The organism is Arthrobacter sp. sptzw32, from assembly GCF_059089735.1.
The window spans coordinates 1-56,840 of sequence record NZ_JBNHEZ010000007.1 but is presented as its reverse complement, the minus strand read 5'-3'; the positions used below and the strand labels follow the sequence as shown (position 1 = coordinate 56,840).

Here is a 56,840-nt window from a genome sequence, read left to right as displayed (position 1 = left end):
TCACCAAGGCATCCGCGTCCAGGCTGTGGTCCACGCGGAACACCTCCTGCTCGATGATGGGTCCCTCGTCAAGGTCCGCAGTGACGTAGTGGGCGGTGGCCCCAACGAGCTTGACGCCGCGGTCGTAGGCCTGGTGGTACGGCTTGGCGCCCTTGAATCCCGGCAGGAACGAGTGGTGGATGTTGATGGCCCGGCCGCGGAGGTTGTTGCACAGTTCGTTGGACAGCACCTGCATGTAACGGGCCAGGACCACCAGGTCGGCGTTGTACTCCTCCACCAGTTCCAGCAGCCGGGCTTCGGCCTCCGGCTTGGTAGCGGCCGTCACCGGAACGTGGATGAAGGGCAGCCCGGCGGCCTCTGCCATGGGGCGCAGGTCCTCATGGTTGGACACCACGACGGCGATCTCCGCACCAAGGCTTCCGGCCTGCCAGCGGAAAATGAGGTCGTTGAGGCAGTGCCCGAACTTCGAGACCATCACCAGCAGCCGCTGCGGCCTGCCGTCATTGAAGGTGAAGCTCATGCCGAATTCGGCTGCGATGGGACCGAAGGCTTCCGTCAGGACATCGACGTCCTGGTGGTTGAGCCCGTTGTCCTGGTGGAGGTCGGAACCAAGGGTGAAGGCGGTCCGCAGGTAGAGTTTCCCGCTGACGTGGTCGTCGAACTGCTGGTGCTCTACGATGTCGAAGCCGCGGTCCGCCAGGAATCCCGTCACTGCCCGCACAATGCCGGGCTTCTCGGGGCAGGAGAGGGTAAGGACGAACTGCGCGGGACGCGTAGCGGGGGCCGTCGTGGCTGCACCAGCTGCGGCGGTGGCGCTGCCTGGCGGGCGGCTTTCAAGAAGGATAGTCATGGTGTGCTCCTAGGGTGCTTGCGTGTGCTTGGGGGCGACGGCGGAATCCGCCGGTATGGGATCGACTGCGGTGGAGCCGGCCGTACTGGAACTGCCGTGGCACGGCGCGTCCTCTGAACAGCGTTCACCGCATTCATGCTTTGTCACGAGGTCAAACTGGGCGCCGCCGTGCTGGTCCACGCCCGTGCGGATGGCGCGCTCCACCACCGAGTCAGCCAGCCGCCGTCGCAGGGACAGCGGATCCCGGCGCAGGTCCTTGACCAGGGCGAAGCACAGCAGCAGCATGACCAGCACGAACGGCAGGGCCGCCACAATGGTGATGCGCTGCAGGCCGGAGAGCGCCTCCGACGGCTTGTCGCCGCCGGCCAGCATCATCACGGCAGCTACTGCACCTGTCAGCAGGCCCCAGAAGATGATCAGGCCGCGCTTCGGGTCAGAGGATCCGTTGGAGCTCAGGGACGCCATGATGATTGACGCCGAATCCGCTCCGGTGATGAAGAAGATGGCCACCAGGACCATGGCCAGGACGATGACCGATGCGGTCAGCCAGGCAGGCATGGACATGTTCTTCACGAGGTCGAACAGTGCTCCGTCGAAGTTGATCGAAGGTGATCCGCTTGCCATGGACACCAGGCCGGGGGTGCCGGCCTTGTCCGCCTCCTGCTGGACGTGGAAGGCCGTGCCGCCAAAGATGCCGAACCAGATGACGCTGACCACGCTGGGGACGAGCAGGACGCCGGTGACGAACTGGCGGATGGTGCGGCCGCGGCTGATGCGGGCAATGAACATGCCCACGAACGGCGTCCACGATACCCACCAGGCCCAGTAGAAAATGGTCCAGCCGGACAACCAGGTCCGCAGCGCTTCGTCACCTACGGCCTCGGTCCGCGAGGACATTTCGGCGAGGTCCCTGGCGTAGTCTCCTACCGCGGCAGGTATGAGGTTGAGGATGAACAGGGTGGGCCCGGCGACGAAAACGATGAGCGCCAGGATCACGGCCAGGACCATGTTGATGTTGGACAGCCATTGGATGCCACGGCTGATCCCGGAAATGGCCGAGGCGACGAAACAGGCGGTCAGGATGGCAACGATGGCCACCAGGACAGGGGTGCCGGTTTCGCTGATCCACCCGTTGGATGTCAGTCCGCTGCCGATCTGGAGTGCGCCGAGGCCGAGGGACGCGGCCGTGCCGAAGAGCGTGGCAAAGATCGCCAGGATGTTGATGAACCTGCCCACCGGCCCTTCCACTGTCCTGATCCCGAACAGGGACGTGAATGCTGCGGAGATGAGCTGCCGGCGGCCGAGGCGGTAGGTGCCGTAGGCCATGGCAATTCCGACGACGGCGTACATGGCCCAGGGGTGAAGGGTCCAGTGGAAGATGGAAGTGGCCATGGCCGTCTGGACGGCCGCGGGCGTCCGTCCATCCACGGTTCCCGGCGGCGGGGAGACGAAGTGGTAGAGCGGCTCGGCCACGCCGTAGAACATCAGGCCGATGCCCATGCCGGCCGCGAACATCATGGCAACCCATGAGACCGTCCGGAACTCGGGCTTTTCGCCATCTTTACCCAGCGGGATGTTGCCCCACTTGCCCAGGGCCAGCCACAGGACAAAAACGACGAACAATGAGGCCAGGACCATGAAGAGCCAGCCGGTGTACTCCATGACCCAGTCGAGGGCGAGGGTGGAGGTGGAGGACAGGCTGTCCCGGCCCAGGAAGCCCCAGGCAACAAAGGCCAGGGCGAGGAGGCCCGTGATGCCGAAGGTGACTTTGTCCAGGGTGAGCTTTCGGTTCCGGCGTTCCGCCACCGCCTGCTCAGAGCGGCTCTGGCGAAGCTCCTGCATGATCTGCTCGGTGTTCTCCACCTCGGCCTCCGCGCTGTTGTTAGCGGGCTGGAGATCTGGTTCGGCCCGGACCTCTTTGTCCGGGCGGATATCGCTGTTCAAAGCCATGTCAAGTCCTTTGATTTGAATTCATGGGCTGGCGTTGTGCTCCGGCGCCCACAGGCCGGGGGGAAAGGTTGGGGCTTTGCTGGCGTTCGGCTATCGATGTCAGCTTTGCCCTAACCCGGCGGTTGTTCCGCAAAGATCAACGCGTCTCGTAATAAGCAACAGAGTGGCCCGAATCACAACCCGATGTCAAGAAGTTTCCGAAGTCTTAAGCCCTATTTCAGGGGTTTCGGCTACGGCTTGACAATGGCCGGAACAGGGGTCAGGCATCGATCACCAGGTCGGACTGGGCAACAGAGCAGCACGGCAGGAACTTGCCTGCAGAGATTTCCCGCGCCCTGATCCCGCCCTGGTGGTTCATCTCGACCTCGCCGGAAATCTTGACGACTTTGCAGGAGCCGCACATGCCTTCCTTGCAGTTCGCCCCAATCCTGACGCCGGCGCGCTGGGCAACCTCGAGGATTCGCTCGGTGGGGTCGATCCGCACATTGATACCGGTGCGCATGAAGGACATGGTGAGACTGCCTGTTCCCACCGTGTCGAAGCTGGAGGCATCAGGGGAAGCGGCTTCCGGCTCCACGCCAGGGCTGTCGGCAGAGGGGTCGGAGCCGGGCTTGTCCGGTTCGCTGATTTCCAGAGGCAGCCCCGAGGCCTCCAGTGTTCCGTCGGCGTCGTAGCCAGGCTCGTAGAGCCCGAACGCGGCGGGCTGGCTTTCGTAGTAGTCCTCGGCGGATTCGGCGATCTCCTCGGCGATTTCCTCCGCGACGTCGGCTGCGAGAGCCACCTCCGCCTGGTATTCAAGGAGCGTCTGGCGGTCTCCCGAGAAGAACTCCATGTAAATGGACGTGTCGTCGACACCAACCTTTTGAAGGAGTTCGGTGGCGGTGTTCAGGTAACCCTCGGGGCCACATGCGTATACCTGCCGGCCGTTGGCGTCGGGGGCCACCTCCTCGAGCATGGCCGCCGTCAGCCTTCCACGGAGCCCTTCCCAGCCCTCCGGTTCGCTTCGGCTGCCCAGGGAGTAGTGGACCTTGACGCGCGAGTCCACGGACGCGATATAGGCCAACTCCCGGTGGAAGGCAAAGCCTCCGGCATCCGAGCCGTGGTAGAGCACCACAACGTCGGCGTGGCCGGGCAGGGAGTGGATGGTCCGCACCATGGACATGATGGGAGTGATGCCGGCGCCGGCGGCAAGCAAGAGATACCGTGCCCGCCGGTCGGCGTCGGGCAGGTGGAATGCTCCCACGGGTCCCAGCATTTCAAGAACGGTGCCGGGTTTAACGTTCTCGTGCACCCATGGCGAGACCAGGCCGGTGGAGTCGCATTTGACGGTGATGTTGAAGGTCCACGGCTGGGTGGGCGAGCTGGACAGCGAGTAGCTGCGGTCCACCGGGTCCTGGTCCTCGCCGTTCAAGGGGAATGCGATGTTCACGTACTGGCCCGCGCGGAACGCCAGGGGCGCGCCATCGCAGCGGCGGAACACGAAGGTCATCATGGCGCCGGCCTCGGGAATGGTCTCGACGCATTCGGCCATGAATTCCTGCGGATGCCACGGGTTCAATGCCCGAGCTGCCCGGGCAGGTGTTTCAGTGCTTCCCATCACTCTGTTCCACGGCATCTCAAGACCGCGAATTCGCTGTGGTTCCTGGATGGCCGTTTCAGTGAGGAGTTCAATCATGCCAGGTGCTCCTGCACGCGCTGCACGTACCAGTTGATGAATGCCTCAACCTGGTATTCGCTCTTCATGTAGGGGCCGGGCTCGTAGGCGGGGCTGGCGGCACCCTGCTGGCAGAGTTCCACGAACGCCTTGTCCTGCAGGTTCGTCTGCTTCCAGGTGTAGGTGAGCTTCTCCAGGTCGTAGTCGACGCCTTCCACGGCGTCGTCCGCCACCAGCCAGGTGGTGCGTACGAGGCTCTGGTGTTCGTTGATGGGGAAAACACCGAACGTGATGACGTGGTCGCCGAGGAAATGGAACCAGCTGTTGGGCTGCAGGTGCATGGAGCAGCGGCCAAGGCGGAAGTCGGGCAAGTCACCGAGCAGCTTCTTGGAAAGCCTGCGCCCGTCGGCGGAGAACGATTCGCCCTCTCCATCGAGTGATTCCCGTGAGATGCGGATTCCCGCGATGCGGGTGTCGAGCTGCTCGACCACCTCGTAGGGGAGGCCATAGCGGCGGCAACGCTCTTCGAGCGAGGACTGTGCCTCTTTGTTACGGTCCCACACTTCTTCAAGGTGGGGCGGGACCAGGCCCTCCGTCAGGCCCCAGGTGGGGAAGAGGGAGCAGGCGAGCTCAGGGTGGCCGTCGCAGTGGTAACACTCGCGGTTGTTCTCCATGACGAGCTTCCAGTTGCCCTCTTCGATGATGTTTTGCTGGTAGGCAATTTTCGTCTTGGAGAGATCGTGGGGCGCGAGGTAGGGCTCGAAGATCTTCGCGGTTTCGTCGAAGTCTGTCGGCGGTTCATCCGCGATGCAGACGAAGATGAGGCCGGCGACCTCGCGGCCGTGGGCGCGCTTGAGGCCGAAGCAGCTCTTGTCGAACTTGGTTTCCCCCGGAGCGGAGGCATGGATCAGGTTGCCCTCCGGGGAGTAGGTCCAGGAGTGGTAGCCGCAGACCAGGTTTCCGGTGGAACCGGCAGCTTCGGTCAGAACGCGGGCGCCGCGGTGGCGGCATACGTTGTGCAGGACGTTCACGTCGCCGTCGTCGTTACGCAGCACAATCAGGGAGTAGGGTCCGTAGTCGACCGTCACGTAGTCGCCGGGCTCGGGCAGTTCGGCCGTGCTGGCCGCAAAGATCCAGTGCTGGCCGAAAATGGCCTTCATGTCGATGTTAAAGATCGAGGGATCGGTGTAGAAGGGTGCGTCGAGGGAGTAGCCGGTGCGCCGGAACTCAAACAACTCGGTGATTTCAGCCAGCTGCTCGGCAGGCAAAGATGCAGCGAGTTTGCCGCGTGAATTGAGGGGCACGTTCACTGAAACAGTCATGGGTTTCCTCCCGGGAGGCATGGGTAGTGGGTATTGCTTGTTGACCATGGAGGCGCGGGTGAAAGCGGCATGATCGAAAAACTTTGTAAGGATGAGATTAGAGTCACAGGAGCCGCAAAAAAAGCGCAAAATTCCGAAGGTTACCCTGCACAATAAGTGCATGATCGATTCGAGGCTCATCACACTTCGCGTGTTCGCCCGGTGCGGCACTATAGGCGCGACCGCTGAGCTTACGGGCTACTCCCCCTCCGCCGTCTCTGCGCAACTGCGGGAGCTCCAGCGCGTGCTTGGAATGCAGCTGCTGACAAAAGACGGCCGGGGCGTGCGGCTGACAGCCACAGGACGGTTTCTCGTGGCGGGTTCGGATCCCCTTATTGCGGAGTGGGAGCGCCTGCGCGCCGCGGCCATGGAGGCCGGCGACCAGGTGCAGCCCCATTTTGGCATCGGGGGATTTTCCACTGCAGCCGCCCAGTTGCTCGCGCCGCTGGCCACCACCTTGCGCTCAACGCGCCCCCTGCTGGAGGTTCAGGTTCTTGAGGCCGATCCGGCCCGCTGCTTCGACTTGTTGATCGCGGAACGGATCGACCTTGCGGTCATTGTCGCCATGCAATCCGACACCTATGGTGAGGACGATCCGCGCTTCGAGCAGAAAGTCTTACTCGACGATCCACTGGATGTCATCATTCCCGGTGACCATCCGCTGGCGTCACGGGGAACAGCCACCCTTGAAGAGCTGGCATCCGAACCCTGGATTACGGAGGCCGCCGGTTCCACCTATCATTCCCTCTTCACCGCGGCCTTCACGGCAATCGGGGTAACACCACGGATTGCCCATGAGGCTATCGAATGGGAAACCCAGATTGCGTTCGTGGGTGCGGGGCTGGGCGTCGGCCTGCTGCCCCGGCTGGCGCCTTTGCATGGTGCGGAGAACGTGGTTCGGCTGCGTATCACCGGCGAGGCTAAACCCACGCGACGCATTGTCGCCGCGGTGCGCAGGGGCAGCATAAACTCACCCCTGATCCAGGAGTCGCTCGGCATCCTGCAGGTTAACGCGAATCGGATCCTCACCGCCCGGCTCGAAGAGGATCTCTGAGCGCTGCCGTGCGGGGGCGTGCTGGCATTCGGCAGCGCCCTTATCCTGCATCGGCACAGGCGCATCAGTGGCGGGCGTAGCCCAACCGCGCGCTGATTTCCAGCCCTGCTTCTTTCAGCCCGTCCAGGAGTCCTGGTTCCTTTTCCGGTTCGAAGCGGAAGGCGGGTCCGGAGATGCTAACGGCCCCGACTACAGCGCCCACATGGTTGTAGACCGGCACCGAGATGGAGTTTAGCCCGATCTCGAATTCCTCCCGCACCACGCCATAACCCTGCCGGGCCACGTCAAGTAATTGGGTTTCGAGTTCTTTCCTGTCTGTGATGGTGCGCGGCGTGCGGGCCGGGAGCCCGGTTTCCTTCAGGATCCGTGCACGCTCCTCCGCCGGCAGCCCTGCAAGCAGGATCTTGCCACTGCTGGTAGCGTGCAACGGCGTCAAACTGCCCACCCAGTCGTAGGTGGCGAGGGTGGAAGGGCCCATGGCCTGGTCCACGTTTACGGCGAAGTTGGAGCGCAGCACCGCAAGGTTGACGGTTTCCTTGAACTCCTCGGCCAGAGCTTCGAGGACCGGGCGCGCTTCCCGCACCAGGCTGAGCCTGCCGGGGATGGAACTGGCCAGGCGCAGGATGCCGAAGCCCAGCTGGTACTTGCCGCGTTCGCTGTTCTGGTGGACCATCTCGCGACTGACCAGGGAACCGAGCAGGCGCGACACCGTGGACTTGTGAATGCCCATCTCCTCGGCGATTTCGCTCACTCCGGCATGGCCGTCCCGGGCCAGGATTTCCAGCACTGCCAGGGCGCGGTCTACAGACTGAACGCCGCCGGACTGTCCCGCCTCAACGTCGATGTCGGGTTCGCGCTCATTGTTCGAAGCCATGGTCCATACTCTCAAGTAGGTTGCGCAGGGTGAAATCAACCACACGCAAAAGGTGCCCCGCTTGAGTCTTGGCGCTGCTTATCCGCAGCGCGGGCAGCAACTCCTGCATCACTGCAAAAGCCGAGGCCGCTCCGCTTCAGGCAGAGCAGACCAAGAAGCGTGCCGTCGTCGTCCACTACTGCAAGCCGGCGCCTGCCGGCTGCCTGCAGCGCAGCTGTGCCGGCTTCAACAGGCACCCGGGGACCGATACTCCTGTTGGGCATCACGCCATAGGAGAGGGCCCGGGCCGCCGGTGGTGCCCCTTTCGGGATATCGGACCGCTCCAGCGTGCCGAGGAGGCGGTTGGCCGGGTCCACGATCAAGGCCATATGGACGTGGTCGTCGCGGAAAAATCTGCGCACCTGCTCGACGGTGCAGTCCTCCAGCAGCGTTTTTGGGCAGGTGACCATAGCGTCTTCCACCCGCCGCTGCGGGGGATTCTTTTCAACCATGTGGCTTTCCAACGCTCGCCCATTCATCCCGCGTGACCGCCAATAACCCTGTCCCGGCCGGCAAGCCCGCCGGTGACGGCCAGAACCGTCATAATCCCTGCGGTGACAAGGAGCGGGAGTGTCCATCCTCCGCTCATATCCCGAAGGGCCCCGAACATCACCGGCCCTACAGCAGCCATGCCGTAGCCAACAGATTGCGCCATGCCGGACAGGGAGGCTGCCTGCGGGTGGCTGACGGTACGGAGGCTGAACAGCGACAAGGCGATGACAATAAGGCTTCCGCAGCCAATGGCGCCCGCAAGCACCCACAGCAGGATGAGGTCCGGCGCAAGTGCCAGCCCCAGGAAGGTCACCACCATGATTGCGCCGCTTGCGAAGGAAATGATCCGCTGGTCCAGGCCGCGGTGCAGGATTCCCCCTGCAAGAAGGCTGGCGAAGACGCTGATGAGCAGGAAGACGGACAGATGGATTCCTGCGGTTGTGGTCGGGACGCCCCGGCTCTGTTCGATGGTGGGCAGCCAGGCCATCAGGACGTAAAAGGCGATCGACTGCAGCCCCATGAAGACCGTCACCTGCCAACCCAGCGCGGAGGACCACGGCGACCTGTAGGAGGCCGCCGGTGCGGCGGTAACCAGCGGGCGGCTGTGCCGGCGCAGCCAGGGCAGGAGCACCGCCATGGCAATGAGGGCCAGTCCCACCCAGATGCCGAGGGCAAGGCGCCATCCGGCCGGCGACGTCTGGGCCACGGGAACGACGACGGCCGCCCCCATGGCGGCGACGGCGGCCTGCGTGGCGGTGTATGTTCCGGTGACCTGGCTGACTCTCGCCGGAAAGTCCCGCTTCACCAAAGAGGGCACCAGGACATTGAGAAATGCGATAGCCAGCCCGATCAATGCTGTCCCCACCCAGATGGAAGACGGCACAGGTAAGGAGCGAAGCACGATTCCCGAGGCCAGGATCAGCAGAGACATCCACAGCGCGCGGTCCAGCCCCAGACGGGCAGCGAACGCGGGTGCCACGGGTGAAAAGACTGCGAAGACAATAAGCGGAAGACCCGTGAGGAATCCTGCCGCGGCGCTGGAGAGGCCAAGGTCACCGCTGATGTTCGACAAAACGGGTCCCACGCTGACAAAGGACACCCGGAGATTGACCGCGATGAGCAGCACGCCGATGAAGGCCAGGCCGAACCTGGCAGTACGCTGCGGTGCGTTCCGGGTTACAGCGGGCATCGAGCGGTGACCGTCCTTCGAAAAGTGAGAGAGCGTCGCGGTTTCGGTGGCGTTAAGTGAAAGAGCGTCCCGGTTGGCACGGCACTCAGAGGATCTTGCGGATGGTTTCCTCAAAGCTGGTGACATGGTGCAGGGCCAGCTCGGCCGCCTTGTCGGCATCCCCTTCGGCCACCGCTCTAAGCAGGTCGACGTGCTCGGTAATGTGCCCGGTGACGGAAGGGACCTTGTCCAGCACCACGCACCAGATTCGCGTGGCCAGGTTGTCGTAGCGGATCAGGGTGCTTTCCAGATGCGGGTTCGCGGCTGCCTTGTAGATCAGCCGGTGCACCATGAGGTCGTAGCGCATGAGGTCGCGTGACTCACCGGGCCCGGGGTCGATCCCGGCAATGGCATCCGCCACCTCCAGCAGTTCGCGGCGCATGGCCTCGTTTGCCCTGCGGGCAGCACGGCGGGCCGCCAACGGCTCCAGCAGTTCCCGGATCTCCGAAACGTCCGCCAGTTCCGTGAAGTCCACGTTGGTGGCGAAGGTTCCCCGGCGCGGGTAGGACACCACCAGGTGGTCCACCTCCAGGCGCTTAATCGCCTCCCGGACCGGCGTGCGGCCGAATCCCAGCTCTGTAGCGAGTTGGCCTTCGTTGATCGGCTCGCCCGGCCGGATTTCCAGCATGATCAGCTTGTCCCGCAGCTGGCGGTACGCGGCCTCAGCCTGGGACGGTGCCTCGTCCTCGGTCTGGGGCAGGGCAAGAAGTGCGTTCAATGCGCCGCTCCGTTCGTTTGTACAACGTGGAACCGAAACGAAAGCTTCTTGCCGCTTCCGCACCGGCTATTGACTCTGCTGTGATCATAATCATACCATTGAGCAACACACTGATATATCAGTTATCCAGCAAGTGGTATTTCAAAGGAGCACCCGTGGTTGAGCAGTTGAACGAGCGACTTTCCGCAGTCGATCCCGAGGTCCAGCAGGCCATCGCCCAGGAGCTGGTGCGCCAGCAGTCCACGCTGGAGATGATCGCCTCCGAGAACTTCGCCCCGTCCGCAGTCATGGAGGCACAGGGCTCGGTCCTGACCAACAAGTACGCCGAGGGCTACCCGGGCAAGCGCTACTACGGCGGCTGCGAACATGTAGATGTGGTGGAGCAGCTGGCCATTGACCGTGTCAAAGCCCTCTTCGGCGCCGAGTTCGCCAACGTCCAGCCGCACTCCGGCGCGCAGGCCAACGCCGCGGCCATGTTCGCCCTGCTGAACCCGGGCGACACCATCATGGGCCTTGACCTGGCCCACGGCGGTCACCTGACGCACGGCATGAAGATCAACTTCTCCGGCAAGCTTTACAACGTGGTCCCGTACCACGTGCGCGAATCCGACCTCCGCGTCGACATGGCCGAGGTTGAGGCCCTGGCTCTCGAGCACCGCCCCCGGCTGATCGTCGCCGGCTGGTCCGCCTACTCCCGCCAGCTCGACTTCGCGGAATTCCGCCGCATCGCAGACCTCGTGGACGCCTACCTCATGGTGGACATGGCCCACTTCGCGGGCCTCGTGGCCGCAGGGCTGCACCCCAACCCGGTGCCGTACGCCGACGTCGTCACCACCACCACGCACAAAACCCTCGGTGGCCCGCGCGGCGGCGTCATCCTGGCCAAGGAGCAGTACGGCAAGAAGATCAACAGCGCCGTATTCCCGGGCCAGCAGGGCGGCCCGCTGGAACACGTCATCGCCGCCAAGGCCGTGGCCTTCAAGCTCGCTGCCTCCCCCGAATTTAAGGAACGCCAGGAACGTGTCCTCCAGGGATCCAAGCTTCTGGCCGAACGGCTCCTCCGCGAGGATGTTGCCGCAGCAGGAATCTCCGTGGTCAACGGCGGCACCGACGTCCACCTGGTCCTCGTCGACCTCCGGAACTCCGAACTGGACGGACAGCAGGCCGAAGACGCCCTGCACCGCATCGGCATCACCGTAAACCGCAACGCCGTTCCGTTCGACCCCCGCCCGCCGATGGTCTCCTCCGGCCTCCGCATCGGCACCCCCGCCCTCGCCACCCGCGGCTTCGGCGCCGAGGAATTCGCCGAGGTTGCGGACATCATTGCGGCGGCGCTCATCGCCGCGGCGGGCACCGGCACCGACGGCAGCACATCCCTCAGCGATTCCGCCGTCGTCGAACTCCGCGCCCGGGTGACGGCCCTCGCCGAGAAGTTCCCCCTCTACCCCCACCTCACCGACGGCACCGAGATTGCCGCTTTCGAAGCAGACATGATTGGAGCAGCCCAGTGAGCACCCAGCAGCTCCCCGAGCACCCGGACTTCCTCTGGCGCAACCCGGAGCCCAAGTCCTCGTACGACGCGGTGATCGTGGGCGGCGGCGGGCACGGCCTGGCCACCGCATACTTCCTGGCCAAGAACCACGGCATGACCAACATTGCCGTCCTCGAAAAGGGCTGGCTGGCCGGCGGCAACATGGCCCGGAACACCACCATCATCCGCTCCAACTACCTCTGGGACGAGAGCGCCGCGATCTACGAGCACGCCCTCAAGCTTTGGGAAATCCTGCCGGAGGAGCTCGAATACGATTTCCTCTTCAGCCAGCGCGGTGTGATGAACCTTGCCCACACGCTGGGGGATGTACGTGAAAGCATGCGCCGCGTCGGGGCCAACAAGCTCAACGGCGTGGACGCTGAATGGCTTGACCCCCAGCAGGTCAAGGAACTCTGCCCCATCCTGAACATCAGCGACAACATCCGCTACCCCGTCATGGGCGCCACCTACCAGCCCCGCGCCGGCATCGCCAAGCACGACCACGTGGCCTGGGCCTTTGCCCGGAAGTGCGACGAGTTGGGCGTGGACATCATCCAGAACTGTGAAGTCACCGGCTTCATCAAGGACGGCAACCGCGTTACCGGCGTCAGAACCAACCGCGGCACCATCAACACCGAAAAGGTGGGCCTCTGCGCTGCCGGCCACAGCTCGGTCCTGGCCGAAATGGCCGGCTTCCGGCTCCCCATCCAGTCCCACCCGCTCCAGGCACTGGTCTCTGAACTGCACGAACCGGTCCACCCCACGGTGGTCATGTCCAACCACGTGCACGTGTACGTTTCCCAGGCCCACAAGGGCGAACTGGTGATGGGTGCCGGTGTTGACTCCTACAACGGCTACGGCCAGCGCGGCTCCTTCCACGTGATCGAGCACCAGATGGCTGCCGCCGTCGAGCTGTTCCCCATCTTTGCCCGGGCGCACGTGCTGCGTACCTGGGGCGGCATCGTTGACACCACCCTGGATGCCTCCCCCATCGTGGGCAACACCCCAGTGGACAACATGTTCGTGAACTGCGGCTGGGGCACGGGCGGCTTCAAGGGCACTCCAGCGGCCGGCCTTACCTTTGCGCACAACATCGCCACGGGTGCCCCGCACAAGCTGAACAAGCCGTTCGCCCTGGAGCGCTTCGAAACCGGTGCGCTGATCGACGAACACGGCGCCGCCGCCGTCGCCCATTAGCCGCCAGCGAACACTGCACTTTAGAAAGAAGACGCACATGCTGCTCATCTCCTGCCCCAACTGCGGCTCCCGCGACGAGACCGAGTTCCACTACGGCGGCCAGGCCCACGTGGCCTACCCGGAAAACCCGAACGAGCTGGATGACCGCCAGTGGGCCGAGTTCCTGTTCTACCGGGACAACACCAAGGGCGCCTTCGCCGAGCGCTGGCTGCACAGCACCGGCTGCCGGCAGTGGTTCAACATGCTCCGCGACACCGTCACCTACGACATCCAGGCCGTCTACCCCATGGGCACGCCCCGGCCGGACGCCGCCGGTAAGGGCACTGCCGAGACCGGGACTGCCAGCACCGCCGCTGACAGCACCACCACCGGGACCGCAGCACCCAGCATTTCCGGGACAAGCACCGCTCCCACGAGCACCTCTTCAACCAGCACCACCGCCCCGGAAGGAGCAACCAAGTGACTTCCCAGAACGCCCGCCTCGCCGCCGGCGGACGCATCGACCGCACCATCTCCTGGCGTTTCACCGTCGACGGTGAGGAATTCACCGGCCACCCGGGCGACACCCTCGCTTCAGCCCTGCTGGCCAACGGCCGCATCGCCGCCGGCAACTCGCTCTACGAGGACCGCGCCCGCGGCATCATGTCCGCCGGTGTGGAGGAATCCAACGCGCTGGTCAAGGTGCAGCCGCGTTTCCCCGGCCACGTGGCCGAGTCCATGCTCCCCGCCACCACGGTCACCCTGGTGGACGGCCTGCAGGCCGAACTGCTTAACGGCCTGGGCAAACTGGACCCGGAGGAGGACCGCGCCGAGTACGACAAGAAGTACGTCCACACCGACGTCCTGGTGGTTGGCGGCGGCCCCGCCGGGCTGGCCGCTGCCCGCGAAGCCGTCCGCACCGGCGCCCGCGTAATGCTGCTGGACGATCAGCCCGAACTGGGCGGTTCGCTGCTTTCCGGATCCACGGCACCTGAGCTGGCCGAAACCATCGAAGGCAAGCCGGCCCTGGAGTGGGTGGCGGACGTCGAAGCCGAGCTCGTCTCCGGTGCCGAATCCACCGTCCTGAACCGCACCACAGCATTCGGTGCCTACGACGCCAACTACGTCATCGCCGTCCAGAACCGCACCGACCACCTCTCCTCCCCTGCCGCGTCCGGGGTATCCCGGCAGCGTATTTGGCACATCCGTGCCAGCCAGGTGGTGCTCGCCCCCGGCGCCCACGAACGCCCGCTGGTGTTCGAAAACAACGACCGCCCCGGCATCATGCTCGCCTCGGCCGTCCGCAGCTACCTCAACCGCTACGCCGTCGCCGCCGGGCAGCGCGTGGTCATCAGCACCACCAATGACAGCGCCTACGCCATGGCCGCGGACCTGCGCGCCGCCGGCGTCAAGGTTGCCGCCGTCGTGGACGCCCGTCCGCAGCTCACCGCAGTGGCTACGGCCGCCGTCGAAGCCGGAACGCGCGTGCTGATCGGCAGCGCCGTGGCCAACACGTCGGCTGATTCCAGCGGCCGCCTTGCCGGCGTCACCGTCCGCAGCATCAACGACGACGGCGAGCTCACCTCGGGCGTCGAGCAGATCGCGTGTGACCTGCTCGCTGTCTCCGGCGGCTGGAGCCCGCTGGTGCACCTGCACTCCCAGCGCCAGGGCAAGCTCCGCTGGGACGACGAACTGGCCGCTTTCGTACCGAGCACCGTGGTGCCCAACCAGCAGATCGTCGGCTCGGGCCGTGGCAGCTTCGCCACCGCTGACTGCCTCACCGAGGGTATCTTCGCCGGCGTCACCGCGGCTGCCGCCGCAGGCTTCACCTCCGCCGTCCAGCCGTCCGTGATCGGCGAGCCGAAGGCCTCCGCCCCCACCCGCCAGCTGTGGCTGGTTCCGGGTGAGCAGGGCACGCCGGATAACTGGCACCACCACTTCGTGGACTTCCAGCGCGACCAGTCCGTGGCCGACGTGCTGCGCTCCACCGGAGCCGGCATGCGGTCGGTTGAGCACATCAAGCGGTACACCTCTATCAGCACCGCCAACGACCAGGGCAAGACCTCCGGCGTCAACGCAATCGGCGTCATCGCCGCCGCGCTCCGTACGGCCGGCGAAGCTTCCCGCGGCATCGGCGACATCGGCACCACCACCTACCGCGCACCTTTCACGCCCGTGGCCTTCGCGGCACTGGCAGGACGCCAGCGCGGCGAGCTGTTCGACCCGGCCCGCAAGACCTCGATCCACCCGTGGCACGTCGCTAAGGGTGCCCTGTTCGAGGACGTGGGGCAGTGGAAGCGGCCCTGGTACTACCCGCAGGACGGGGAGGACATGGACGCCGCCGTGCTGCGCGAGTGCGCCGCCGTCCGCGAGTCCGTAGGCTTCATGGACGCCACCACCCTGGGCAAAATCGAAATCCGGGGCAAGGACGCCGGCGAATTCCTCAACCGGATCTACACGAACGCCTTCAAGAAGCTCGCCCCCGGGTCCGCCCGCTACGGCGTGATGTGCACCGCTGACGGCATGATCTTCGATGATGGTGTGACCCTCCGCCTGGACGAGGACACCTACTTCATGACCACCACCACCGGCGGTGCCGCAAAGGTGCTCGACTGGCTGGAGGAATGGCTGCAGACCGAGTGGCCGGAGCTGGACGTGCACTGCACCTCGGTGACCGAACAGTGGAGCACCATTGCCGTCGTCGGGCCGAAATCCCGCGACGTGATCGCCAAAGTCGCGCCGGAACTGGCCGCCAACGGCGGACTGGAAGCTGAAGCCTTCCCGTTCATGACGTTCCGCGAAACCACCCTCGCCTCCGGCGTCCGCGCCCGGGTCTGCCGGATCTCCTTCTCCGGTGAGCTGGCCTACGAAATCAACGTGCCGTCCTGGTACGGACTGAACACGTGGGAGGCCGTGGCAGCCGCCGGCGCCGAATTCAACATCACCCCCTACGGCACCGAAACCATGCACGTGCTCCGCGCCGAAAAGGGTTACCCCATCGTCGGCCAGGACACCGACGGCACCGTCACTCCGCAGGACGCGGGCATGGAATGGATCGTCTCCAAGGCCAAGGACTTCATCGGCAAGCGCTCCTACGCACGTGCAGATGCCAGGCGGGAGGACCGCAGGCACCTGGTCAGTGTTCTTCCTGTGGACGGTACGCTGCGGCTGCCGGAAGGTACCCAGCTCGTTGAAAAGGGCCGATCCACCAATCCCGCGTACGGCCCGGTCCCCATGGAAGGCTTCGTCACTTCCAGCTACCACAGCGCGGCACTGGGAAGGTCGTTCGGCCTGGCACTGATCAAGAACGGGCGCAACCGCATTGGCGAGACCCTGGTGGCTGCCGCCGGCGACCAGCTGGTGGACGTCGTCGTCGCCGAAACCGTACTTTTTGACCCCGAAGGGACCCGCAAAGATGGCTGAAACAGCAGCACCCGCAACTACCCGCCAAAAGGACCTCTCCGTGCGCGTCAGCCCGGCCGCCCAGCTCCGGGCAGCCTTTGAAACCGGCTCCGTCCAGGGGCTGGTGGAAATCAACGAAGTACCGTTCCTGACCATGGTGAACCTTCGGGTCAACAGGGACAGCGACGCCGGACAGCGCGTAGCCTCCGTCACCGGCGGCCTGCCCGCAGCGTGCGGCAGCGTAAGCGGTACCGGGGACACGTCCGTGCTGTGGCTCGGGCCCGAGGAGTTCCTGGTGGTGGCCCCCACCGAAGCGCACGAGTCCCTCGGCGGTGACCTGATCCAGGCACTCCGCGAAGCGCTGGGTGACGGCGAAGGCCAGGTGGTGGACCTCTCCGCCAACCGCACCACCTTCGACCTCACCGGGCCCCGGTCACGCGCCGTCCTCGAAAAGGGCTGTTCCCTGGACCTGCACCCCCGCGTGCTCAAGGCCGGCACCGCGCTGTCTACGGAAATCGGCAACATCCCGGTGGTCCTGTGGAAGACGGGCGAGGAGTCCTTCCGGATCTTCCCCCGGGCCTCGTTCGCGGACTTCCTGGGGCGCTGGTTCCTCGACGCCATGCGGGAGTACGCCTCCCCCGAGGTCCCCTAAATGGCGCTCAGCGTCCTGGACCTGTTCTCCGTTGGCATCGGGCCCTCCTCGTCACACACGGTGGGCCCGATGCGGGCAGCGAAGCTGTTCGCGGACGGACTGAAGGGCGACGGACACCTGAGCTCCACCAGGCGGGTCCAGGCAGAGCTGTTCGGCTCGCTGGGCGCCACCGGACGGGGCCACGGCTCGGATAAAGCCGTGGTCCTGGGTTTGAAGGGGCTCGATCCCGAAACCGTGGATACGTTCACCGCGGATGACCAGGTGGCCGCAGCCGCCCTGGACGCCGAACTGTGGATCAACGGCGACCACCGGGTGGACTTCAACTGGGACGAGGACGTGGTGCTGCACCGGCGCAAGTCGCTGCCGGCCCACCCCAACGGCATGACGTTTCGGGCGCTGGACCACGCAGGCACTGTGCTCAGCGAACGGAGCTTCTATTCAATTGGGGGCGGCTTCGTGGTTGACGGTGATGCCGGCGCCGGGGACCGCGTGGTGGCTGATACCACCGCGCTCCCCTACCCCTTCAACACCGCCGACGGGCTCTTGGAAATCTGTGAGCGCGAAGGCATGTCCATTTCGGATGTCATGCTGGCCAATGAGCTGGTCTGGCGGAGCGAAGCGGAACTGCGGGAGAAGCTGCTGGGGCTCTGGGCCGTGATGCGCGAATGCGTGGACAACGGCTGCGCTGCGGAAGGGATCCTTCCCGGCGGGCTCAACGTTCGGCGGCGCGCGCCGTCGTTGTTCCAGACCCTGACGGCGGACACCGGGGTGACCGATCCGTTGCGGGCCATGGAGTGGGTGAACCTGTTTGCGTTGGCCGTGAACGAGGAAAACGCGGCCGGCGGGCGGATCGTCACGGCCCCCACCAACGGTGCAGCGGGCATCGTCCCGGCGGTGCTGCACTACTACGTGAAGTTTGTGCCCGGCGCCAACGACGACGGCGTGGTCCGCTTCCTGCTGGCGGCGGCCGCCGTCGGAATCCTGTTCAAGATCAACGCCTCCATCTCCGGTGCCGAGGTGGGCTGCCAGGGTGAGGTGGGCTCCGCCTGTTCCATGGCCGCCGCCGGGCTCTGCGAAGTGCTGGGCGGCACCCCTGCCCAGGTGGAGAACGCCGCCGAAGTAGGCATTGAACACAACCTCGGCCTGACATGCGACCCGGTGGGCGGGCTGGTGCAGATCCCCTGCATCGAGCGGAACGCCATCGCCAGCGTCAAGGCCATCAACGCCGCCCGCCTTGCCCTGCACGGCGACGGCAGCCACAAGGTATCCCTCGACAAAGCCATCAAAACGATGCGTGAAACAGGAGCCGACATGAAAACCAAGTACAAGGAAACCTCCCGCGGAGGCCTTGCCGTCAACGTAATCGAGTGCTGAACAATGACTGCCATCCAGACTGAATCTCCCCTCACCCAGCCGCCCACCAGCGTGGAGCATGTCCTCACGCTGGACTGCAACGAGTCACCGGGCATCGTCCATGCCGTGTCCGGTTTCCTGCTGGAGCACGGCTGCGACATCATCGACAACCAACAGTTCGGCGAACGCTCCGAAGGCCACTTCTTCATGCGGGTGCATTTCGCGTCCGACGGCGATGCCTCCACCGCCGACGCGCTGCGGGCCGCTTTCGCCCCGGTGGGCGAAAAGTTTGGCATGAACTGGCAGTTGGAACCCCACGGTTCAAAGCGCAAGGTCCTGATCATGGTGTCCAAGTTCGGGCACTGCCTCAACGACCTGCTGTTCCGCGCCAGGATCGGCGAGCTGCCCATGGAGGTGGTGGCGGTGGTCTCCAACCACCTCGACCACCAGGGGCTTGCCGAATGGCACGGCATCCCGTTCCACCACATCCCGGTGACGGCGGCCACCAAGCCGGAAGCCGAAGCCCGGCTGATGGAACTGGTGGACGGGCTCGGGGTGGAGCTGGTGGTGCTGGCCCGGTACATGCAGGTCCTCAGCGATGACCTGACGCGCAAGCTGGACGGCCGGGCCATCAACATCCACCACTCGTTCCTGCCCAGTTTCAAAGGTGCCAAGCCGTACCATCAGGCCTACGCACGCGGGGTCAAGACCGTGGGTGCCACGGCGCACTACGTCAACGCCGAGCTGGACGAGGGCCCGATCATCGCCCAGCAGGTGGTGGAGGTGGACCACACCTACGGACCCGAGGACCTGGTGGCGGCTGGCCGTGACACCGAATGCAAGGCCCTGTCCAACGCCGTCCGCTGGCACTGCGAGGGCCGTGTGATCCTGCAGGGGAACCGCACGGTGGTCCTCCGCTAACTGCCGCCCCCACCCGACGCTCTCTCCCTTCCTGCAGCTTTTCGGGCGATCCTCTCTCCCTTAATGCAGGTTTTGCCGTGACGCTCTCTCACCTTTTTTTGGTGGGAGAGCGTCACGGCTTTAAGTGGTTCTTCGTGACTGCTACTCAGCTGCTGCTCAGTCGCCGTTGGCAAACCCGGAGGCCTGTGGGTGGTCCAGCCACCCGTTCCGGAGGGCACGTTTGATTCCCTCCACTGCCCGCCGGAACTCGTCAGCAAGATCGTCTTTGTCGAAAACCAGGACGGTCCAGCCGGCTGATTCGAACGCCTTGTCCCGCCTCCTGTCGCTAAGGATCTGTGCCTCACCGAGGTGATGTTCGCCGTCGTACTGAATTGCAAGGCGGCGATGACGATAACCGAGATCGGCCGACGGCGACCTCGGTTCTCCTGGATGCAATGGCACCTGGAGTTCGGGCTCGGGCAGGCCCGCGTCACCGATTGCGAGTCGCAACAGCGATTCCGGCGCTGAGTCGGCACCGGCCCGCATCAGATCCAACGCTTCACGGGCCCGAACAATGCCTTGGAGATTGGGGTGCCGGGCCACCAGGATGCGCAGCCCCGAGAGGGTGTCGTACGGCTGCGTCCTTCCCTCGAAATCCACACGCGGGGTGCGGACGAGTTCGTCACCCATGCTTACCAGGTCATGGAGCGGCAGGACCCGGGCCAGATCGAGCCAGGTGCGGGACCGGGTGGTCAGATGGATGCCGTCAACCAGCTCAATTTCACCTTCAAGCACCAGGACGGTGTGCCCGAACACGCCCTTGCGGCGGACCGATGGCAACGAGTGGCCCACCACGGCTACCTGCACGAGCCGATGCAGGGCATCGACGCAGCAACGGAGGGGCGCTACATCGACCGCGGACTGGAGGCGCTCGCCAAAGCTGCGGGCGTGGAGCCGGTGGGCTACCGGGCACCCTGGTGGGAGCTCAACTGGCACTCCCCGGCGCTCCTGGCGGACCGCGGCTTCCTCTACGATTCGAGCCTGCTCGACGGTGACGCCCCCTACCGCTTCAGCGTCGCCCCCGGTGACGCACGGGACATCGTGGAAATCCCCGTCGACTGGGCCCTGGACGACTGGGAACAGTACGCCTTCTACCCCGGTGTAACCGGCAGCGGCGTAATTGAAAGCCCGGCCAAGGTCCTGGAAATGTGGACTTTGGAGGCGGAGGCACACCACGCCCAGGGCAGCTGTTTCGTCCTTACCAACCACCCCTTCATTTCCGGCCGGCCATCCAAAGCGGTGGCCCTGGAGCGGCTGATTGAGCGGGTGAAGGGGATGGACGGCATGTGGGTGACCACCATGGAGGACATCGCAGAACACACCCGCAGGGCGGTGCAGCAGGTCCACACCCACGCCCGGATCGACGTGCCGGGCTTCCCCGATACGGGGGCAAGATTTACGGCTCCGGCCGTACGGGAGTCCACCCGCACCTCTGCAGCAGGATAGGAAAACGGAGGGGGACCGCACCTGAAGGTGCAGTCCCCCTCCGTTTCGTTTAGGGGATACGTCAGTTCCGGACGCAGGGCCTGGTGAGCGCTTTGGGCGTGGATGTTATGGACGTGACTGGCCGGCCTCGGCCAGGTCTGCGGTGGACTGTGCAGCTCCGGCGTGGACAGTGGCCCCTGCCAGGCCAGTGGAAGCCGAAGATTCCGGGGCGGAGCGCCGCAGCGCAGGTGCGGGAGTGGAGGCAGCGTGTTCGGCGAGGACACCGGTGTGGTGCCGGAGCTTCAGGCGGTACATCAGGACGCCGGTAATGATGACGGTGGCCACGAAGATCACTCCGCCCCACTGCAGGTACCACTCGAACGGCGGGACGGAGTTGTAGATTTCCGGCCTCGGCCAGATCAGGTTCAGCGTCATGGCGCCGCCCCACAGGACCGCGAGGATGTTCACGGGGACACCCCACTTGCCGAGGCTGAAGCCGGATTTTCCGTGGCTTTCGTCGGACAGCGGCCATTTCTTCAGGAAGCGCCGCCGCAGCAGCGGGACGGTGACCAGCAGGTAGGAAAGGTAGATCAGGACAATGCTGATGCTGGACAGGATGGTGAAGATCGCGGGCTGCGAGACGTTGACGATCAGCGGAATCATGGCGATGATTCCGATGACGATGGCCGCCACCGTGGGCGTCTTCCGCTCGGGGTGCACCTTGCTGAGCTGCCGGCTGAAGGGCAGGTTGTTGTCCCGGGCCATGGCGAACATCATACGAATGGCGGCGGCGTGGACGGCGAGGGTGCAGACGATCACGGCCACGACGATGCACACCAGGAAGGCCTTGCCGAACGGGCCTCCCAGCACGGAGAGCACGATGTACTGCAGGCCGCCGTCGGCAGCACCCAGCTTGGGGTCGTTCAGGTCCGGGGCGGCCAGAAGGCCGCCGAGGAGGATCAGCCCGCCGAGGATGAAGGACGCTGTGATGGCCCGCAGGATGGCCTTCGGAGCAGTCTTTTTCGGGTCCTTTGTCTCCTCCCCCAGCGAACTGGCGGTGTCGAAGCCGTACATGACGTAGCCGGAAGCCATGGCGCCGATAAGGAACACCCCGAAGAAGCCCAGGTCGTGGTCCATGCCATAACCCGCGGTGCTGAACAGGACTTCAGGCCCCCGCACCACATGCCAGGCAAGGGCAAGGATCAGGAGCACGGCGGCAGCGAGCTCCACGAACACGCCGATGCTGTTGATTTTGGTCATCAGCTTCACACCGAAGGCGTTGATGAGGGTGGAAATGGAAATCATGATGCTGGCGAGCAACACACCGTTAAGGGCGAAATCGTACGTGCCGGTGCCGTCTCCGATGATCTGGAAACCGGACCAGATCTGGGGCAGCGTCAGCTGCAGCGCCAGGGCAACGGCCCCCAGCGCCACGATCGAGGAAATGAGGAGCAGCCAGCCGGCCAGCCAGGCGAACGTTCCTGATGAGAGCTGCTTCGCCCAGTTGTACACGGATCCGGCCACGGGATAGCGGCCGGCCAGTTCGGCGAAGCAGAGCGCCACCATGAGCTGGCCGACGAAGACGATGGGCCAGGACCATGCGTAGGCCGGCCCGGCCATGGCGAAGCCAAAGTAGAACAGTTGAAAAACACCGGTGAGGATGGAGATATAGCTGACGCCGGCCGCGAAGCTGGCAAACTTGCCGATGCTTCGGTCCAGGGTCTGGACATAGCCGAACTCGTCCATGCCGCTTGAATCAGAACTTTTGCTGGGTTCCAACATACGAACTCCTAGGTGAGAAAAGCACGATGATGATGCCCCGCGGCCTCCATTGGACGCGGGTGATATCGGCGGCCGGGCGCCACGCCTGCGGCGCCCGGCCGTTTCCCCCAAATGCTGTCGCTATCCCGCGGCCCCCACCCCGGCGTCCCCGGCAGGTGAGCCAAACCAGCCGCTGGGTGCGGGCTGGATGTTCTGCCAGATATGTTTTGCCTCGCGGTACTCATTGAGTCCCGCGGTGCCAAGCTCCCGGCCGATGCCGGACTTCCCGAAGCCGCCCCACTCCGCCTGCGGGACGTACGGGTGATAGTCGTTGATCCATACTGTTCCGTGCCGGAGGCCGCCCGCAACACGTTGCGCCTTCGACGCATCGGATGTCCAGACTGCGCCGGCAAGGCCGTACTCGGTGTCGTTGGCGATCGCCACGGCCTCGGCCTCGGTCCGGAACGTCTCGACCGTCAGCACCGGGCCGAACGATTCCTCCAGCAGCACGCTCATGCCGGAGCGGCAGTTGCCGAGCACGGTGGGCGGATAGAAGAAACCCTCCGCGAGGGGTCCCTCGTGCGGTATGTAGCCGCCGCACAACAGCTCGGCGCCCTCAGCAATCCCGGCCTGGACGTAGGCGTGGACCTGATCACGGTGCTTGGCGGAAATCAGCGGGCCCGTCTCGGCATCCGGATCGAACGGTCCGCCCATCCGGATCCTTTTCGCCCTCTCCACAACCTCGGCCACAAAACGCTCAGCGATGGTCTCCTCGACGACGAGCCGCGCCCCTGCCGAGCAGACCTGGCCGGAGTGCAGGAACACCGCGGTCAGGGCATTGTCGACGGCGGCGTCCCAATCCGCGTCCGCGAAAACCACGTTGGGGTTCTTTCCGCCGAGTTCGAAGGCGACGCGCTTCACAGTTTCCGCAGCGGCGGCCATGATTGTCTGGCCGGTCGCGAGGCTTCCGGTGAGGGAGACGAGGTCGACGCGCGGGTCGGAGCTGAGCGGGCCGCCCACCTTCGATCCCTTTCCGGTCACGAGGTTTGCAACGCCGGGGGGAATGCCGGCTTCGGCGAGGGTTTCCATGAGCAGGATCGAGGTGGACGGGGTGAGTTCGCTGGGCTTGAGCACAAACGAGTTTCCCGCGACGAGCGCCGGGGCCACCTTCCAGGCGGCCTGGAGGAGCGGGTAGTTCCACGGGGCGATGAGGGCACAGACGCCCAGCGGCTCGTACACCACGCGGCTGATGGTGTTAGGGCGGCCGGTGTCGATTACCCGGCCGGCATCCAGGCCGGCGATTTTGCCGTAGTACCGGAAGCACGCGGCAATGTCGTCGATGTCGTACTCGGCTTCGACAAGCCGTTTGCCGGTGTCAAGTGCCTCGGCCCGGGCATAGACGGCTTTGTCCCGCTCGAGCAGCTCCGCGACGCGGAGCATAACGGCGCCCCGTTCGATGTCGGTGAGCCTCCGCCAGGGGCCGTGGTCGAACGCGGCCCGGGCACTGGCGATCGCCCGCTCTGCGTCCTCCGCCGTTGACGAGGTGACAATTGCCACCTCGCGCCCGTCCGCCGGGCAGCGCACCACCGTGGTGCCGCCGTCGGGCGCCCGCTGCCAGGCGCCGTCGATATACAGGCCCTTGACTACGTCCTGGGCTTTCCCGGCCTGGTGGACTGCTTCAACGGTGGCGGTCATCGTGTCTCCTTCTTTACATCCATCATGCCTAGACCTTTGCCGCCGCTGCAGCCGCTGCCGCAGTGAGCGGGGCGCCGTTCCGCTCCAGCGGGCTGAGGCCGTGCCGGTAGAAATCTGCGTGCTGCGGAGCCAGGGGCTTTTTGCCGGCGATCAAATCCGCGGCCTTTTCGGCAAGCATCATGACAGGCGCGTAGATATTGCCGTTGGTGACATAGGGCATTGCGGACGCATCCACCACGCGCAGGCCGCTGGTGCCGTGCACCGTCATGTCCAGCGGGTTCACCACGGCCATGGGGTCGGTGTCCGGCCCCATCTTCGCGGTGCAGGACGGGTGCAGTGCGGTTTCGGCGTCACGGGCCACCCAGTCGAGGATCTCGGCGTCCGTCTGTACGGCGCGGCCGGGTGAAAGCTCGCCGCCGTTGAAGGGCTGCATGGCGGACTGGCCGAGGATGTCACGGGCCACATGGATGGCCTCGACCCATTCGCGGCGGTCCTGGTCCGTGGACAGGTAGTTGAACACCATCGACGGGTGCACAGTGGGATCGGTGGACTTGATCTTGAGCGTGCCGCGGGCGTCAGAGTACATGGGGCCGATGTGCACCTGGTAGCCGTGCTTCGCATCCGCCTTCTGGCCGTCGTAACGGACGGCGACCGGGAGGAAGTGGAACATCAGGTTCGGGTACGCAACATCCTCGTTGGAGCGGACGAACCCGCCGCCTTCGAAGTGGTTGGTGGCTGCCGGTCCCTTCCGTCCCAGCATCCACTGCATGCCGATCCACGGCATGCGCCAGACGTCCAGGGCCGGCTGCATGGAGACCGGCTGGGTGCAGGCGTGCTGGATGTAGACCTCAAGGTGGTCCTGAAGGTTTGCCCCGACGCCGGGCAGGTTGACCACCGAGTTGATGCCCAGGGAGTTCAGGTGTGCCGCGTCGCCGATTCCGCTGAGCTGCAGCAGCTGCGGGGTGTTGATGGCGCCGCCGGCCAGGATCACCTCGCCGGCGTTGACCTGGTGGGTCTTGCCGTTGCGGCGGTAGGTGACGCCCGTTGCCACATTGCCCTTGAAGTTGACCTTGGTGACCAGGGCCCGGGTCAGGACGGTCAGGTTGGTCCGGCCGAAGTTGGGACGGAGGTAGGCGCGGGAGGCGGAGAGCCGCTGGCCCTTGTGGACGTTGCGGTCGAAGGCAGCGAAACCCTCCTGGCGGTACCCGTTGACGTCGTCCGTGCGGGGGTAGCCGGCCTCCTGCGCGGCGGTGAAGAACGCCTGGAACAGCGGGTTGGTGGCCGGGCCGCGTTCCAGGACGAGGGGGCCGTTATGGCCGCGCAGTTCATCGTCCGGGTCTGCGGCGAGGGCGTTTTCCATCCGGTTGAAGTAGGGCAGGCAGTGGGCGAAGTCCCAGGTTTCCATGCCGGCGTCAGCGCCCCACCGCTCGTAGTCGAGCGGGTTTCCGCGCTGGAAGATCATGCCGTTGATCGAGCTGGAGCCGCCGAGAACCTTGCCGCGGGCGTGGGCAACCCGCCGGCCGCCCATGTAGGGCTCCGGGTCAGATTCGTAGCGCCAGTCATAAAGCGGGTTGCCGCTGGGGAAGGTCAGGGCGGCGGGCATCTGGATGAAAAGGTCCCAGGGGTAGTCGCTGCGTCCGGCTTCGAGAACCAGGACGCTGCTGTTGCCCCCGTCGCTCAGCCGGTCGGCCAGCACGGAACCCGCGCTGCCGCCGCCGACGATGACGTAGTCGTAGCTGTCTTTTGTCATGCTGCAAAGTCTCCTTTTACCCGATGCCAGTCACTGGCCCGATCGGGTCGTCGTTCTTCCGGATGCGAAAGGGTGACCGTGTTAGCCGGAGAATCCGCGGTATTCCCTGGTGTGGCGTAGGTCATATCCAAGGAGAGTAGTGCACGTTGAACAAGTGTTCAATAGGAAAACTGGACAAGTGTTCAACAATTTACGGGCGCGAAACATCACTTCCCTAAACGGCGCGGGAATGGGCGCTTGCCCTTGCTATGTGTCGCGCTCTTGCCGGTATATGACGCGGAGCGGATAGCGTCTTCCGGGCAGGCCAACGATGTGGACTGCTGGCTGCGGCCGTTAGGAGGCGTGCTGCGGCCTGGCGTCAGGCGGCGAAGGCGATCTCTTCGGTGCGGGCGATGCTCCGCCGGATGGATTCCTTGTCCACCCCAAGGAGCGCGGTCAGCCACATACCGTTTTGCAGGACAACGATATCGGCGGCCCGCTCCTTGCATTTCGTGGCGGACAGCTCGGGCTTGGCGTTCCCTATCAGGGCGGCAAGCCCGTCCAAATACCGGTCGAACGCCGCCGCGTTGATCAGGGCGAAGTCTTCGTCCGCCCTCGCCAGCGCCCAAAGATGAAGGCGCAGGGACAGGTACCGCGTGGTCAGGAGTTCCGGGCCCGCAACCCGGCGGAGGGCATTCTGGAGCTGTTCGTCAGGGGGCAATGCCGGGTCCGGCGCAACCAGCGCAAGGTCGTGTTTATCCACGCTGTGCAGCAGCGCACGGATCAGGCTCGATTTGTCTTCGTAGTAGTAGTTCACCAGTCCGAGGGCGACACCTGCCTCGCGGGCCACCGCACGCATGTTCACTCCCGAGATCCCGCGGTGCGACAGCAGGTCCAGGGCTGCATCAAGAATGCGCTGCTGCCGGTCAACCTGCTCGCCCTGTTCACGGGAGTTCACGGTGCTTGTATCCACTTGGCCAGAATATGGGGAAACCTGTGACGGCGCATACCGACGACTGGTGATGGTGCTCTAGTGGGCCTGACGCGCACCTATTTCAACAATGAGCACTCCGGCGGAAATGAGCAGGATCCCGAAGGCCATTTGCGGCGTGAGTGGTTCCTTGAACAGGATGCGGCTGGCTACCGCCGTCAGCGCGACTCCGCAGGCCACCCAGATGCCGTACCCCACCCCCAGGGGCATCCCGCCGGCAAGGGCCAGGCCAAGAAAACCAAACGCGCTCACGTAGCCCAGGACGATGGGGACGAGCCACAGCTTCTTCTTCAGCCCCTCAGAAGCGCGAAGGGACATTGTTGCTGCAACTTCCAAAAGAATGGCCAGGCTTAGGAAAACCCAGGTCATGTCTCTTCATTTCCCTGTTTGGCACTGTGGGCGTTCTGCGCTCCGGCTTCAACAGTAATCACGCCGGCCAGGATGAGTGCGATGCCAAAGCCCATCAGCCATGTGAGCGGCTCGTCGAAAATGCTTGCCGACAGCAACGCGGTGGCGCAGACACCACCGGCGCCCCATGCGCCGTAGGCGACACTGATGGTCATGCCCAGTCGCAGGCAGACGGACAAAAGGGAAAAGGCGCTGACGTACCCCGCAATGACAAGGGCGTACCAGCCCGGGGCATCCAGGGCCGCCTTCAGTGCCAGGGTTGCCGAGACCTCCGTGATGATTGCTCCGCCGAGGCACAACCACTGCTTCACTCCGCACCGCCTTCGCCGATCAGGGAAAGGATGTGGGTGACAATTTCCGACCGGTCCGGTTCGCCGGGGGCGGCCACACCACTGGCCTGCGCAGCCCACAGTCCATCAGCTGCCAGGCGGGCAGTCATGAGCCGGGTGCGTTGGCCACGCGGTGTTCCCTCCGGAATTAGGAGCCAAGGGTCCAGATGGCGGGCCCAGGCTTCCTGGAGCTCGGTCCTGTACGCAGAGTGGAACCACAGCGCCCACTCCGCCCGCATCATCTGCCCGTCAGCTGCCGCCAGAACGTATGAGCGGTACCGCTCAATGACGCTGGCCTCCCGCGCGTCGAGGAGCTCAGTCATCCTCTGTCCCATGTGGCATGCTGCGTACTCAACCAGGGCGGTCATGAGCGCATCCCGGTTGGGAAAGTGGTACATCAGACCCGGCTTGGTAACCCCTGCCTCGGATGCCACCGCGTCCAGGGTGATGGCGGCACCTTGAGTGCCTGCGGCTATGCGTAATCCAGCCTCCAGTATCTGCGGGCGCTGGCTCTCTCTCACATTGAAACTTTACCATCCGGAAGGTAAAGCATGGGGCTGCGCTCCACGAGTTCGCGGGCGCACGAATGCGACGTGCCGCGACGTTTCTTGACGCACAACTACGGAATATTGAGCTTCCGCGTCGTCCCGTGAACCCTTGCTACAGGAACGATTGTGGGGCCGCTGGGCGCTCCGTACTCTCAACTCAGCATCAGACCCCAGCAAAGGAATTCCCCATGTCAGAACCCACAGACAAGAGCCCCCGGAACACGGAACCCTCCACGCGCATCGTCGCTGGCCAGGCAGCACCCAAGCGCCCCCTCGGCCTGAAAGTCGGCATCGCCGCAGCGGTCCTTGCCCTCGTGGGTGGTGGCGCCGCCGTCGCCTCCGCCGTCAACAGCAACAACGCCGGTACTGCTACCGCCGAACAGAGCGCCCCGGCCGGCAACCCCGCCGCTGAACTGAAGCTCGGGTATTTCGGCAACGTTACGCATGCGCCTGCGCTGGTGGGCGTCAGCCAGGGCCACATCGCAGACGAACTGGGTGACACCAAGCTGACTACCCAGGTCTTCAACGCCGGACCCGCCGCCATCGAGGCGCTGAACGCCGGCGCGATTGACGCCACCTACATCGGCCCGAATCCCGCCATCAACTCATCCGTGAAGAGTGGCGGTGAGTCGGTCAACATCATTGCCGGTGCTGCCGCCGGCGGCGCACAGCTGGTGGTGAAACCGGAGATCAACTCCGCAGCAGACCTCAAGGGCAAGACCCTCGCCTCTCCGCAGCTCGGCGGAACACAGGACGTCGCCCTCCGCGCCTGGCTCACCGCGCAGGGCTACAAGACCAACGTCGACGGCAGCGGCGACGTCGCCATCAACCCCACCGAGAACGCCCAGACCCTGAAGCTTTTCCAGGATGGAAAGCTCGACGGCGCGTGGCTGCCGGAGCCCTGGGCCTCACGCCTGGTGCTGACCGCCGGAGCCAAGGTCCTGGTGGATGAAAAGGACCTGTGGGACGGCTCGCTGTCCGGTAAGCCGGGCGAGTTCCCCACCACCATCCTGATCGTGAACCAGAAGTTCGCCGCCGAGCACCCGGACACCGTCAAGGCGCTGTTGAAGGGCCACGTGAAGTCGGTTGAGTGGCTGAACAAGGCTGCAGACGGCGAGAAAGCCAGCGTCATCAACGCCGCCCTCAAGGAGGCCGCCGGAGCCGAGCTCAAGGCGGACGTAATTGACCGGTCCCTGAAGAACATCGTATTCACCGTGGACCCACTGGCCGGAACCTACCAGAAGCTCCTGGCCGACGGCGTCACCGCCGGGACCACCAAGCAGGCCGACATCAACGGCATCTTCGACCTGCGGGCGCTCAATGAAGTGTCGGGCGAAAAGACCTCCGCTGCGGGATTGGGCAAAGAGTAACGCGGCCACCAACGCTCTCTCAGTTCCTGCAGCTTTTCCGCCAACGCTCTCTCAGTTCCTGCAGCTTTTCCGCCAACGCTCTCTCACTCTCCCTTGGGAAGTGACAGAGCGTTGGCGATTAACCCGCATCAGCTGAGAGAGCGTCGGCGTTAAACACCCATTAAGTGAGAGAGCGTCGAAGGGTGCCAGACCGGTTACTCCTCCATATGCCCGTTCAGCTCCGCCCGCGTGGGCGGGTTGGCGCCGGGACGGGAGACCGTGACGGCTGCGGCCTTGGCCGCGTGCGCCAAGAGCTCGGCCAGGCCCTCGGCCGGAAGCTCCCGAAGGTCTTTGCGGTTCTGGGCGCCGTCCAGGCCTCGGTCCACCAGGCCGGAAAGCAGCGCAGCCATAAATGAGTCCCCCGCGCCCACCGTATCCGCCACCTCAACCCGGGGAGCTGCAACCCGGGCTTCGCCCGCCCGGGTGATTCCCCACGGCCCGTCTGCTCCACGCGTGACCACCACCATGGCCGGCCCCTCGTTTCCGCCGAGGTCCAGCCACTTTCGCGCCGCATCCAGGACGTCCAGGTCAGGGTAGAGCCAGGCGAGGTCCTCATCCGACGCCTTCACCACGTCCGCGAGGCTCGCGAATTTCTCCGCATGGCGGCGTGCGTAGGCAACGTCGGTGATGATGCTGGGCCGGCAGTTGGGGTCGAAGCTGATGGTGGCCCGCGGGTGGGCATATTCGACGGCGGCGAGCACGTCCGTGGCCCCGGGCGCCAGCATCGTGGCGATCGAGCCGGTGTGCAGCAGGGTGGTGCCCTGCAACATAAAGGCCAGCCGGTCAGCGATCCCGGGAAGCTCCCAGGTGAGGTCGAACGTGTAGGTGGCGGCGCCATCGTCGTCTATCAGGGCGGTGGCCACACTGGTGGGCAGCTCGTCCGGACCCAGCGGCAGCATCACGGAGCTGGCACGCAGGTGGGCGGCGACGGAATCGCCGTAGGCATCACGGCCATACCTGCCAATGAACTGCACGGGGTGGTCGAGGCGGGCGAGGCCCACCGCTACGTTCAACGGGCTGCCGCCCACGTGGGCTTCAATTCCTGACGCGCGCTGGACAACGTCGACGAGGCCTTCGCCTATAACAGTGAGCATGGTCATACTCTGCCAGAGAAGTGGGACGGGCAGCAGATCGTTTCAGTGCAGCAGATCCGTTCAGCGCAGCAGCTCCTGAATCAGTTCCCGGCACTTGAGGTATGCCGGCGCGGAGGGATCGATCAGCGCGTAGTGGTCCCCGGGCACGTAAATCAGCCGGGCCGGCGCGGGCCCGGCCTGGCCCGCCTTCACATACGAGGTGGACATGCTGGGCGGCACGTCCTCGTCCCCGGTTGCGTGGACGGCGTACACGGGAATATCCAGCGGCAGGGCGGCCATTGGGTCCGCGTACCGGTGCCGCCCGGGGACTTCCGACGACGGTCCGTGCAGCAGGTTGGCAACGGCACCGCTGCTGAGGTTGAGCCTTTCGGCCTCGGCAAGGTTCAGGACGCCGGACTGGCTGACCACTCCAGTGAGGCGGACGCCGTCAGCATTGGCTCCGACCTCGCGGTGCTCACCCTCGAGACCCAGCTGTCCCAGCCGGTCCCGCCCGGCCGCCCACACGGCGAGGTGCCCGCCCGCGGAATGCCCCAGTGCCACCACCTTGGCAAGGTCCAGAGCATGGGTCTCCGCGATCTCCCCCAGCTTGTCGATTACTGCCAGGACATCGGAGAACGTGTGGGGCCAGCCGCCCCCGTTCCCCGCCCGGCGGTACTCAACGTTCCAGGCCGCCATCCCGTGCGCAGCCAGGTCCTGGGCCAGCGGCTCCCCCAGCTCTGCCCCGTACTTCGACCGCCAGTAGCCCCCGTGGACCACCACAGCCACGCCTCGGTGAGTACCGGCGTCGGCCAGGTCAGGGAGGAACAGCTCACCCCACTGGCTGGGGTCATCGCCGTAGTAATACCTATGCCGCTGCACCATGAGCCGAGCCTACCGCCGGAGGCACCTGGCCGTTGCCGTCCGGGCGGGGCGCTGCCATTCTGGGTGGATCCACCCCTGCAGTACCTGAAAGGACACGAGATGCCGCTCTATCTGTCAAAGTTCAGCTACACGCCGGAGACCTGGGGGCGGCTGATCAACAACCCGGAAGACCGGCGGAAGGCGGCCCAGACCTACATCGAATCGGTGGGCGGAAAGCTTCACGGATTCTGGTACGCCTTCGGCAGCCACGATGGCTACAACCTCTGGGAAGCCCCGGACAACGTTTCCATGGCAGCGGTGGCATTGGCCATCAGCGGGGGCGGCGCCCTGAGCTCGTTCGAAACCACAGTGCTGATGAGCGTCGAGGAAACCATGGAGGCCCTGCAAAAAGCCGGAGAAATCAAGTACCGGCCGCCGGGCAGCTGATGGCAGGGTCAGCATCACCATTGAGCACCCGACGGCGGCGGATCACCTTAGCGCCGGATGTTCCGCCGCTGCGCGCCGCTGCCTGCCGGCTGAACTGAACCACCGGGCCCAGAGACCTGCAGCGGCGCCGGGCAGCCACCGGCACAAGGCCCAGTAGCCAACTCCCACCACCAGGGAACCCACTACGGCCAGGACCGGGTTGATGGGCAAGAGCACCGGATAGACCAGCCAGTGCGTGAGGTAGATGTACAACGACGCCGCGGCAAGCCACCCCGTGGCCTTGCGCAGGACGGCGGGCACGGGCAGCGCCGGCACCCAGACCAGCAGAAGGATGCCCGCGGCCACGGTGACCTCCCGAACGGTGCTGTTGAAGAAGCCGGGCAGGGTCAGCAGGGTAATGGCAGAGACGGTCAGGCGGTGCAGGTGGGTGCGGGCCCGGGCGAGCGCCCAGCCCAGCGCGAAGATCCAGAACACCGGCGGAGGTTTGGGCAGGCCGGGGTCAACGATGTCATAACGGCTCAGCAGGGCGATACCCACCAGTCCCAGCGCGAAGGCAAACGGGGCCCGCCTCTCCCAACGGTCAACCCACGGCACGGCCATGAGCGCTGCCATGGCCAGCAGGATGTACACCAGCAGTTCCACGAACCAGAAGTGCCACTGCGTGGTCACCTCCTGCGGCCCCACCATGGCATTGAGCAGGAAGATATTGGCAACCGTGTAGCGGTCCGTGAGCAGGTAGGCCAGTGCGATGAACGCCACCGACGGCACCACGATCCGGGCCGCGCCGCGGAGCTGCCGGCGCAGCCTGGGACGGCGTGCTTCTGCCAGCTGGAACCGGGCGAAGTTGTATCCCGCCACTGCGAAAAGCAGGTGGGCGGTCTGGAACATGAACAGTTCCACATGTGTGGCCACGATGCACACAATGGCGGCGGCGCGGACCACGATCGATGTCTCGAGGAAGGAGACGAACCGACGCCGCTTCGGCTGCCGGCGGCGCTCCAGTTCCTGCACGGGGATGAGGTGCCAGTCCGGCGGCAGCTGCCCCAGGACCTGCTCAAGCCGCACCGAGACCGCCACGTAGGACAGGGAGTCCCCGTCCAAAGAGACGAAGGTGTCATCGTCGGCAACGGAGGAACATTCCAGGGCATCGATGAAGATGCGCCTGATGTCCGTGTCCGCGGCCGGGCCGGCGGGCGCGGCTGGCGCGGCAGCGGACGCAGCGGGCTCCGCCGCAGCAAGCAGGAGTACCGCGGGGTAGTCCACCTTGCCGGTAGCCAGGCGCGGAAGGGCTTCCACCGGGTGGATTGCGACGGCGGCGCGGGGCAGACCTATAGTGCCGGCAAGGGTTTTGGCGAGCATTCCGCCGTCGTGGTCGCCTTCGGCGGCGACCACCAGGCCCTCGTCGGAGCCTGCCGCCGCGGCGGTGATCCCCATGTCGGCGAAGATTGTCTCCACCTGCCCGAGGTCCACACGCAGGCCCACGATCTTGACGAACCGGCTGCGCCGGCCCACCACCTGGTACAGCCCGTTCGGGTGCCGCCGGGCGAGGTCGCCGGTGCGCAGTTCGTGGACTTCCCGGCCGAGTGCCAGGTCCGCCGGCTGCTCGGCGTACCCGAGCATGACGTTGGGGCCGTTATAGACCAGTTCCCCGTCCGCCAGGTCCTCCACCGGTTCAATGCGGAAGGCGCCTCCCGGCACCGGGACGCCGATGCTTTCCGGATGGTCCGCGGCGAGATCCGGTGGCAGGTAGGCCATCCTGGCCGTCGCCTCGGTTGCCCCGTACATAACGAAGAGGTCCCAGCCGCGGCGCTGCCCGGTTTCCGCCCACGAGCGCACCTTCTCCGGCGCCAGCCGGCCGCCGGCCTGGGTGACGTAGCGCAGGTGGGGCAGGTCCTTCTCCGCAAAGCCCACCCGTTCCAGGAGGTCGAATGTGTAGGGGACGGCTGCGAAGGAGGTGGCCCGGCGTTCCCGGAAGAGGTCCCAGAAGCAGGGGTCCACCACCGAAAGGTCCGTGAGCACCAGCCCGGCTCCGCGGACCAGGTGGCTGTTGATGACTGAGAGGCCGTAGCAGTAATGGAGCGGCAGTGTGGTGGCGGCCCGGTCTTCGGGTCCGATGTGCAGGTACTCCGCTATCGCCTCGGCGTTAGCCGTGAGGTTGGCGTGCGAGAGCCGCACCAGTTTCGGGGAGCCGGTGGAACCCGAAGTGCTCAGCAGCAGCGCCAGCTCGGGATGCAGGTGGTGGCGGGTCCCGCGGCGGCGCTCCTCCAGCAGCGGTACCCCGCCGCCGTCACCGGGCCGAAGGAGCACGTCCGGATCGTAGGCGTCCAGCAGGGATGCCAGGGCGTCGGGCTTGTCCGCCGGAGCTAACAGCAGTGGATGCCCCGCCGAGAGCGCCGCCAGATAGCCCACCAGGGAGTCCAGGTCATTGCGTGCGGCCAGAACCACCAGCCGGCGCTCGGTGCCCAGCCGTGCGGCAAGGTGGTCCACCAGGGAAGCAAGCTCCCGGTAGGAAAGGACGCCATTGGGGGTATGGACCGCGGGGCGGTCTCCGTGGCGGGCGAGGTCCGTGAACGCGACGCGGGCGAGCCCGGGCTGCGCTGTCAAAGCGCCACCAGGGTGGGAAGGGTAAGCATGGGGAGTGCCTAACTGAGCTGAAGTGGTACTGAAGGGCGCGGCTCCAGGGAGCTGCCCGGGGGTGGTGAGGTGATGGCGCGGTCACCGAGCAGCAGGGTGGGGGTGGTTCCTGCCGCCACCGTCACGGCTACCGGGGTGCCGATGGGGTGGCGCACGGTGTGCGGTTGCCAGGAGCGCACCGTCCGTCCCGAGGCGAGCGTGACGTAGTGGAGCACGAACGCGCCGTGGTACTCGATGGCGGATACCCGCGCGGGAGAGTCTGCATCCGGCTGCAGGGCCACCTCGTGGGGCCGCAGCACCACATCGACGTCCGCTTCGCTGTTGGCCCAGCCCGGGACGGTGGACACCACGCCGATCTCGCAGGTCAGCAGGGCGCGGTGCACATGGGCGGGGAGGAAGTCGGCGTCGCCCATGAAGGAGGCAACGAACCGGGTGGCGGGCTGTTCGAACACCTTCTCGGGGGTGTCCGCCTGTTCAATCACGCCGCGGCGCATGACCACCACGCGGGTGCCCACGGACAGCGCCTCCGTCTGGTCGTGGGTGACCAGCACCCCGGTGGTCCCGGCCTCCTTGAGCGTAGCCACGGTGTCGCGGCGGACCTGCGCGCGCAGGGATTCGTCCAGGCTGGAGAAGGGTTCGTCCAGGAGCACGACGGCGGGGCGGGGCGCCAGGGCGCGGGCCAGGGCCACGCGCTGCTGCTCGCCGCCGGAGAGTTCGTGCGGATACCTGCCGGCGTAGTGGCTGAGCCGTACGAGGTCGAGCACTTCCCCGGTCCGCGCCCGGCGCTCAGCGCGGGTCAGGCGGTTTAGGCCGAACTCGACGTTCTGTGCCGCGGTCATGTGCGGGAACAGCGCGTAGTCCTGGAAGACCAGCCCCACCCGGCGCTTTTCGGGTTCCACGAAGCGGCGGTTGTCCGCCACCACGTCCCCGGCGACCCGGATGATGCCCTGGTCCGGGCGTTCCAGGCCTGCGGCGAGGCGCAACGTTGTGGACTTCCCGCAGCCCGAGGGGCCGATCAGGGTCACCAGTTCGCCGGCCGGGATGGCGAAGTCCAGGCTGTCAGCGCCCAGGGTTGAGCCGTAGTGCTTGCTCACGCCTTCAAACACCAGCGCTGCCTCAGCCCCGCCGGTCCCGCCGGGACGGTGTCCGTGTGCCCTTATGCTCATGCCGGGGCCCTTCCAGAGGTTTCAACACTTCGGGCCTGCCGGACCAGAACCAGGACGGGCAGGATGGCCGCTGCCACGATCACCAACGCGGGCAGCGAGGCCTTCTCCCAGAAGTTTTCGCGCGCCAGCTCGTAGACCCACACTGACGCCGTCGTAAACCCGAACGGCCGCAGCAGCAGCACGATGGGCAGCTCCTTGACGGCGTCGATGGCCACCAGCATCAGGGCCACCGCGATTCCGGACCTGGCCAGGGGTACGTGCACCCGTGCGAGGATCCGGCGGGGTGCCGCGCCCAGGCTTAGGGCGGAAAAGGTGAGGGTCATGGGAATCTTCGCGAAGCTGGAGTCCACTGCCTGGTAGGCAGGCGCCAGGAACCGGATGACGTAGGCGTACAGGATGCCAAGCACGGATCCGGTGATGAGCAGTCCGGTGCCGCCGGGAACGCCTGCCGTTTCCAGTGCATCGTCCAGGGCAGCAAACGAGATCAGCACGCCGATGCCCACGACGGCGCCGGGCACGGCATATCCGAACGTGGTCAGCTGCGCCGCCCAGGAGACAAACCTGCCCCCACTCAGCCGCACTCCGTGTCCCACGGCCACGGCGATGAGCACGCAGACGGCAGCGGTAACTGCCGCCACCAGGACCGTATTGATGATGTACTCGCCAAAGCGGGGATCCGCGAGGAAGCCCGGATTCCTGGCAGCTCCCCCGGCAGCCCACGCCAGCAGCTGGAACACCGGAATCAGGAAGCCCGTGCTGACGGCCGCGGCACAAAGAGCGGCAGCTCCCCAGCCGCGGCCGCCGTCGAGCCTCCGGGACTGCAGGCCCTGCCCCCGGCCGCCCTGCCGGTGGTACCGTGCCCTGCCGCGGAGGGCCCGCTCTCCCGCCAGCACGGCGACGGCGAACAACAGCACCAGCACGGCCAGCTGGGTGGCCGCGTGGAAGTTGAAGGTGCCCTTCCAGACCAGGTAGACGCCCACGGAAACGGTCTGGACGTTGAAGTACTGCACCGTGGCGAAGTCGGTCAGGGTTTCCATCATCACCAGGGACATGCCCGCGGCCAGTGACGGCCGGGCCAGTGGCAGCAGGACGCGGCGCAGCGCCCGGGCACGTCCTGCGCCCAGGGTCCGGGCGGCGTCGTAGGTTCCGGCCGTATGCTCAATCAGCGCGGTGCGGGCCAGGAGGTACACGTACGGGTAGAGGGACAGCGACATCACCAGGATCGCTCCCGGCAGCGAACGCACTTCGGGCACCCACACGTCTGCACCGAACGCCGTGCGGAGGGCTGTCTGCACCGGCCCGGACACGTCGAACACGGAGAGGAAGACGAAGCCCAGGATGTAGGCAGGCACGGCCAGGGGAAGAACCAGCAGCCAAACGAAGAGGTTGCGCAGGGGGAAACGGTAGGCGGTCACCAGCCAGGCCAGGCCGCCGCCCACAAGGAGCGAGCCCGCACCCACGCCGAGCATCAGCAGCAAGGTGGTCAGCACCATCCCGGGAAGATCCCGCGGCGGCGCGGTGCTGCCCAGGCTGCCCAGGCCGTCAAGGACCACCGCGAGCACGGGCGTAACAACAACCGCAGCCACCACTGCGACGAGTGCTGCCCAGGCCGGACGGCCGGCACCGGCCGTCCGGCGGGGACGGCGCTTCGGCGTCCCCGCTTCAGCGAGGACAGCCGTTTCGGTCACTTGTATCCGGCCTCGGCGAGCAGGTCGACAGCCTCGGCGTTGAGGTCGCCGTAGGCTTCGGCGTTCAACGGCATCCGCTTGAACTCCCCGAAGCCCGCAATGACCGGCTCCGGCTTGGCGGACGGGTTGACCGGGAACTCGTGGTTGGCGTCAACGAAGGCGTTCTGGCCCTTCGTGGCAAGCCATTCGACGAGCTGCTGCGCCTTTTCTGCGTTGTCGGAGCCCTCCACCACGCCGGCCCCGGAGATGTTGACGTGCGTTCCGGCGCCTTGCTGGCTGGCCCAGTAGAGGTCCACCTGGAAGTCCGGCTTTTCCTCCAGCGTGCGGGCGAGGTAATAGTGATTGTTGATTCCCACCTGGCAGGTTCCTGCGTCGATGGCTTCCAGCAGCAGGACGTCGTTGCTCATGATCTGTACGTCGTTGGCCACCCAGCCCTTGGCGATTTCCAGTGCTTTCTCCCGGCCGTGGAGGCCGATCAGGCTCGCCACCAGGGACTGGGTGTAGGAAGAGGTGGCGTCGCGCATGCACAGCCGGCCCTTCCACTTAGGGTCAGCCAGGCCCGCATAGGTGTCAGCCGCATCAAATTCTGCTGGGTCAACCTTGTCCGGGTTGTAGGTGACGGTCCGTGCGCGCATGGCCAGGCCGTACCAGCGGCCCTCTGCGTCGCGCAGGTCCTCCGGTACTGCTTCCTTCAGGACTGGGGAGTCGACGGCGGCAAGTTCGTCCTGGCGGGCGGCGTTCCACAGATTGCCGGCGTCCACGGTCATAAAGACATCGGCAGGGGTGTCCTCCCCCTCCGCCTTGAGCCGCTCAAGGAGCTCGGCGTCGTCCCCGCTGATGAACTCCACCGTGATGCCGGTCTCGTCCGTGAACTGGCCGAAGGCACCCTCCAGGTCATAGTGGCGTGCCGAGTAAATCTGCAGGTCGGCCGGCTTCCCGCCGACAATCCCGCAGCCGGTCAGGGCGGCGGTAACGGCTGCAAGGCCTGCGGTGGCAGCAATCAAGCGTCGGATTGGCACGTCTGGAGCTCTTCTCACAAGGGCGGCAGTGACCGCAAGCTGAATTTGGCAAGGTAAGGCTATCTTAATTCGGCGTGGCGGCTTGAACTGTGAACCCAAGGTGACACCCGCTGTAGGCTCGGGAGCTAACGGAGGCCAAAGGGGATCACGATGACAAGCACCACCCAGCCCGGACCGGTACCAGCCACAAAGCCTGGATCTCCCTTGGCACCGCCGCATCTTTCGCAGCTTGTGGCCAGCGCACCGGGGCGGCCAACCCAGGCGTCCTTTTCTCCGTTCGACGGCGGAGCCATCGGCGAAGTGCCCGTCTGCACTCCCGGTGACGTCGAGGCCGCCGTTGCCGGCGCCCGGGCAGCCCAGCGCAAGTGGGCCGTCGTTCCCCTCCGGGAGCGCCGCGCCGTCGTCGGGCGCTTCCGCAGGCTGCTCCTCGAGCGCGAAGCGGACATCCTCGACCTCGTGCAGCAGGAGAGCGGCAAGTCGCGGCTCAACGCGTTCGAGGAACTGGCTGATGCCGCCCTCACCGCGGCCTATTACGAGCGCAACGCCGAACGGTACCTGCGCCCCGCCCGCCGCACCGGGGCCGCTCCGGGCCTGACACGGACAATGGAGTACCGGATCCCCAAGGGCGTGGTGGGCGTCATCAGCCCTTGGAATTATCCCCTCACCCTCGCCGTCTCGGACGCGGTTCCCGCCCTGCTGGCCGGCAACGGGGTTGTGCTCAAACCCGATTCACAGACCCCGTTTACGGCGCTGCTTGCCCTGGAACTGTTGCAGGAGGCCGGGCTTCCGCAGGATCTCTTCCGGGTTGTCACCGGGCCGGGACCGGTTCTGGGGTCCGCGATGATTGGCTCCGTCGATTTCCTCATGTTCACCGGTTCCTCTGAAACCGGGAAGACTGTGGCCAGGCAGTGCGCCGAGCGGCTCATCGGTTTTTCCGCTGAACTGGGCGGTAAGAATGCCATGCTGGTCCTCGCCGACGCGGACCTGAAGAAGGCAGCCCGGGGTGCGGCGCAGGGCTGCTTCTCCAATTCCGGCCAGCTGTGCATCAGCATGGAGCGGATCTACGTGCACCGTGCCGTTTTCGAGGAATTCCTGGCTGCCTTCACCCGGCTGGTGGAAGGGATCCGTGTGGGCGCGGGCACCGGCTGGGACATCGACATGGGCTCGCTCACCGGTCAAAAGCAGCTGGACAGGGTGACCGCCCACGTCCAGGACGCGCGCGCCAAGGGAGCCCGGATCGTGACCGGCGGCCGCGCCCGGCCGGATCTGGGCCCGTTCTTCCACGAACCCACCATCCTCACGGACGTCACGGAGGGCATGCTGGCGGCCCGGGAGGAAACGTTCGGGCCCGTGGTCAGCATCTACCAGGTAGAGCACGACGACGAAGCGGTCGCCCTTGCCAATGACTCCCGCTACGGACTCAACGCCAGCGTCTGGTCCGCGCGGCACGGTGAATCAGTGGCGCGCCGGGTGATGGCCGGGACGGTGAACGTGAACGACGGCTACTCCGCTGCGTGGGCCTCGCACGATGCGGCGATGGGCGGGATGAAGGACTCCGGCGCCGGGCGCCGGCACGGCAGGGAAGGCATCCTGAAGTACACCGAGGCCCAAACAGTGGCCGTGCAGCGGCTGTTCCCGGTTGGCGCTCCTCCGGGGGTGTCCAACGAGCGGTACACGCGGCTGGTGAAGGGTGCGCTCAGGTTGATGGGCCGGTAGCCCGGCGCCTGGAAGACACCGGCCGCCGGGCGCCCGGCTGGAGCTGCGGGGCGCCCGGCTGGAGAGCACGACGGCGGGGCCTGGCGGGTTTTTCAGGCCCCCAGCAGCCGCTCCACGTCAGCGGCCTCCGGATACGCGGCCTGCGTCCCCTTGCGGGTGGTGGCCAGGGCGGCAGCCACCGACGCGAAAGCAGCAGCCTCGGCAAGCCCATCGCCGGCGGCAAGCCGCACTGCAACGGCACCGGTGAAGGCGTCGCCGGCGCCGGTAGTGTCAACAGCACGGACCGTGGTGGGAGCAATCCTGGCCACCCTGCGGTCCTCCGGCGCCAGCGAATCCAGCACCACCGACCCCTGCGCACCGAGCGTAACCAGGACCTGCTGGATGCCGTGTTCGGCAAACCGCAGCCGCACCGTGTCCCAGTCGGCATCCGCCGCGTCAGGGCCCGGCGCAGCGGCACCGTCGCCCAGGAACAGCGCGGCTTCGTGGGCGTTGACCAGCAGGACATCGGTGAGTGCCGTCAGTTCCTCCGGCACCCCGCCGTACGGCGAGAGGTTCAGCAGAACTGTGGCGCCGGCGTCGTGCCCTGCCCGGGCGGCGGCCAGCACAGTGTCCATGCTGACTTCAAGGCACAGGCACACCACGGCTGCCTCCGCCATGGCATCAGAGGCCTCCGCCACGTCCGCCGGCGACAATGTGCCGTTGGCACCGGCCGAGATGATGATGTTGTTCTCGCCACGGGCGTCCACGGCGATAACAGCAACACCGGTAGGTTCCGGGGAAGTCCGCACATGGCCGACGTCGACCCCCGCGCCCGCGGCGGAGGACAGCAGCATGTTGCCGTTCGCATCCTCCCCCACGGCTCCGACGAGGCTCACTTTCCCGCCCAGGCGGCTTGCTGCGACGGCCTGGTTGGCGCTCTTGCCGCCCGGGTTCACGGCGAACCCGTTGCCGTGCACGGTCTCGCCGGGAAGCGGGAGGCGTTTGCAGTAGATGGTCAAGTCCGCGTTCAGGGAGCCGACGACGGCGATTCGGCCCGCGCTCCCAGCTGCGGCGTTCACTCGGCCACCTCAGCCTCAACCGGCTTGGGGATCAGCAGCGAGGCGGCGAACGCGGCCACGGTTAGGGCGAGGCCGACCACCACAACGGTCAGGTAGGACGCCTTGGCATCCCCGAGCGAAGCGGTGGCCACGAGCACGGCGGGCAGGATCAGGAAGCTGAGGCCCGCGCCGAGGTTGAAGGCGCCGGCGTTCATGCCGGGCAGGAAGCCGGGGTTGCCCGCGGGCGAGAGGACAACGCCGAGTCCGTTGAGCATGATGTTGACCGTACCGGCGTACATTATGCCCAGCAAGACGGTGCCGGCAATCATCAGCGGCAAACTGTTCAGGCCGAGGAACGCGATGACGGCAAGCGCGGCGATGCTGCCCAGGAGGCCGATGCGGAGCACCCTGGTGTAACCCAGCACGGGGGCGAGTTTGCCGCTAAGCGGCCCCACCACCCAGCCCAGCAGGGCATATGGCGTGAGGATAATGAGCGACATTTCCGTGGGTCCGATCCCGAAACCCGGGCTGGCCGCCTGCACGTATGCGGGGACGATGCCGTTGATGACGGCGAAGATACCGGTCATGGTCAGCGTGGTGGTCAGCAGGGGCGCCCAGGTGGAGCGCTGGCGCAGGTGCACCGTTTCCACCATGGGCTGGCTGGTCCGTTTTTCCGTCCGCCAGAACAGGTAGAACGCGACCGCGGACACCAGTACCAGCGAGAGGCTCAGCATCAGGGTGCCCGATGAGAACCCGCCCACCAGCTTGGCTCCCTCGTTGAGGGCGGTGAGCAAAGCACCGACGGCCACCACAATGAAGAACACGCCAAGCCAGTCCATCCGGGTGCCTGCGGCCGGCTTGCTTTCGCCCGCCAAGAAGGTGATCAGGGCGGTGGCTACCAGCGCCAGAACCACCATGAGCCAGAAGATGCTGCGGAAGCCGTAGTGCTCGGCGAAGTACCCGCCCACAAAGGAGTCGACGCCCGCCACGCCGCCGTTGACGGCCGTGATGAGGCCCATCAGGATGCCGTACTTCCGCGGGTTGCTGACCGCGGAGCGCAGCATGATCAAACAGAGCGGCACGGTGGGGCCGCTGACGCCCTGGATGATGCGGCCCACGAAGAGCCAGGTGACGTCAGGGGCGAGGGCCGCGATGACCGAGCCGGCGGCCATCAGCAGCATCATGCCCACGAGCACCTTCTTCCGTCCCACGATGTCGCTCAGACGGGGCAGGAACAGGGAGAACAGGGCGGCTGCGGTGAAGAACCAGGTTTGGGAAAGGCCGATAACAGCCTGGTCCGTGTTGAGCTCCTCGCCCATGGTCACCAGGGCGGGGCTGAGCATCGAAGCATTGAGCTGGAAGGCCACGCAGGCTGCCAGCAGGGCTGTCATCAGGGCGGTGACGTTGCCCCGGCTGGTGTTGGTTTCGGAGACGGTGGCAGTCATTTACTTGATCCCTCCCACTGTGGCGTGGGCACGTTCCTGGTGTTCGACGCCTGCCGTGCTGCCTCCGGCAGCCGGCTCACCGATGTTAACCAGTGCGTCCGTGACGAGGTTCCAGAACCTCTCGTGGTCCAGCTCGAGGACCTCGGGTCACCTTCGCCGCTGGTCCTGCTCGATGCCCCCGGGCTGGAGGCGTACGCACCGTCGGTGAACCTGGACGTGGCCAGCGGGGCGCGGGAACTGGCGGCACATCTCGCCGAGTCGGGCCACCGGCAGGTGGCATACGTGGACAGTGTCACGGGCACCGAAACGTTTGCCCTCCGCCGGAAGGCCTTCCTGGAGGAGGTGTCCGGCCGCGGTGTCACCGTGGGCGAGGAACGCATTATTGGCACCACCATCGACGTCGGCGCGGCGGCTGCCGCCTTCGCCTCCGCTTGGCCGACGTGGCAGCGCGAGGGGGTAACTGCCGTCGTCTGCGGTACTGACACCCACGCCTACGGCGTGCTGCAGGAGGCGCGGGTGGCCGGGGTGCGCATCCCCGAAGAGCTGGCCGTGGCCGGCTTCGATGACCTGCCCTATTCCGCCACGAGCAATCCCGGGCTTACCACCGTGCACCTGCCCGCCACTTCCCTGGGGTTGAAAGCCGGGGAGCAGCTGCGCCGCCTGATGGAGGGCAAGGCCCTGGAACAGACCGGGGTCACGCTGGAGAGTTCGCTCGTGGTGCGCGGCTCCACAGTGGCGGCCAAGGCCTGACGGTTCGGCCCGCCGTCGTTCTTGCTGTAATTTTCAAGGCATGGCAGGCCGGTCGCTCTCCCGCAGCCAGTCATTGAAGAACGCGGCGAGCTGCTGGCCCGAGGCTTCCTCCATCACTGCCTCGAAGTCTTCGCCGGTAGCTGACGAATCGTCATACCTGGCCAGCCATTCCCTCGCACCTGCAAAAAACGCTGGGTCCCCCACCTTCGCGCGCAAGGCGTGAAGGGCTGCTCCGCCACGGCGGTAAACCTGCTCCGCGAAGAGGTTGTCCCGTCCCGGTTCGGTAATATTAAGCGCCCAGAGGTTTTTCGTATCAAGCTCGGCAACAGTGTCGGTGAATTGCTTTGCCACTGTGGCTTTTCCCTGGTGTTCGGCCCACAACCACTCGATATACGTTGCCCAGCCCTCGTTGAGCCAGATGTCCTGCCAGTCCGCCGGGCTGACGGAGTTCCCGAACCATTGGTGCCCCAACTCGTGGGCCACCGTATTCTCGCTCGCCGCCTGCGAGTAGACCGGCCGCGTTTGGATTTCCAGGGCATAGCCAACGGAATCGTCATCAACGATCGCGCCGAACGCCTCGAACGGGTACCGTCCGAACAGTTTTTCCAGGAAGGAGATCATCCGGGGCTGCAGGGCGAGTGAATCGTTGGTTCCCGTGAGCGCTTGGCCCGTCACGCCGGCGTCGACAGCGTTGATGATCGGCAACCCGCGGGGTCCTTCGTCATAGGACAGGGCGTAATCACCCACGCTTGCCGTGGCCAGGTAGCTGGCCATGGGATCGGATGCCTCCCAGGTCCACGTCGTCCACCCCGCCCTGGTTTGCGGTTTAGCCGCGGGCAGGCCGTTGGCCACGGCGGTCTTTCCTTCCGGGACGGTGATGCGGAAGGTGTAGGTGGCCTTGTCCTCCGGGTCGTCATTGACGGGATACCACGTGGACGCTCCTTCGGGTTCATTGGCTACGAGGGCGCCGTCGGCGGTGGTGACCCACCCGTACAGCGCCCCGGTGGCGTCGACGGGCCGACCGGTAACGCCGGCGTAATCGATGGTGATGGTGGCCTTGTGGCCGGCCTTCAGCTTCGGCCGAGGGTTCACGGTCAGCTCCCACACGCGGTTGGCGTCGTCCCGCAGCTGGGACCATTCGGCAGGGACAGCGCCGTCCCCGGCGGTCCCCTGCTTCGCGTGCTTCCCGTCCACCTCTACTGCGCTGACCAAGAGGCCGCGCAGGTCGAAGTTGAGGGCGTCCAGATCCTGTGTGGCACGCAGGGTGATGGTGGCCTCCGCGGTGAGGTTACCTGCGAGCACGGCAGGGTCTGACGGCGGGGTGTACCGGAGATCGAGGTCGTAATGGAGGACGTCGTACCCGCCGTTACCGGCGTTGGGAAAGTAGGGGTCGCCGCTCCCGGTTGCTCCGGCGGCGTATTGCGGCGCATTATTTTGAGGCATCGCTTGCGCGGGAGCGCCAAGGCCGGCAGCAGTGGCTGTAACCAGCACCATGGCGGCCGCTATGGTGCTTGATGTTCTCATCAATATGGTCATTGTGGTGGTCCTGAAAGGGGCAGAAGCCGGGCGCAGGCCGCTTGAATCTGCCGTGCGGCAAGTAACGTCAGTGCCTTCGCGGCAACGAGACCGGTACCTGCGGCTCCTGACGCCGCTCCCCACAGTTGGGAAGAACTTAGGCCCCGCTGCCGGGCTTGTCAACGCTCAGCTGGAAACTCCCCGCGCCGCCCGGCCGGGGCGGGCGCCGGGAGGCTGCCTCGCGCCGCCGTCGTTCTGTCCCACCCCGGCCGTAAGCTGGAATCATGCCGAGTAACTGGGACAGCCTGGACGCGAGCCTCCGCGAGTCCGTGGAGCACAACGTGGAGATTTACGAGCGCGTCCGGCCTGCCTTGAAACTGGTGACCCGGGATGTCCTGCTGCTGATGCGGGACATGCTGAAGGACAGTGAAGTTACGCCGCTGTTCGTCACCGGGCGCACCAAAACGGTGGAATCGTTCAAGGAGAAGATTTCCCGGATTGAGGAGCCGCTGGAGCCCGGCGGCCCGCCGGTGCTGAAGTTCCCGGACCCGTTCCGGACCCTGAACGACATGGTGGGCATCCGCGTGATCACCAAGTTGCCGGCCGAGAACGCCGCGGTGGCCAACATCATCAAGCGCCAGCGGCAGCTGTTCGACTGCCGCGGTGACCGGGAAAAGGACATCGGTTCCATCGAGTCCGGCACTTACGGTTACTCCAGCCGGCACCTGATCCTGCGGACCATCCAGAACGAGGCCGTGAAGGAGTACCAGCAGGTTTTTAATCCGGACGCCCAGCCCAACGGCAGCTACTTCTTCGAATGCCAGATCCGCACGATTTTTGCCCACGCATGGAGCGAGATTGAGCACGACATCCGGTTCAAGGCCGAGGATCCCCGCGCCTGGTCACCGCACTTCGACCGGCAGTTCACGGCCACCGCGGCGATGCTGGAAACGGTGGAAACGGCGTTCGCAGACCTCCACGAACGCTACGAGGAAGTGCGCAGCTTCTGGGACATGGACGGCGAGGGGGCCGCGCCGCTCACGCCCAACCGGATCCGGGACGTCTGGCGCACGCTGCTGCCGCACGTGGACCGCAAGGTGGACGACGACTGGGGCTGGGCCGCCGAGCTCCTCGCCGCGCACGGCCTCAACCAGACCATGCAGCTGGCCGGCCTGCTGAGTGCCAACCGCATCACCGAAGTCCGCAAAGCCCTGGACCACCGCTACTCCCCCGGCCCGGACCGGCTGCTCGATGACCTGCTGCTCTGGCAGTACGGCACCAAGCACATCGACCTCACCGCCGAAGCGCCCGACGCCGTCCCGCACCCGCGGCGCGACAGCCTCCTGCGGCGGCTCAAAGAGATTGAGCGGTACCGGCTGACGAAGAAGTAGGAAGAGGGTTCCCGGGCGGAACTCCTTCGCGCGTCAAAGTTCGGCCGCCACCACCCGCCGCGGGTACCGACCCAGCCAGGAACGGTCACGGGCGGGAGGAACTTGCCGGGACCAGCGGGGAATCGGCGTAGCTTCCTCCATGCTTAGTGGCGATCCTGCCGTGTCTACTTAGGATGGATCGGTGACTAATGAGCCTTCCCTGAATGACATTCAGCCCGCGGAGTTGCGGCCGGATGCTGAGCTACTCGTCGGCCTGTTGGTCTCACCCTCTTTGGCGGCGGCGTTCGGCCCGGACGCCGCCGCCGCAACACGCAATGATCTGATGCAGCAATACCCGGGGGTGCACTGGGAGCTGACGGTGGTTGAGGACAGGTTGGTGGATCCACCCACCGAGACGCTGGATCTGCTGGAGGCGGCCCGGGACCGGGTGCTGGAGGAAGGCTGGGACCTCGCCGTGGTTCTTACCGACCTGCCTCTGAAGGACGGCCGGCGCCCGGTGCTCACCCAGCTGAGCCCACTGCATTCGGTAGGACTGGTAGCCGTCCCCGCCCTGGGGGCAAGACACGTGCGGCAAAGAGCACAGGACACGACGGTGCAGGTGGTCGGGCAGTTGCTGGGCTACGACGCTGAGGACCTTGACGCTCAGCAGAATTTCGCACGGAAGGCCTTCCAGCTGTCCAACGATCTGGAGGAGCGCGCGGACGACAACGTTGTGCAGTTCACCGCTCGGGTACTCAGCGGCAACGTTCGGCTGCTGCTAGGCATGATCCGGGCCAACCGGCCTTGGGCCTTTGTGGTCCGGTTGTCACGGGCACTGGTGGTGGCAGCGGCCACCGGGGTGCTGACACTGGTTGCCTCCGACCTTTGGTTGCTGGCCCTGGCCTACGGACCCCCACGCCTGGGGTTGTTGGCGGTCATGGCGATCACGGCGGTGAGTGCCGCCCTGATTCTGGGAGGCGGATTGTGGGAACGCCCGCGGCGGCGTGCCCAGCGCGAGCAGGTAACCCTGTTCAATTTGGCCACCGCCGCAACCGTGGTCATCGGCGTCCTGGTGTTCTATCTGGCCCTGTTTATCCTGTCCCTGCTCGGGGCGTTCCTGCTCGTCGACGGGACGGTCCTGGCAGGTGTCGCAGGACGCCCGGTAAACGCGCTGGACTATGCAAAGATCAGCTGGCTTACCGCCAGCCTGGCCACCGTGGGTGGAGCACTGGGAGCGGGACTAACGGACGAGGACGTGGTTCGGGCTGCCGCCTACACGCGGTCCAGCACCTGACACTGCCCAAACGCAGGAGTCCCGGGCGCAATACTCCGCCGCGCCCCGGGGCAGCCAGGAGCATTCGCGCAACGGGCACCTTCCCCCAAAGGCGTTATGGGCCCCCACTAATTGCAGGTTTTTCCGCCTGTTGGCCGCTCAGAAGCCGAATATTGAAAAGGGCGCCTTCGATGCCTCTGTTCCCCACAATGGCCGCTGCAGGTAATCCTCCAACTCGGGGATGGTGATTCCGGCAGCCCTCGCCAACGCTGAGGGGGTGATGCCGGCGTTTGTGGCTGTTCTTAGTGCGGCGCATAGCTCTTCCTCAGCTGAATCCAGCTCCCACTGCAAGCGTTCGAGCCGTGCTGACGCAAGGGTTGCGTCTCTCAACGAGTCGGTTGAAGACTCTGCAGTCAGTTCTGGTCCCGTCGCGGCTACCCCTTGTGCATCTGGCTGAGCAGGCCTGGTGGGCGGAAGTTTGGCGGCCGGCGCTCCGTGAAATCCTGCGCGTCGGTGCTTGAGGTGCTCTGCTACGGCGGTCATTTTCATCCCCAGACGTTTTCGGGTTTTACTAGCTTGCCTAGTATTTAGGACATCGAGCAAATTGTCCAGCTATCCGTGCTTTATTCCGCCTTGGCTACTTCATGCATGGCGTCCCGCATCCGGTTCACAAAGTCGATGACGGTGGTGAGCTCGCCTGGGCCTAAGGAGCCGATGACGTCTGCAAGGGGCCGTCGGGCTTCCTCCAGGGCACGCGCGTCCTCGTATTCAAACTGTTCCGTGTACTTGAGGAGTACAGCGCGCCGATCCCTTGGATGCGGTTCTCTGGCTACGACTCCACGTTGGACCAGTCGGTCAACGAGGGTAGTGACAGAGGCTGAGCTGAGCCCGAGACGTACGGCGAGCTCCGTGGGCCAGAGCCCTTCCCCGGCCGAAGAAGCTTCCTCTATGTAGCGAAGGGCAAGGGAATCGGTGGCTCCACGGTCCATGATGGGCCGGGTTCGCCGCAGCATTGAGGTTTCAGCCGCCCGGTATTCACTGAGGGCATTGAGCAGGTCGGTGAACAGGATCTGTTGTCGCCCGGCAATGGGGTGAGCATCAAGGCCTCCTGTCACAGACATCGAAACCACGTCCACTTCCTAGGTTGGCTACTTACATGCTCGTCAAGCAACCCAGCGTACCGCGATTCGGAACAATCCGCTTACCGGTTGAGCGTCCAGCTCAACGAGCGCTCGTGCAGGAGCCGCGAAGGAGGCCGAAATCGACAGACCCCGACGACTTGGCGAAGGAGACGGTCGCCGAGCGCCAGCTTTTTCAGCAAGCCGGTTTACATTAGGGGAAATAGATCAGCTCTTGGGGGTACAAATAATGGCGTCCGTGGAACCAGGAAAAGCTGAGCTATTTTTGGATGAACACGGCGTTCTTCAGCTGAAGTGGGCCCGCAATGCCACTATCCGGTCAAGTGATGCTGAGGCGGCCATGCATATGGTCAATGAGCTTTGCGGACAGACTGAGTGCCCCCTGCTGGTGGACATGGCGACAATCTCTAAAGTCAGCCGCGGAGCCCGAGTTGTCTTCGCCCGCACCTGCCAGGCCTCACAAGTCGCGCTTCTGGGCGCTTCCCCAGTAGATAAAGTCATAGCTAACTTTGTTTTGGCCCTGAACCCGCCGACCCGCCCCAAGCGCTTTTTTACGTCCCGGACAGAAGCCATGGCATGGCTACTGACAGGCACCACAGTCTGACTTGCTTCCGCTCGGGATCCTCGGAAGACTCCGCTTCCAAGCGCGGTGTGGCGCGGTTTTGAAGGCCACCCGGAGGCTTAGGCCAGCTGGCCAGCTGCCGGGTGCAGGAAAGCTAGGCGTCGAAGTGGGTGCGGATTGTTGGATCCGCCGTCAGGGAGGCGACCACTGACGCTGCGACATCACGTAGCTTCGTGTTGCGGCTGTTTGAAGCGATTTTCAGGATCTTCATGGCGGCGTCCTGACTGCAGCGGTTTTGGGCGATGATTGCCCCGGCTGCAAGGTCGATGACAGTGCGCGATTCCATTGCCGCAGCAAGGTTGTTTTTGGCCTCAGCGAGCTGGGTGATGCGTACCGCGAGCCGGAGGGCTTTGGAGGCATGGTAGGCATAGGACTGGACGTTGTCGATGTCCTCGCCGCTGAATCCGTGGGAGCGGGTGGAGTACATGTTAAGGCCTGCTTCCGCTTCCCCTTCAAGGGCCAGCGGCACCGACAGGCTGGACCTGACCTTTTCCGCCAGCGCCGCTGCTGCATAGCCGCCCCACCGGCGTTCCGTCCGGACGTCCGGCACGTGGACCGCGCTCCCTTCGCGTATGACCGTAAGGCATGGACCATCGCCGGCGCGGTATTGAATTTCATCGAGGCGGCGTGCGGACCCCCTTCGCTGCTGGCAACCATCACGGGCTTCTTTTGGCGCAGCAGGGTGATGCTGCAGAAGGCAACGGCAGGGTCCGAAAGTGTTAGAGCAGTGAAGTTCGCCAGTTCGTCCAGCATTGCCTTGACGTCCTCGGTCCTCAGTACGAGGTCCTGCAGATGATCGACGAGCAGCTCTGGCTGCAAGTGAAGTGGTTCCTGGGCCATGACTTGGCCTCATTCCTACTAATGCCCGTACGGCAGCCTTTGATGCGGGTTCCGAACCGACGTTGCGGCCGCCTGCAGCGCCCGCATGTGGAGTCTGGTTTTTTAGCTGTTGCCGGTGTGGACGATGCTTTCCTGGTCCTCTTCATGGGCGGGGGCGTCGGCGAGGCCATCCGGGGTCAGGTCCATGTCCTCCAGGGCGGCATGCGTGTCAGCGGTGGTGGCGTTAGTGTCAGTCATGGAAGGTATTCCTTCGCTTCTGCCGGTGCTGTGTGACCAGGCAGGCGGCGTGCATGGAGTCGCGTCACGACTGTTCAAACCATGGCCGGATAGCTGGTGAGGATGTAGTCCGCAGCGGCAGGGCACTTCTTCATGCGCAGGCCTTCTCCCGGGCTGAGCCGTTGGGTCATTGCAGCCCAAAAGACGTGTTCAGGCTGTGGTTTCTGCTGCGACACGCAGCACCAGCTGGTGTAAAGGCCGTAAAGGGAGTCCCCGTCGAGGCTTGCGCCTGACTCGTGGTCTTTGTAGGTGGCTTCTTGAAGGAACTGGTCGAACTGTGAATGCGCCAATGTGGGGCTCTTTTCGCTACAGTGCAGGTCTCCGCCGTTCGGCTATAGCGGCCTTAACTCAAATGCCATGCACGGGGCATTGAGCGTACTGACTTACCGTTGCGTTTCTGACGCTCGGGCTTGTTACTGCCCGGTGAAGCAGATGATCCTGGCCCGCACCGGAAGGGATGCTACGCCAAAGCCGCTATGTTCGGTAAGCGCCGGGGGCCGCTTTAGGCGTGCTCGTTGCGCGCTCGTTAAGGGTCTGCGTAATCAACTGTTCTCCTTTGGAGAATGTGAGCAGCCTGGACGGCCCCTGCAAACCCTGGTCCCTTTACTGAAACCATGTCGACAACTTCTCTACACTGTAGACTGTATGCGTAGACTAGGTGTTAAGCAAGCTTATGTATCGCCGTGTGGGTGGGCTTGGCGCTAAGTAAACAGGACGGATCCAATATGGCCTCTATTAAGAGTCGCGACGACCAAACTCCAAGAGGGCGGGGGCGTCTGAGCAGGGACATTGTGCTGAGAGCTGCTCTGGAGTTGGTGGACTCTGAAGGCCTCGATGTATTGAGCATGCGTCGCCTTGCCCAGGAACTCGGCTGTGATCCCATGAGCCTCTACCGGCACGCAGCGAACCGGGCGGCCCTGCTGGACGGCGTCACCGAGATAGTGCTGAACGAATTGGCAATTTTTCCCGATGACCCCGACTGGCAGGCACAGCTGCGCCGGATTGCCCATGACCTCCGGCTGTTGGCCCTTCGTCACCCCAACGTCGTGCCCCTGCTGGTCACCCGGCCGCTATCCACTCCCCTGGGCTTACGCCCACTGGGGACGCTTCGTCCGCTGGAACAAATCCTGGCGCTGTTGATAGACGCTGGATTCGCCCCCGCTGACGCCTTGCACGTCTACCGCGCCTACTACGGATTCCTTTATGGTCACATCCTCAACGAACTCCAGGAATTCATCGTGGACCCGGACGAAAACGAGGCCATCCTGAGATTGGGCCTGCACCGCTTGCCGGCCAAAAAGTTCCCCCACCTCAGGGCACTGGGGCAGTCCTGGCAGACTACGACGGCGACGCCGAACTCGATCAAGGCCTTACTATCCTTCTCAACGGATTGAATGCCCAACTAAGGCAACTCCCCCACCGGGGATCTCCGGACCCGGATGGGGCCGACTCCTAGAGGTAGTTGTCACTCCTGACCAACTGCAGCCATGAGCTTCTTGCGGTGATGCATTGGCTGCGCGGATTTCGTCGTAACGCTTACGGGGCGTTAGAAGCCGTCATTGCTTCAACGACGGTCTTGGCGGTCGCGTACCCGTCGGCAATCACCTTGTCCGGATCCGCTGCTCGCAGCATCATTCCCAGCACGCCGGTCAGGATCAGAGCCACTCGTTCAGCGAGGGCTTGTGCCGCACCGGTACCGACAACGGGTATGGCGAGTTCGTGAAGACGCGTGGTGAGTAGTTCCGTGTCACTGCGCAAAGCCTCATCGAGTAGCTGACTCGGGTGGGGCGTTTCTGCCGCCACACTGAGGAACGCGCACCACCGGGCCGTTGCAGGCCCGGACCGATACCGGGCCAGGGCAGGGAAAACAGCAAGTAGCTTCTCCTTGGCCGTTAAGGCAGCACAGACTTCCCGCTGCCAGTCCTGGTCCCAGCGCGTCAGGCGACGTCGCAATGCCTCGACGATAAGCCCTTCCTTGTTCCCGAAATGGGAGTACAGGGTGGCGGGCGCAACGTTGGCCTGTTTGAGGATCACGTCGACGGGTGTCGCTGCGACGCCTTGGGTAAAAGCAAGATCTTCAGCAGCGTCGAGCAACCTTTCCCGCGCGCTGGGTTGTGCGGCCATGCTTCCATCCTATAACGTTCGTTTCAATGAAACGCGCGTTACAGACCCGTCGGTCGACAGCCCCTCGAATGTTCGCGATAAGTGCCGTTGCGCTGGTTGCGACAACCTATGGCCTGGCCCGATTCGGATACGGTCTCTTCCTTCCTTCCTTCTCTTCGTCCTTCGCGCTGACCCCGACCATCGCAGGTCTCCTCTCATCCGGCGCGTCGCTCACATACTGCGCTTCAGCCGGTTTTGGATTCCGGTACGCGCCCCGTCGGCCCCGCTTCGTAACCGTCCTCGCCGGCTCGACCGCAACCCTTGGAAGCGCGGGCATCGCGGCGGCTCAGGACACGATCTTCTTCATTTTCGCTGTGCTACTGGCCGGGATGGGGGCTGGCTTCGCATCACCTGCGCTGGTGGAACTCGTGCAACGCAACACGGCAACGGCCAAGCGAAACCAACTTCAGTCGATCGTGAATTCGGGCACCGGTTTCGGTGTCGTCGCCGCCGGCGGTATGGCCTTAGTGCTGGGCCCCTCGTGGCGGGCAGCTTGGATCCTCATCGCCGTCATGACTTTCATCGCCATGGTCGGCGTCCTTCGCTCGGACGCTTCTGACACCGAAGGGCTTAGTAAGACTGCGAATCACAATGAAGGGTCTGGTAGCGGAGCATCCAGCGTTCGAGACCTAGGTTGGCCAATCGCTGCGGCTTTCGTCCTCGGGCTTGGAAGCGCCGCCCTCTGGGTATATGGACCCTCACTCCTCGAGGACGACGGCGGGATGACTGTCGCAACATCCGCGATCGCGTGGATGGCCTTGGGGGCCGGTAGCTCAACCGCGCTCCTCCTGGCGCCCTGGCTCGCCCAGCACTCCGTCAGGACCACTTGGTTTATAACCGTAGGTGCGACGTCGGCCGCCACAGTGGGATTCGCCCTGGTACCCACCAGCCCTGCGCTCAGCCTCGCTGCAGCAGGACTTTTCGGCCTCGCCTATACAGCAGCAACCTCAGTGCTCATCATCTGGGCCTCCCTTACAGCGGCGAACAGCGCTGCAGGAACGTCAATCCTTTTCATCAGCCTCGTTCTGGGCCAGGCCCTCGGATCAACAGTTATCGGTGCCCTAATTCAAGAAACCAGCCTGGTCTTTGCCTTCATTACTGCCGGAGCCCTATGCCTCCTCAGTGCTCTCGGAGCTACAACACAGCGGACAATTCCCGGACGTCGGCAGCAAGGAAAGACTCTTGAGCGCAGGATCAGGTGAACCCGTGGTGTCCGCTGGCTTGGGTGAAAGCTCCCGTGGCCATCCGGGCACCCGGACCGCTTCCATGAGTCAACGCGAAGGGTTGATATGGCCGGGATCGGGGCGTAGAGTCCACGACGTCGGAAGGGCAAGGAGCCGATCATGGGGCAACTGGTGGTCCAAGAGTTCGTCAGCGCCGACGGATTCGCCGCCGATGCCAACAACGATTTCACGTTCTATGAGTACTTGTCCGGCGGCACTGCCGAATTTGACCGCAGCCAACTGAAGTGGCTGGAGACGGTCGACACGATGGTCCTGGGGGCAAAGACCTACCGCGAATTCGTGGAGTACTGGCCAACGCCGGCCTCAGCACATGAACTCATTACGCCGGCGCTCAACGCGCTCCGGCGTATCGTATTCTCCAATCACCTTAAGAACGCCCCGTGGGGAGACATGCCGGAAGCACGAATTGAATCCGGCGACGCCGTAGCGGCAATCAGGAGAATCAAGGCCGAAGCGAAAGCCGACGTCGTCATTTGGGGCAGCCTGACCCTCGCCGGAACGATCCTGGCGGCGGGCGAAGTAGACCAGGTGAGACTGATCGTGTTGCCGGTAGCGATTGGTGCGGGACGGGGCGTGTTTCCTTTTGAGCAACGTCCACAAGTGTTGTCCCTGCAAAGTGCAACAACATATGACCAAGGGCTGATCGAGCTTGTCTATGGAGTCCTCGGGAAGGGTTCCGGGATTCACGCCGCGGATGCGTTGCCCGAGACATCCGGGTTCGACGAAAACTCCGGCAGCTGAAGGTTCGTAGCTGAACGCAGAGGGGCCCTGCATGCCAGAGACCTACTTAAGCGTCGATGACTATATCGCCGCGCAACCCGCTGAAACACGTCAGGTCCTGCAGGAAATCCGCAGACAGGTACACGAAGCCATACCCCACGCCGAGGAGAAGATCAGCTACGGCCTCCCCACCATCACCCTCCGGGGGCACTACGTCGTGTACTTCGCCGGCTGGAAACAACACGCTTCGGTTTACCCTGTGCCCCGCGGCGACGAACTTCTGAGGGCAGAAATGGCTCCCTATCTGGCGGGAAAAGGCACATTGAAGTTTCCGCTGGCTAAACCCGTTCCCTACAACCTCATCGGGAAAGTCGCCGCCCAGCTTGCCGCAGAAAGACATGGCGGGGCATGACCGCCGGTGTTTCTGTGACCGCTATGGGCGCCTGGTGTCTGTACAACTAATACTTGTCCGCGGGAAACTGACGCAATGCGGAAACTGGCCTTCGCCATGAACCTGAGTGTGGATGGCTACATCGCAGCGCCGGGGGGGTGACATCGGCTGGAGCACACCGAGTGACGAGCTGTTCCAGTGGTGGTCCGATCGGGTGGGGACAACGGCGCTTGCCCTGTACGGGCGCAGATTGTGGGAGACGATGAGCTCCCACTGGCCCACCGCGGACCTACAGCCTGACGCCACACCTGCACGAATCCAATACGCCCGCCGCTGGCGGAACATGCCAAAGGTAGTATTTTCCTCGACGTCCACCACAGTCGACTGGAACACCCGCCTGGCCACGGGCGACGCCATTTCAGAGATCACCAGGCTCAAGGACGAGACCGGCGGCTTCATGGACATCGGCGGTGCCACCCTCGCCGCGGCCGCCATGCGGGCGGGGCTGATCGACGAGTACTCGATCGTCACCCATCCGGTCCTGGTGGGCGGCGGCACCCCGTTCTTCACAGCTCTGGACAGCTGGGTGAACCTCCGCCTGGTGGAGACCCGGACTTTTCCCGGCGGAGTGGTCTTGACCAGCTACGAGACCAGGCGCTGAGGCACGACGGCGAATCACCTGGACGCAGACCAGCGCCAACTGCGCACGGCTATGACGCCGAACGGCACGCCCCTGCCGTGATGGGCGGCGTCAGTTGCCCTTCCGATCAGTGTGCCGGCCGGTGAGCTTGTCCAAAAGCCGGTCCACCATGCCGACGCCGGGCCCCACGGTCTTGTGGAACAGCTCGGAGTGCGGCGCGCTGGGGTGCGGCCGGGTAGGCGCCAGCTTTTTGGCTTTCTGGACCTTCTCGCCAATATGGACCAGTTTTTCGCGCGGGATGTGCAGGCGGAGCTTCGGGAACTGTTCGGACTCTTCGTCGTTGGCGTGATGGGTCAGCTGCTGCTCCAGCTCCTGCACCAGGTCCATGAAGGCTTGGCCGGATGACTCGGCTTTCTCCAGCTTCTTCATCAGCGTGACGATTTCGTCGTGTTCCTTCTTGTCGTGTTCGACTTCCTCCGGCCCGTTGGGCACGTGGTCCCTGATCGCAGGATAGACGTACATCTCCTCCGCGACAGCGTGCCGCATGATTTCCGCGATCAGGGTATCGGCCAGGTCCCTGCGCTCGTCCCCATTTGGGGAGCTTTTGATCTGCCCGATCAGTGCAACCATGTCCTGGTGGTCACTGGTCAGGATGTCCACGACGTCCACATTGGGTCCGGCGGAATTGGAATCACTCATGAGCTGGGCCTCCTCCTGGATCGCTTCCCGTAAGCGACGTGAGGGTCAAGTTACCACGCGGCAGCAACCCGATCCATAGGTGGAAGCCACCGCCTATGGATAGAAAATAAGGAGGAGTGCGGTCGCGGAAATAAGGACAAGAGGGGCATCTGGAGCGACCACGGCGGTCGCTCCGGATGCCCCTCTAAGGGCCGGCACTCAGCACCGGCCGCGGAAAGTCCTGGTCAGTGGGCGCCCAGGAGGTGTTCGATGGCGAGTTGGTTGAGGCGTACGAACGCGAAGGAGCGTTCGGCTGCGGTGTCGGCGTTGAAGTCCTCGAAGGCGGTGGTGTCGGCCAGCAGGTCGGTGCCGGTTTCGCCCTCGCCGAGGGTGGGTTCGCCGAGTTCGAACACGCCCGAGGCGGTGAGGGCTTCCTGGACCTGGGGATCGGCGCGGAACGCGAGGGCGCGTTCTTTCAGGAGCAGGTACATGTTCATGTTGGCTTTGGCTGATTCCCAGACGCCGTCGTAGCCATCGGTGCGGG

General features: G+C 65.0%; 49 protein-coding genes and 5 pseudogenes (1 of these 54 running past the window's edge). 21 read left to right on the top strand and 33 right to left on the bottom strand.

Features of this window, described 5'->3' with window-relative positions:
- The 4 genes from purU (AC5RVN_RS14130) to AC5RVN_RS14115 all read right to left on the bottom strand — a co-directional run.
- Nucleotides 1–850 carry the 5' portion of a formyltetrahydrofolate deformylase gene (purU, locus tag AC5RVN_RS14130; protein WP_494040353.1) on the bottom strand. The gene continues 104 nt to the left of window position 1, outside the view, so only the first 850 of its 954 coding nucleotides appear in the window; its start codon is at nt 848–850; the stop codon falls past the left edge of the window.
- 9 nt (nt 851–859) lie between these two features.
- A complete protein-coding gene (locus tag AC5RVN_RS14125; protein ID WP_494040352.1) occupies nt 860–2,800 on the bottom strand; it encodes a BCCT family transporter in 1,941 nt (646 codons plus the stop codon).
- A 259-nt stretch (nt 2,801–3,059) separates the two neighbouring features.
- Nucleotides 3,060–4,475, bottom strand: a complete 1,416-nt coding sequence (locus AC5RVN_RS14120; RefSeq protein WP_494138355.1) for a ferredoxin reductase — start codon at nt 4,473–4,475, stop codon at nt 3,060–3,062.
- Entirely contained in the window at nt 4,472–5,776 is a 1,305-nt protein-coding gene (locus AC5RVN_RS14115) for an aromatic ring-hydroxylating oxygenase subunit alpha (protein ID WP_494040350.1), read from the bottom strand. Before AC5RVN_RS14115 ends, AC5RVN_RS14120 begins: the two co-directional genes overlap by 4 nt.
- Nucleotides 5,777–5,936: 160 nt before the next feature.
- Here AC5RVN_RS14115 and AC5RVN_RS14110 point away from each other — a divergent pair, with 160 nt between their 5' ends.
- On the top strand, nt 5,937–6,869 hold the full coding sequence (locus tag AC5RVN_RS14110; protein ID WP_494040349.1) for a LysR family transcriptional regulator: 933 nt from the start codon (nt 5,937–5,939) through the stop codon (nt 6,867–6,869).
- 64 nt (nt 6,870–6,933) lie between these two features.
- Here the strand turns inward: AC5RVN_RS14110 and AC5RVN_RS14105 are convergent, their stop codons facing one another.
- The 4 genes from AC5RVN_RS14105 to AC5RVN_RS14090 all read right to left on the bottom strand — a co-directional run bounded on the left by AC5RVN_RS14105 (nt 6,934) and on the right by AC5RVN_RS14090 (nt 10,220).
- A complete protein-coding gene (locus tag AC5RVN_RS14105) occupies nt 6,934–7,743 on the bottom strand; it encodes an IclR family transcriptional regulator (RefSeq protein WP_494040348.1) in 810 nt (269 codons plus the stop codon).
- A gap of 35 nt (nt 7,744–7,778) precedes the next feature.
- Nucleotides 7,779–8,234 (bottom strand): CBS domain-containing protein, encoded by a 456-nt coding sequence (locus AC5RVN_RS14100; RefSeq protein ID WP_494138354.1) that lies wholly within the window; start codon nt 8,232–8,234, stop codon nt 7,779–7,781.
- Nucleotides 8,235–8,257: 23 nt separating this feature from the next.
- Nucleotides 8,258–9,463, bottom strand: a complete 1,206-nt coding sequence (locus AC5RVN_RS14095; protein ID WP_494138353.1) for an MFS transporter — start codon at nt 9,461–9,463, stop codon at nt 8,258–8,260.
- An 85-nt stretch (nt 9,464–9,548) separates the two neighbouring features.
- Nucleotides 9,549–10,220, bottom strand: coding sequence for a GntR family transcriptional regulator (locus tag AC5RVN_RS14090; RefSeq protein WP_494040345.1), 672 nt, complete (start codon nt 10,218–10,220; stop codon nt 9,549–9,551).
- 155 nt (nt 10,221–10,375) lie between these two features.
- Between AC5RVN_RS14090 and glyA the strand changes: the two genes are divergently transcribed.
- The 7 genes from glyA to purU (AC5RVN_RS14055) are packed head-to-tail and all read left to right on the top strand — an operon-like array spanning nt 10,376 to nt 19,255.
- Nucleotides 10,376–11,731, top strand: a complete 1,356-nt coding sequence (gene glyA / locus AC5RVN_RS14085; protein WP_494138352.1) for a serine hydroxymethyltransferase — start codon at nt 10,376–10,378, stop codon at nt 11,729–11,731.
- Complete coding sequence (locus tag AC5RVN_RS14080) at nt 11,728–12,948, top strand: sarcosine oxidase subunit beta family protein (protein ID WP_494138351.1); 1,221 nt, start codon at nt 11,728–11,730, stop codon at nt 12,946–12,948. Before glyA ends, AC5RVN_RS14080 begins: the two co-directional genes overlap by 4 nt.
- A 37-nt stretch (nt 12,949–12,985) precedes the next feature.
- Nucleotides 12,986–13,411, top strand: coding sequence for a sarcosine oxidase subunit delta (locus AC5RVN_RS14075; RefSeq protein ID WP_494040342.1), 426 nt, complete (start codon nt 12,986–12,988; stop codon nt 13,409–13,411).
- Entirely contained in the window at nt 13,408–16,350 is a 2,943-nt protein-coding gene (locus AC5RVN_RS14070; protein WP_494138350.1) for a sarcosine oxidase subunit alpha family protein, read from the top strand. Before AC5RVN_RS14075 ends, AC5RVN_RS14070 begins: the two co-directional genes overlap by 4 nt.
- Entirely contained in the window at nt 16,343–16,981 is a 639-nt protein-coding gene (locus AC5RVN_RS14065; protein ID WP_494138349.1) for a sarcosine oxidase subunit gamma, read from the top strand. Before AC5RVN_RS14070 ends, AC5RVN_RS14065 begins: the two co-directional genes overlap by 8 nt.
- Nucleotides 16,982–18,355, top strand: coding sequence for an L-serine ammonia-lyase (locus tag AC5RVN_RS14060; protein ID WP_494040339.1), 1,374 nt, complete (start codon nt 16,982–16,984; stop codon nt 18,353–18,355).
- 3 nt (nt 18,356–18,358) lie between these two features.
- Nucleotides 18,359–19,255, top strand: a complete 897-nt coding sequence (purU, locus tag AC5RVN_RS14055; protein WP_494138348.1) for a formyltetrahydrofolate deformylase — start codon at nt 18,359–18,361, stop codon at nt 19,253–19,255.
- 156 nt (nt 19,256–19,411) lie between these two features.
- Here the strand turns inward: purU (AC5RVN_RS14055) and AC5RVN_RS14050 are convergent, their stop codons facing one another.
- The gene (locus AC5RVN_RS14050) at nt 19,412–20,086 is read right to left on the bottom strand and encodes an endonuclease domain-containing protein (RefSeq protein ID WP_494138347.1); all 675 of its coding nucleotides are present in this window, start codon (nt 20,084–20,086) and stop codon (nt 19,412–19,414) included.
- Here AC5RVN_RS14050 and AC5RVN_RS14045 point away from each other — a divergent pair.
- Nucleotides 20,063–20,740 (top strand): annotated as a pseudogene (locus AC5RVN_RS14045) (polysaccharide deacetylase family protein); the annotation flags it as partial. The gene AC5RVN_RS14050 and the pseudogene AC5RVN_RS14045 sit on opposite strands and share 24 nt — an antisense overlap.
- Nucleotides 20,741–20,845: 105 nt before the next feature.
- Here the strand turns inward: AC5RVN_RS14045 and AC5RVN_RS14040 are convergent.
- The 7 genes from AC5RVN_RS14040 to AC5RVN_RS14010 all read right to left on the bottom strand — a co-directional run bounded on the left by AC5RVN_RS14040 (nt 20,846) and on the right by AC5RVN_RS14010 (nt 28,153).
- Complete coding sequence (locus tag AC5RVN_RS14040; protein WP_494138346.1) at nt 20,846–22,501, bottom strand: APC family permease; 1,656 nt, start codon at nt 22,499–22,501, stop codon at nt 20,846–20,848.
- Nucleotides 22,502–22,621: 120 nt separating this feature from the next.
- Complete coding sequence (locus AC5RVN_RS14035) at nt 22,622–24,175, bottom strand: aldehyde dehydrogenase family protein (protein WP_494138345.1); 1,554 nt, start codon at nt 24,173–24,175, stop codon at nt 22,622–22,624.
- A gap of 28 nt (nt 24,176–24,203) precedes the next feature.
- A complete protein-coding gene (gene betA / locus AC5RVN_RS14030) occupies nt 24,204–25,925 on the bottom strand; it encodes a choline dehydrogenase (protein WP_494040334.1) in 1,722 nt (573 codons plus the stop codon).
- 358 nt (nt 25,926–26,283) lie between these two features.
- A complete protein-coding gene (locus AC5RVN_RS14025) occupies nt 26,284–26,877 on the bottom strand; it encodes a TetR/AcrR family transcriptional regulator (protein WP_494040333.1) in 594 nt (197 codons plus the stop codon).
- A 57-nt stretch (nt 26,878–26,934) separates the two neighbouring features.
- A complete protein-coding gene (locus AC5RVN_RS14020; protein ID WP_494040332.1) occupies nt 26,935–27,264 on the bottom strand; it encodes a DMT family transporter in 330 nt (109 codons plus the stop codon).
- Entirely contained in the window at nt 27,261–27,614 is a 354-nt protein-coding gene (locus AC5RVN_RS14015) for a DMT family transporter (RefSeq protein WP_494040331.1), read from the bottom strand. Before AC5RVN_RS14015 ends, AC5RVN_RS14020 begins: the two co-directional genes overlap by 4 nt.
- Complete coding sequence (locus tag AC5RVN_RS14010; RefSeq protein WP_494138344.1) at nt 27,611–28,153, bottom strand: TetR/AcrR family transcriptional regulator; 543 nt, start codon at nt 28,151–28,153, stop codon at nt 27,611–27,613. Before AC5RVN_RS14010 ends, AC5RVN_RS14015 begins: the two co-directional genes overlap by 4 nt.
- A 215-nt stretch (nt 28,154–28,368) precedes the next feature.
- Between AC5RVN_RS14010 and AC5RVN_RS14005 the strand changes: the two genes are divergently transcribed.
- Nucleotides 28,369–29,550: an ABC transporter substrate-binding protein gene (locus AC5RVN_RS14005; protein WP_494138343.1), complete on the top strand. Its 1,182-nt coding sequence runs from the start codon at nt 28,369–28,371 to the stop codon at nt 29,548–29,550.
- 194 nt (nt 29,551–29,744) lie between these two features.
- On the opposite strand, the gene AC5RVN_RS14000 is transcribed toward AC5RVN_RS14005, so the two are convergent.
- A complete protein-coding gene (locus AC5RVN_RS14000) occupies nt 29,745–30,683 on the bottom strand; it encodes a carbohydrate kinase family protein (RefSeq protein WP_494040328.1) in 939 nt (312 codons plus the stop codon).
- A gap of 60 nt (nt 30,684–30,743) precedes the next feature.
- Nucleotides 30,744–31,544 (bottom strand): alpha/beta hydrolase family protein, encoded by an 801-nt coding sequence (locus AC5RVN_RS13995; protein WP_494138342.1) that lies wholly within the window; start codon nt 31,542–31,544, stop codon nt 30,744–30,746.
- 99 nt (nt 31,545–31,643) lie between these two features.
- Between AC5RVN_RS13995 and AC5RVN_RS13990 the strand changes: the two genes are divergently transcribed.
- Complete coding sequence (locus tag AC5RVN_RS13990; RefSeq protein WP_494040326.1) at nt 31,644–31,970, top strand: GYD domain-containing protein; 327 nt, start codon at nt 31,644–31,646, stop codon at nt 31,968–31,970.
- Nucleotides 31,971–32,012: 42 nt separating this feature from the next.
- Here AC5RVN_RS13990 and AC5RVN_RS13985 read toward each other — a convergent pair whose 3' ends face one another.
- The 4 genes from AC5RVN_RS13985 to AC5RVN_RS13970 are packed head-to-tail and all read right to left on the bottom strand — an operon-like array spanning nt 32,013 to nt 38,477.
- Entirely contained in the window at nt 32,013–34,574 is a 2,562-nt protein-coding gene (locus AC5RVN_RS13985) for an AMP-binding protein (RefSeq protein ID WP_494138341.1), read from the bottom strand.
- A 38-nt stretch (nt 34,575–34,612) separates the two neighbouring features.
- Nucleotides 34,613–35,770: an ABC transporter ATP-binding protein gene (locus AC5RVN_RS13980; RefSeq protein WP_494138340.1), complete on the bottom strand. Its 1,158-nt coding sequence runs from the start codon at nt 35,768–35,770 to the stop codon at nt 34,613–34,615.
- Nucleotides 35,767–37,458, bottom strand: a complete 1,692-nt coding sequence (locus AC5RVN_RS13975) for an ABC transporter permease (RefSeq protein WP_494040323.1) — start codon at nt 37,456–37,458, stop codon at nt 35,767–35,769. Before AC5RVN_RS13975 ends, AC5RVN_RS13980 begins: the two co-directional genes overlap by 4 nt.
- Nucleotides 37,455–38,477, bottom strand: a complete 1,023-nt coding sequence (locus tag AC5RVN_RS13970; protein ID WP_494138339.1) for an extracellular solute-binding protein — start codon at nt 38,475–38,477, stop codon at nt 37,455–37,457. The genes AC5RVN_RS13975 and AC5RVN_RS13970 overlap by 4 nt, the downstream gene beginning before the upstream one ends.
- 150 nt (nt 38,478–38,627) lie before the next feature.
- Here AC5RVN_RS13970 and AC5RVN_RS13965 point away from each other — a divergent pair, with 150 nt between their 5' ends.
- Nucleotides 38,628–40,193, top strand: coding sequence for a succinic semialdehyde dehydrogenase (locus AC5RVN_RS13965; RefSeq protein ID WP_494138338.1), 1,566 nt, complete (start codon nt 38,628–38,630; stop codon nt 40,191–40,193).
- Nucleotides 40,194–40,285: 92 nt separating this feature from the next.
- Here AC5RVN_RS13965 and AC5RVN_RS13960 read toward each other — a convergent pair whose 3' ends face one another.
- Both AC5RVN_RS13960 and uriT read right to left on the bottom strand, forming a co-directional pair.
- Nucleotides 40,286–41,251, bottom strand: coding sequence for a ribokinase (locus tag AC5RVN_RS13960; RefSeq protein ID WP_494138337.1), 966 nt, complete (start codon nt 41,249–41,251; stop codon nt 40,286–40,288).
- Nucleotides 41,248–42,675: a uridine transporter UriT gene (gene uriT / locus AC5RVN_RS13955; RefSeq protein WP_494040319.1), complete on the bottom strand. Its 1,428-nt coding sequence runs from the start codon at nt 42,673–42,675 to the stop codon at nt 41,248–41,250. The genes AC5RVN_RS13960 and uriT overlap by 4 nt, the downstream gene beginning before the upstream one ends.
- Before the next feature lie 132 nt (nt 42,676–42,807).
- Between uriT and AC5RVN_RS13950 the strand changes: the two are divergent.
- Nucleotides 42,808–43,425: pseudogene (locus AC5RVN_RS13950) on the top strand (LacI family DNA-binding transcriptional regulator); the annotation flags it as partial.
- Between the two features lie 33 nt (nt 43,426–43,458).
- Here the strand turns inward: AC5RVN_RS13950 and AC5RVN_RS13945 are convergent.
- On the bottom strand, nt 43,459–44,949 hold the full coding sequence (locus AC5RVN_RS13945) for a M1 family metallopeptidase (protein ID WP_494138336.1): 1,491 nt from the start codon (nt 44,947–44,949) through the stop codon (nt 43,459–43,461).
- 275 nt (nt 44,950–45,224) lie between these two features.
- On the opposite strand from AC5RVN_RS13945, the gene AC5RVN_RS13940 reads away from it, so the two are divergent.
- Nucleotides 45,225–46,331, top strand: a complete 1,107-nt coding sequence (locus AC5RVN_RS13940; RefSeq protein ID WP_494105677.1) for a GTP pyrophosphokinase — start codon at nt 45,225–45,227, stop codon at nt 46,329–46,331.
- Nucleotides 46,332–46,512: 181 nt separating this feature from the next.
- A complete protein-coding gene (locus AC5RVN_RS13935) occupies nt 46,513–47,604 on the top strand; it encodes a hypothetical protein (protein WP_494138335.1) in 1,092 nt (363 codons plus the stop codon).
- A gap of 138 nt (nt 47,605–47,742) precedes the next feature.
- On the opposite strand, the gene AC5RVN_RS13930 is transcribed toward AC5RVN_RS13935, so the two are convergent.
- Both AC5RVN_RS13930 and AC5RVN_RS13925 read right to left on the bottom strand, forming a co-directional pair.
- On the bottom strand, nt 47,743–47,973 hold the full coding sequence (locus AC5RVN_RS13930) for a hypothetical protein (RefSeq protein WP_494138334.1): 231 nt from the start codon (nt 47,971–47,973) through the stop codon (nt 47,743–47,745).
- Between the two features lie 233 nt (nt 47,974–48,206).
- Entirely contained in the window at nt 48,207–48,704 is a 498-nt protein-coding gene (locus AC5RVN_RS13925; RefSeq protein ID WP_494138438.1) for a MarR family transcriptional regulator, read from the bottom strand.
- Nucleotides 48,705–48,960: 256 nt separating this feature from the next.
- Here AC5RVN_RS13925 and AC5RVN_RS13920 point away from each other — a divergent pair, with 256 nt between their 5' ends.
- Complete coding sequence (locus AC5RVN_RS13920; RefSeq protein WP_494105676.1) at nt 48,961–49,326, top strand: DUF7793 family protein; 366 nt, start codon at nt 48,961–48,963, stop codon at nt 49,324–49,326.
- Nucleotides 49,327–49,438: 112 nt separating this feature from the next.
- Here AC5RVN_RS13920 and AC5RVN_RS13915 read toward each other — a convergent pair whose 3' ends face one another.
- The 3 genes from AC5RVN_RS13915 to AC5RVN_RS13905 all read right to left on the bottom strand — a co-directional run bounded on the left by AC5RVN_RS13915 (nt 49,439) and on the right by AC5RVN_RS13905 (nt 50,750).
- Nucleotides 49,439–50,197, bottom strand: coding sequence for a GAF and ANTAR domain-containing protein (locus AC5RVN_RS13915; protein WP_494138333.1), 759 nt, complete (start codon nt 50,195–50,197; stop codon nt 49,439–49,441).
- 89 nt (nt 50,198–50,286) lie between these two features.
- Nucleotides 50,287–50,421, bottom strand: coding sequence for a hypothetical protein (locus AC5RVN_RS13910; RefSeq protein ID WP_494040309.1), 135 nt, complete (start codon nt 50,419–50,421; stop codon nt 50,287–50,289).
- A 74-nt stretch (nt 50,422–50,495) separates the two neighbouring features.
- A complete protein-coding gene (locus tag AC5RVN_RS13905) occupies nt 50,496–50,750 on the bottom strand; it encodes a hypothetical protein (RefSeq protein WP_494105673.1) in 255 nt (84 codons plus the stop codon).
- Between the two features lie 435 nt (nt 50,751–51,185).
- Between AC5RVN_RS13905 and AC5RVN_RS13900 the strand changes: the two are divergent.
- Nucleotides 51,186–51,916 (top strand): annotated as a pseudogene (locus tag AC5RVN_RS13900) (TetR/AcrR family transcriptional regulator C-terminal domain-containing protein).
- Nucleotides 51,917–51,996: 80 nt separating this feature from the next.
- On the opposite strand, the gene AC5RVN_RS13895 reads toward AC5RVN_RS13900, so the two are convergent.
- The gene (locus AC5RVN_RS13895; RefSeq protein ID WP_494105672.1) at nt 51,997–52,584 is read right to left on the bottom strand and encodes a TetR/AcrR family transcriptional regulator; all 588 of its coding nucleotides are present in this window, start codon (nt 52,582–52,584) and stop codon (nt 51,997–51,999) included.
- Nucleotides 52,585–52,652: 68 nt separating this feature from the next.
- Between AC5RVN_RS13895 and AC5RVN_RS13890 the strand changes: the two genes are divergently transcribed.
- The 4 genes and pseudogenes from AC5RVN_RS13890 (at nt 52,653) to AC5RVN_RS13875 (ending at nt 55,639) form a co-directional block, all read left to right on the top strand.
- The gene (locus AC5RVN_RS13890) at nt 52,653–53,825 is read left to right on the top strand and encodes an MFS transporter (RefSeq protein WP_494138332.1); all 1,173 of its coding nucleotides are present in this window, start codon (nt 52,653–52,655) and stop codon (nt 53,823–53,825) included.
- A 141-nt stretch (nt 53,826–53,966) separates the two neighbouring features.
- Nucleotides 53,967–54,608: a dihydrofolate reductase family protein gene (locus AC5RVN_RS13885; RefSeq protein WP_494138331.1), complete on the top strand. Its 642-nt coding sequence runs from the start codon at nt 53,967–53,969 to the stop codon at nt 54,606–54,608.
- A 31-nt stretch (nt 54,609–54,639) separates the two neighbouring features.
- Nucleotides 54,640–54,999, top strand: a complete 360-nt coding sequence (locus AC5RVN_RS13880; RefSeq protein ID WP_494105669.1) for an iron chaperone — start codon at nt 54,640–54,642, stop codon at nt 54,997–54,999.
- A gap of 75 nt (nt 55,000–55,074) precedes the next feature.
- Nucleotides 55,075–55,639: pseudogene (locus AC5RVN_RS13875) on the top strand (dihydrofolate reductase family protein).
- 90 nt (nt 55,640–55,729) lie between these two features.
- Here AC5RVN_RS13875 and AC5RVN_RS13870 read toward each other — a convergent pair.
- On the bottom strand, nt 55,730–56,317 hold the full coding sequence (locus AC5RVN_RS13870; RefSeq protein ID WP_494138330.1) for a hemerythrin domain-containing protein: 588 nt from the start codon (nt 56,315–56,317) through the stop codon (nt 55,730–55,732).
- A 224-nt stretch (nt 56,318–56,541) separates the two neighbouring features.
- Nucleotides 56,542–56,840: pseudogene (locus AC5RVN_RS13865) on the bottom strand (xylose isomerase); the annotation flags it as partial.

What these genes read in the sequence shown, in the direction of transcription:
- AC5RVN_RS13895 (WP_494105672.1), bottom strand. Translation starts at nt 52,584, where the DNA reads ATGGCCGCACAACCCAGCGCGCGGGAAAGGTTGCTCGACGCTGCTGAA.
- AC5RVN_RS14095 (WP_494138353.1), bottom strand. Translation starts at nt 9,463, where the DNA reads ATGCCCGCTGTAACCCGGAACGCACCGCAGCGTACTGCCAGGTTCGGC.
- AC5RVN_RS14110 (WP_494040349.1), top strand. Translation starts at nt 5,937, where the DNA reads ATGATCGATTCGAGGCTCATCACACTTCGCGTGTTCGCCCGGTGCGGC.
- AC5RVN_RS14075 (WP_494040342.1), top strand. Translation starts at nt 12,986, where the DNA reads ATGCTGCTCATCTCCTGCCCCAACTGCGGCTCCCGCGACGAGACCGAG.
- AC5RVN_RS13940 (WP_494105677.1), top strand. Translation starts at nt 45,225, where the DNA reads ATGCCGAGTAACTGGGACAGCCTGGACGCGAGCCTCCGCGAGTCCGTG.
- AC5RVN_RS13880 (WP_494105669.1), top strand. Translation starts at nt 54,640, where the DNA reads ATGCCAGAGACCTACTTAAGCGTCGATGACTATATCGCCGCGCAACCC.
- AC5RVN_RS14115 (WP_494040350.1), bottom strand. Translation starts at nt 5,776, where the DNA reads ATGACTGTTTCAGTGAACGTGCCCCTCAATTCACGCGGCAAACTCGCT.
- AC5RVN_RS14035 (WP_494138345.1), bottom strand. Translation starts at nt 24,175, where the DNA reads ATGACCGCCACCGTTGAAGCAGTCCACCAGGCCGGGAAAGCCCAGGAC.
- AC5RVN_RS13925 (WP_494138438.1), bottom strand. Translation starts at nt 48,704, where the DNA reads ATGTCTGTGACAGGAGGCCTTGATGCTCACCCCATTGCCGGGCGACAA.
- AC5RVN_RS14100 (WP_494138354.1), bottom strand. Translation starts at nt 8,234, where the DNA reads ATGGTTGAAAAGAATCCCCCGCAGCGGCGGGTGGAAGACGCTATGGTC.
- AC5RVN_RS14105 (WP_494040348.1), bottom strand. Translation starts at nt 7,743, where the DNA reads ATGGCTTCGAACAATGAGCGCGAACCCGACATCGACGTTGAGGCGGGA.
- betA (WP_494040334.1), bottom strand. Translation starts at nt 25,925, where the DNA reads ATGACAAAAGACAGCTACGACTACGTCATCGTCGGCGGCGGCAGCGCG.
- AC5RVN_RS13915 (WP_494138333.1), bottom strand. Translation starts at nt 50,197, where the DNA reads ATGAGGCCAAGTCATGGCCCAGGAACCACTTCACTTGCAGCCAGAGCT.
- AC5RVN_RS14040 (WP_494138346.1), bottom strand. Translation starts at nt 22,501, where the DNA reads ATGTTGGAACCCAGCAAAAGTTCTGATTCAAGCGGCATGGACGAGTTC.
- AC5RVN_RS13980 (WP_494138340.1), bottom strand. Translation starts at nt 35,770, where the DNA reads ATGAGCATAAGGGCACACGGACACCGTCCCGGCGGGACCGGCGGGGCT.
- AC5RVN_RS13885 (WP_494138331.1), top strand. Translation starts at nt 53,967, where the DNA reads ATGGGGCAACTGGTGGTCCAAGAGTTCGTCAGCGCCGACGGATTCGCC.
- uriT (WP_494040319.1), bottom strand. Translation starts at nt 42,675, where the DNA reads ATGACTGCCACCGTCTCCGAAACCAACACCAGCCGGGGCAACGTCACC.
- AC5RVN_RS14125 (WP_494040352.1), bottom strand. Translation starts at nt 2,800, where the DNA reads ATGGCTTTGAACAGCGATATCCGCCCGGACAAAGAGGTCCGGGCCGAA.
- AC5RVN_RS13995 (WP_494138342.1), bottom strand. Translation starts at nt 31,544, where the DNA reads ATGGTGCAGCGGCATAGGTATTACTACGGCGATGACCCCAGCCAGTGG.
- AC5RVN_RS13890 (WP_494138332.1), top strand. Translation starts at nt 52,653, where the DNA reads ATGTTCGCGATAAGTGCCGTTGCGCTGGTTGCGACAACCTATGGCCTG.
- AC5RVN_RS14065 (WP_494138349.1), top strand. Translation starts at nt 16,343, where the DNA reads ATGGCTGAAACAGCAGCACCCGCAACTACCCGCCAAAAGGACCTCTCC.
- AC5RVN_RS14120 (WP_494138355.1), bottom strand. Translation starts at nt 4,475, where the DNA reads ATGATTGAACTCCTCACTGAAACGGCCATCCAGGAACCACAGCGAATT.
- purU (WP_494138348.1), top strand. Translation starts at nt 18,359, where the DNA reads ATGACTGCCATCCAGACTGAATCTCCCCTCACCCAGCCGCCCACCAGC.
- AC5RVN_RS13910 (WP_494040309.1), bottom strand. Translation starts at nt 50,421, where the DNA reads ATGACTGACACTAACGCCACCACCGCTGACACGCATGCCGCCCTGGAG.
- AC5RVN_RS13990 (WP_494040326.1), top strand. Translation starts at nt 31,644, where the DNA reads ATGCCGCTCTATCTGTCAAAGTTCAGCTACACGCCGGAGACCTGGGGG.
- AC5RVN_RS13870 (WP_494138330.1), bottom strand. Translation starts at nt 56,317, where the DNA reads ATGAGTGATTCCAATTCCGCCGGACCCAATGTGGACGTCGTGGACATC.
- AC5RVN_RS14020 (WP_494040332.1), bottom strand. Translation starts at nt 27,264, where the DNA reads ATGACCTGGGTTTTCCTAAGCCTGGCCATTCTTTTGGAAGTTGCAGCA.
- AC5RVN_RS14000 (WP_494040328.1), bottom strand. Translation starts at nt 30,683, where the DNA reads ATGCTCACTGTTATAGGCGAAGGCCTCGTCGACGTTGTCCAGCGCGCG.
- AC5RVN_RS13965 (WP_494138338.1), top strand. Translation starts at nt 38,628, where the DNA reads ATGACAAGCACCACCCAGCCCGGACCGGTACCAGCCACAAAGCCTGGA.
- AC5RVN_RS13945 (WP_494138336.1), bottom strand. Translation starts at nt 44,949, where the DNA reads ATGAGAACATCAAGCACCATAGCGGCCGCCATGGTGCTGGTTACAGCC.
- AC5RVN_RS14005 (WP_494138343.1), top strand. Translation starts at nt 28,369, where the DNA reads ATGTCAGAACCCACAGACAAGAGCCCCCGGAACACGGAACCCTCCACG.
- AC5RVN_RS14060 (WP_494040339.1), top strand. Translation starts at nt 16,982, where the DNA reads ATGGCGCTCAGCGTCCTGGACCTGTTCTCCGTTGGCATCGGGCCCTCC.